Annotated in this window: 51 protein-coding genes and 2 pseudogenes (1 of these 53 running past the window's edge); 25 read left to right on the top strand and 28 right to left on the bottom strand. The window is 40.4% G+C overall.

What is annotated here, in order from left to right; all coding sequences use genetic code 11:
• Positions 1-881 precede the first annotated feature (881 nt).
• Entirely contained in the window at positions 882-1,100 is a 219-nt protein-coding gene (locus V7K97_RS25460; RefSeq protein ID WP_334803767.1) for a DUF4327 family protein, read from the bottom strand.
• Positions 1,101-2,538: 1,438 nt separating this feature from the next.
• On the opposite strand from V7K97_RS25460, the gene V7K97_RS25465 reads away from it, so the two are divergent.
• The 8 genes from V7K97_RS25465 (at position 2,539) to V7K97_RS25500 (ending at position 12,712) form a co-directional block, all read left to right on the top strand.
• Complete coding sequence (locus V7K97_RS25465) at positions 2,539-2,928, top strand: tetratricopeptide repeat protein (RefSeq protein ID WP_334803768.1); 390 nt, start codon at positions 2,539-2,541, stop codon at positions 2,926-2,928.
• Positions 2,929-3,066: 138 nt separating this feature from the next.
• A complete protein-coding gene (locus tag V7K97_RS25470) occupies positions 3,067-4,047 on the top strand; it encodes a hypothetical protein (protein ID WP_334803769.1) in 981 nt (326 codons plus the stop codon).
• A gap of 19 nt (positions 4,048-4,066) precedes the next feature.
• Entirely contained in the window at positions 4,067-4,810 is a 744-nt protein-coding gene (locus V7K97_RS25475; RefSeq protein WP_334803770.1) for a methyltransferase domain-containing protein, read from the top strand.
• Positions 4,807-6,225 carry a hypothetical protein gene (locus V7K97_RS25480; protein ID WP_334803771.1) on the top strand — a complete coding sequence of 473 codons (1,419 nt, stop codon included), beginning with the start codon at positions 4,807-4,809 and terminating at the stop codon, positions 6,223-6,225. Before V7K97_RS25475 ends, V7K97_RS25480 begins: the two co-directional genes overlap by 4 nt.
• A gap of 3 nt (positions 6,226-6,228) precedes the next feature.
• Positions 6,229-6,966, top strand: coding sequence for a class I SAM-dependent methyltransferase (locus V7K97_RS25485; protein ID WP_334803772.1), 738 nt, complete (start codon positions 6,229-6,231; stop codon positions 6,964-6,966).
• An 11-nt stretch (positions 6,967-6,977) separates the two neighbouring features.
• Positions 6,978-7,409, top strand: coding sequence for a sugar 3,4-ketoisomerase (locus tag V7K97_RS25490; RefSeq protein ID WP_334803773.1), 432 nt, complete (start codon positions 6,978-6,980; stop codon positions 7,407-7,409).
• Complete coding sequence (locus V7K97_RS25495) at positions 7,390-8,514, top strand: DegT/DnrJ/EryC1/StrS family aminotransferase (RefSeq protein ID WP_334803774.1); 1,125 nt, start codon at positions 7,390-7,392, stop codon at positions 8,512-8,514. Before V7K97_RS25490 ends, V7K97_RS25495 begins: the two co-directional genes overlap by 20 nt.
• Positions 8,501-12,712, top strand: a complete 4,212-nt coding sequence (locus tag V7K97_RS25500; protein WP_334803775.1) for a glycosyltransferase — start codon at positions 8,501-8,503, stop codon at positions 12,710-12,712. Before V7K97_RS25495 ends, V7K97_RS25500 begins: the two co-directional genes overlap by 14 nt.
• A 170-nt stretch (positions 12,713-12,882) precedes the next feature.
• On the opposite strand, the gene V7K97_RS25505 is transcribed toward V7K97_RS25500, so the two are convergent.
• Both V7K97_RS25505 and tnpA read right to left on the bottom strand, forming a co-directional pair.
• On the bottom strand, positions 12,883-13,761 hold the full coding sequence (locus tag V7K97_RS25505; RefSeq protein WP_334803776.1) for a M48 family metallopeptidase: 879 nt from the start codon (positions 13,759-13,761) through the stop codon (positions 12,883-12,885).
• 269 nt (positions 13,762-14,030) lie between these two features.
• Positions 14,031-14,519, bottom strand: coding sequence for an IS200/IS605 family transposase (gene tnpA / locus V7K97_RS25510; protein WP_334803777.1), 489 nt, complete (start codon positions 14,517-14,519; stop codon positions 14,031-14,033).
• A 233-nt stretch (positions 14,520-14,752) separates the two neighbouring features.
• Here tnpA and V7K97_RS25515 point away from each other — a divergent pair, with 233 nt between their 5' ends.
• Positions 14,753-15,571, top strand: a complete 819-nt coding sequence (locus V7K97_RS25515; RefSeq protein ID WP_442938925.1) for an RNA-guided endonuclease InsQ/TnpB family protein — start codon at positions 14,753-14,755, stop codon at positions 15,569-15,571.
• Between the two features lie 422 nt (positions 15,572-15,993).
• Here V7K97_RS25515 and V7K97_RS25520 read toward each other — a convergent pair whose 3' ends face one another.
• From V7K97_RS25520 to V7K97_RS25535, 4 genes and pseudogenes are all read right to left on the bottom strand, one after another.
• Complete coding sequence (locus V7K97_RS25520; RefSeq protein ID WP_334803778.1) at positions 15,994-16,650, bottom strand: TIGR02466 family protein; 657 nt, start codon at positions 16,648-16,650, stop codon at positions 15,994-15,996.
• A 786-nt stretch (positions 16,651-17,436) separates the two neighbouring features.
• Entirely contained in the window at positions 17,437-19,656 is a 2,220-nt protein-coding gene (locus V7K97_RS25525; protein ID WP_334803779.1) for an O-linked N-acetylglucosamine transferase, SPINDLY family protein, read from the bottom strand.
• Positions 19,657-19,813: 157 nt separating this feature from the next.
• Positions 19,814-20,368: a type IV pilin-like G/H family protein gene (locus V7K97_RS25530; protein WP_334803780.1), complete on the bottom strand. Its 555-nt coding sequence runs from the start codon at positions 20,366-20,368 to the stop codon at positions 19,814-19,816.
• Between the two features lie 300 nt (positions 20,369-20,668).
• A pseudogene (locus V7K97_RS25535) lies at positions 20,669-20,899 on the bottom strand (Uma2 family endonuclease); the annotation flags it as partial.
• A gap of 1,291 nt (positions 20,900-22,190) precedes the next feature.
• On the opposite strand from V7K97_RS25535, the gene trxB reads away from it, so the two are divergent.
• On the top strand, positions 22,191-23,561 hold the full coding sequence (trxB, locus tag V7K97_RS25540; RefSeq protein ID WP_334803781.1) for a thioredoxin-disulfide reductase: 1,371 nt from the start codon (positions 22,191-22,193) through the stop codon (positions 23,559-23,561).
• 253 nt (positions 23,562-23,814) lie between these two features.
• On the opposite strand, the gene V7K97_RS25545 is transcribed toward trxB, so the two are convergent.
• The 6 genes from V7K97_RS25545 to V7K97_RS25570 form a co-directional block, all read right to left on the bottom strand.
• A complete protein-coding gene (locus V7K97_RS25545; RefSeq protein WP_334803782.1) occupies positions 23,815-24,939 on the bottom strand; it encodes an ABC transporter permease in 1,125 nt (374 codons plus the stop codon).
• 295 nt (positions 24,940-25,234) lie between these two features.
• On the bottom strand, positions 25,235-26,374 hold the full coding sequence (locus V7K97_RS25550) for an ABC transporter permease (protein ID WP_334803783.1): 1,140 nt from the start codon (positions 26,372-26,374) through the stop codon (positions 25,235-25,237).
• A gap of 6 nt (positions 26,375-26,380) precedes the next feature.
• Complete coding sequence (locus V7K97_RS25555) at positions 26,381-28,366, bottom strand: ATP-binding cassette domain-containing protein (protein ID WP_334803784.1); 1,986 nt, start codon at positions 28,364-28,366, stop codon at positions 26,381-26,383.
• Positions 28,367-28,677: 311 nt separating this feature from the next.
• Positions 28,678-29,946: an HlyD family secretion protein gene (locus tag V7K97_RS25560; protein WP_334803785.1), complete on the bottom strand. Its 1,269-nt coding sequence runs from the start codon at positions 29,944-29,946 to the stop codon at positions 28,678-28,680.
• A 236-nt stretch (positions 29,947-30,182) separates the two neighbouring features.
• Positions 30,183-30,341, bottom strand: a complete 159-nt coding sequence (locus V7K97_RS25565; protein ID WP_334803786.1) for a hypothetical protein — start codon at positions 30,339-30,341, stop codon at positions 30,183-30,185.
• A 135-nt stretch (positions 30,342-30,476) separates the two neighbouring features.
• A complete protein-coding gene (locus V7K97_RS25570) occupies positions 30,477-30,809 on the bottom strand; it encodes a hypothetical protein (RefSeq protein ID WP_334803787.1) in 333 nt (110 codons plus the stop codon).
• 588 nt (positions 30,810-31,397) lie between these two features.
• Here V7K97_RS25570 and V7K97_RS25575 point away from each other — a divergent pair.
• Positions 31,398-32,639 carry a phosphotransferase family protein gene (locus V7K97_RS25575; RefSeq protein WP_334803788.1) on the top strand — a complete coding sequence of 414 codons (1,242 nt, stop codon included), beginning with the start codon at positions 31,398-31,400 and terminating at the stop codon, positions 32,637-32,639.
• Between the two features lie 92 nt (positions 32,640-32,731).
• The gene (locus V7K97_RS25580) at positions 32,732-33,820 is read left to right on the top strand and encodes a T3SS effector HopA1 family protein (RefSeq protein ID WP_334803789.1); all 1,089 of its coding nucleotides are present in this window, start codon (positions 32,732-32,734) and stop codon (positions 33,818-33,820) included.
• A gap of 50 nt (positions 33,821-33,870) precedes the next feature.
• Here the strand turns inward: V7K97_RS25580 and xth are convergent, their stop codons facing one another.
• Entirely contained in the window at positions 33,871-34,653 is a 783-nt protein-coding gene (gene xth / locus V7K97_RS25585) for an exodeoxyribonuclease III (protein WP_334803790.1), read from the bottom strand.
• 456 nt (positions 34,654-35,109) lie between these two features.
• On the opposite strand from xth, the gene V7K97_RS25590 reads away from it, so the two are divergent.
• The 3 genes from V7K97_RS25590 (at position 35,110) to V7K97_RS25600 (ending at position 37,830) form a co-directional block, all read left to right on the top strand.
• The gene (locus tag V7K97_RS25590) at positions 35,110-36,180 is read left to right on the top strand and encodes a glycosyltransferase family 4 protein (RefSeq protein ID WP_334803791.1); all 1,071 of its coding nucleotides are present in this window, start codon (positions 35,110-35,112) and stop codon (positions 36,178-36,180) included.
• Positions 36,181-36,237: 57 nt separating this feature from the next.
• On the top strand, positions 36,238-36,423 hold the full coding sequence (locus V7K97_RS25595; RefSeq protein ID WP_334803792.1) for a hypothetical protein: 186 nt from the start codon (positions 36,238-36,240) through the stop codon (positions 36,421-36,423).
• Between the two features lie 384 nt (positions 36,424-36,807).
• Entirely contained in the window at positions 36,808-37,830 is a 1,023-nt protein-coding gene (locus V7K97_RS25600; RefSeq protein WP_334803862.1) for a zinc-dependent alcohol dehydrogenase, read from the top strand.
• Between the two features lie 46 nt (positions 37,831-37,876).
• Here the strand turns inward: V7K97_RS25600 and V7K97_RS25605 are convergent, their stop codons facing one another.
• Together V7K97_RS25605 and V7K97_RS25610 are read right to left on the bottom strand one after the other, a co-directional pair.
• The gene (locus tag V7K97_RS25605; RefSeq protein ID WP_334803793.1) at positions 37,877-38,794 is read right to left on the bottom strand and encodes a WD40 repeat domain-containing protein; all 918 of its coding nucleotides are present in this window, start codon (positions 38,792-38,794) and stop codon (positions 37,877-37,879) included.
• A 239-nt stretch (positions 38,795-39,033) separates the two neighbouring features.
• Positions 39,034-39,285, bottom strand: coding sequence for a type II toxin-antitoxin system RelE/ParE family toxin (locus V7K97_RS25610; RefSeq protein WP_334803863.1), 252 nt, complete (start codon positions 39,283-39,285; stop codon positions 39,034-39,036).
• A 102-nt stretch (positions 39,286-39,387) separates the two neighbouring features.
• Between V7K97_RS25610 and V7K97_RS25615 the strand changes: the two genes are divergently transcribed.
• Positions 39,388-39,999: a hypothetical protein gene (locus tag V7K97_RS25615; RefSeq protein WP_334803864.1), complete on the top strand. Its 612-nt coding sequence runs from the start codon at positions 39,388-39,390 to the stop codon at positions 39,997-39,999.
• 85 nt (positions 40,000-40,084) lie between these two features.
• Here V7K97_RS25615 and V7K97_RS25620 read toward each other — a convergent pair whose 3' ends face one another.
• Positions 40,085-40,453 (bottom strand): Dethiobiotin synthetase, encoded by a 369-nt coding sequence (locus V7K97_RS25620; protein WP_334803794.1) that lies wholly within the window; start codon positions 40,451-40,453, stop codon positions 40,085-40,087.
• Positions 40,454-40,662: 209 nt separating this feature from the next.
• On the opposite strand from V7K97_RS25620, the gene V7K97_RS25625 reads away from it, so the two are divergent.
• The 4 genes from V7K97_RS25625 (at position 40,663) to V7K97_RS25640 (ending at position 44,584) form a co-directional block, all read left to right on the top strand.
• A complete protein-coding gene (locus tag V7K97_RS25625) occupies positions 40,663-40,899 on the top strand; it encodes a hypothetical protein (protein WP_334803795.1) in 237 nt (78 codons plus the stop codon).
• A 503-nt stretch (positions 40,900-41,402) separates the two neighbouring features.
• On the top strand, positions 41,403-41,648 hold the full coding sequence (gene psaC, locus V7K97_RS25630; RefSeq protein ID WP_015175986.1) for a photosystem I iron-sulfur center protein PsaC: 246 nt from the start codon (positions 41,403-41,405) through the stop codon (positions 41,646-41,648).
• Positions 41,649-42,017: 369 nt separating this feature from the next.
• Positions 42,018-43,907, top strand: coding sequence for a glutamine--fructose-6-phosphate transaminase (isomerizing) (gene glmS / locus V7K97_RS25635; RefSeq protein WP_334803796.1), 1,890 nt, complete (start codon positions 42,018-42,020; stop codon positions 43,905-43,907).
• A gap of 101 nt (positions 43,908-44,008) precedes the next feature.
• Entirely contained in the window at positions 44,009-44,584 is a 576-nt protein-coding gene (locus tag V7K97_RS25640; protein ID WP_334803797.1) for a Uma2 family endonuclease, read from the top strand.
• Positions 44,585-44,598: 14 nt separating this feature from the next.
• Here V7K97_RS25640 and V7K97_RS25645 read toward each other — a convergent pair whose 3' ends face one another.
• From V7K97_RS25645 to V7K97_RS25655, 3 genes are read right to left on the bottom strand one after another with little or no spacing between them, the layout of a single operon-like run.
• On the bottom strand, positions 44,599-45,060 hold the full coding sequence (locus V7K97_RS25645) for a hypothetical protein (RefSeq protein ID WP_334803798.1): 462 nt from the start codon (positions 45,058-45,060) through the stop codon (positions 44,599-44,601).
• Complete coding sequence (locus V7K97_RS25650; RefSeq protein WP_334803799.1) at positions 45,015-45,515, bottom strand: hypothetical protein; 501 nt, start codon at positions 45,513-45,515, stop codon at positions 45,015-45,017. Before V7K97_RS25650 ends, V7K97_RS25645 begins: the two co-directional genes overlap by 46 nt.
• Positions 45,516-45,528: 13 nt before the next feature.
• Positions 45,529-45,966 carry a hypothetical protein gene (locus V7K97_RS25655; protein ID WP_334803800.1) on the bottom strand — a complete coding sequence of 146 codons (438 nt, stop codon included), beginning with the start codon at positions 45,964-45,966 and terminating at the stop codon, positions 45,529-45,531.
• 101 nt (positions 45,967-46,067) lie between these two features.
• Between V7K97_RS25655 and V7K97_RS25660 the strand changes: the two are divergent.
• From V7K97_RS25660 to V7K97_RS25680, 5 genes and pseudogenes are all read left to right on the top strand, one after another.
• Positions 46,068-47,071 (top strand): annotated as a pseudogene (locus V7K97_RS25660) (ISAzo13 family transposase); the annotation flags it as partial.
• A gap of 118 nt (positions 47,072-47,189) precedes the next feature.
• Positions 47,190-48,308, top strand: coding sequence for a phosphotransferase enzyme family protein (locus tag V7K97_RS25665; RefSeq protein ID WP_334803801.1), 1,119 nt, complete (start codon positions 47,190-47,192; stop codon positions 48,306-48,308).
• On the top strand, positions 48,305-48,844 hold the full coding sequence (locus V7K97_RS25670) for a DOMON-like domain-containing protein (protein WP_334803802.1): 540 nt from the start codon (positions 48,305-48,307) through the stop codon (positions 48,842-48,844). The genes V7K97_RS25665 and V7K97_RS25670 overlap by 4 nt, the downstream gene beginning before the upstream one ends.
• A 317-nt stretch (positions 48,845-49,161) precedes the next feature.
• A complete protein-coding gene (locus tag V7K97_RS25675; protein ID WP_334803803.1) occupies positions 49,162-49,407 on the top strand; it encodes a DUF1902 domain-containing protein in 246 nt (81 codons plus the stop codon).
• Positions 49,408-49,605 (top strand): type II toxin-antitoxin system HicA family toxin, encoded by a 198-nt coding sequence (locus tag V7K97_RS25680; RefSeq protein ID WP_334803804.1) that lies wholly within the window; start codon positions 49,408-49,410, stop codon positions 49,603-49,605.
• Positions 49,606-49,713: 108 nt separating this feature from the next.
• Here the strand turns inward: V7K97_RS25680 and V7K97_RS25685 are convergent, their stop codons facing one another.
• From V7K97_RS25685 to V7K97_RS25720, 8 genes are all read right to left on the bottom strand, one after another.
• Positions 49,714-50,835: a glycosyltransferase family 4 protein gene (locus V7K97_RS25685; RefSeq protein WP_334803805.1), complete on the bottom strand. Its 1,122-nt coding sequence runs from the start codon at positions 50,833-50,835 to the stop codon at positions 49,714-49,716.
• Between the two features lie 185 nt (positions 50,836-51,020).
• On the bottom strand, positions 51,021-52,457 hold the full coding sequence (locus V7K97_RS25690) for an O-antigen ligase domain-containing protein (protein ID WP_334803806.1): 1,437 nt from the start codon (positions 52,455-52,457) through the stop codon (positions 51,021-51,023).
• Positions 52,458-52,848: 391 nt separating this feature from the next.
• Positions 52,849-52,995: a hypothetical protein gene (locus V7K97_RS25695; protein ID WP_334803807.1), complete on the bottom strand. Its 147-nt coding sequence runs from the start codon at positions 52,993-52,995 to the stop codon at positions 52,849-52,851.
• Between the two features lie 27 nt (positions 52,996-53,022).
• Positions 53,023-53,961, bottom strand: a complete 939-nt coding sequence (locus tag V7K97_RS25700; RefSeq protein WP_334803808.1) for a glycosyltransferase family 2 protein — start codon at positions 53,959-53,961, stop codon at positions 53,023-53,025.
• Positions 53,879-55,081, bottom strand: coding sequence for a glycosyltransferase family 4 protein (locus tag V7K97_RS25705; RefSeq protein ID WP_334803809.1), 1,203 nt, complete (start codon positions 55,079-55,081; stop codon positions 53,879-53,881). Before V7K97_RS25705 ends, V7K97_RS25700 begins: the two co-directional genes overlap by 83 nt.
• 152 nt (positions 55,082-55,233) lie before the next feature.
• A complete protein-coding gene (locus V7K97_RS25710; protein WP_334803810.1) occupies positions 55,234-56,226 on the bottom strand; it encodes a glycosyltransferase family 2 protein in 993 nt (330 codons plus the stop codon).
• A gap of 155 nt (positions 56,227-56,381) precedes the next feature.
• The gene (locus V7K97_RS25715) at positions 56,382-57,590 is read right to left on the bottom strand and encodes a glycosyltransferase family 4 protein (protein ID WP_334803811.1); all 1,209 of its coding nucleotides are present in this window, start codon (positions 57,588-57,590) and stop codon (positions 56,382-56,384) included.
• Positions 57,591-57,659: 69 nt separating this feature from the next.
• Positions 57,660-57,671: the 3' portion of a hypothetical protein gene (locus V7K97_RS25720; RefSeq protein ID WP_334803812.1), read on the bottom strand. It continues 828 nt past the right edge of the window; the window shows 12 of its 840 coding nt (coding positions 829-840); the start codon falls outside the window, past its right edge — the gene reads right to left on this strand; the stop codon is at positions 57,660-57,662.

Consider the following 57,671-nt stretch of genomic DNA (forward strand, 5'->3'; position numbering starts at 1 on the left):
TGTTCCGCTCCGCAAACTAGGCAGGGGACAGGGGTCATTTCCCCCCGCTCCCTGCCCCCTGCCCCCTGCCTCTTCGTTGAGAGAAGTGATTGAAGCATGGGTACAAACTAAACTTGATCAAACTGATGAACTTTGAGAAATTTTGGATAAGAATTTAGACATTTAGTTTATCTCTCTCTTACGAGGCTACGGTGTACACACATCTTTGTGCTAAGTGCAAAATGTGGCTTGATCCCCCTAAATCCACGCCACTTGCTCTACTTGGGGAGACACGCCAGATCCTCCACTTGGTGAGGCAGCCCGGTCTTGTTGCCCCAACAAAGAGGGACTGCCGAACCCGGAGGGGGAAACCCCAGACGCTCTCTACGAGACGCTAAAAGCGAACGCGGACTCGCTTGCCGCCGGCGCTAACGCTTTTAGCGTCTCCCCCTGGGAGAAGACCGGACTGGCTCCCCAAGACCGCAGTGGCTCCCCGATAAATTGGGAGACTTTGATTCTTTTCCCCCCTTTTTTAAGGGGGGTTAGGGGGGATCAAAACGTTGTGGGGCTAGGTTATAAGATTTGTGTGTACACCATAGCCTACGAGGGGAGAGGCTTTGAGTCCTACTCCCCAACGCTAGTAAGGAAGGGGTTGGGGGTTAGGTCTGTATTAGACATCTCCAGAAAAGATTTAGATCCCACACAATTATACGCAAACCTAACCCCCCTTCCCCCCTTCCCTGGTAGGGAAGGGGGTTTTTAAAGCCTCTCTCCGCTTCGGGGAGAGGTTTGGAGAGGGGTCTTTTTCTTTTACGGATAAGTCTATTGCACTCAGATGCAAACCGCTATAACTATTTATCCGAAATGATGTGGTAGTAGTGAATTTTCAAAAATCCTATTCCCTACTCTTCATCCCAAGTTTCTACAGCTAGCAATTCGCTAACTGGGTCTTGCATACTAAAGCCAAAGTCGAGCAGTTCCTGTTTCCAGTGCTGCCAGTCACTACCGTAGAGCAAAGCGATTTTCCAGATGCTATCGCTTGGCTTGATAATGTTCGATTCTATGAGTGATTGCACGTTGCGCTGCAATTTCACCATTGGGTGAATCACTTTTTGAGTCATAACCTCGATTGAATTCTGATTTTGTTGGTAAATGCTTAATTAAAACTGCTTACCATTCTGCAATTGTTGCCGGCCCGTAGAGTGGTGTAATTTGGTAAAGCTAGTCTTAACTTTTTAACTATACCATAATAAACTCTACTAGGTTACTTGTAAATTGGGTTTTGTACGGTAATTACCACCACAAAACCTTAATTCTACCAAGCAGTCCTTAAACTTTTTGCAGAAGTGAGGCAAATGTTAAGGCCAATGGTTTAAGGGATGCTTCTGTTTCCCCTTTTCCCTTTAACTGATATCTTGCACCAGGCGACTGGTGCTTCTCCCAGGGGGAGACGCTACGCGAACAAGTCGGCGGAGCCGCCCAACGCACTGGCTTGGCTACACAGGCAAAACCCGCCTGCGCGGGTTGAAAACCTTGATTTTGGATTAGTCCGCGTAGGCGGACGAGAGTTTGTATAGCCGCGATTTCTAATCGCCAGGGCTAGGTGCAAGATATGAGTTTAACCTTTCCCGTCTTCTTTATCTTCTTAACGTTTATACTTTCTACACAAGAGTGCAACAGTACCTTTTGGAAGATATCTATTGTGAATGTTGGGCAGAATAAATTAGTCGTCTGGGAAGTTGCACAAAGTAGTCTGACTGAGGACGACTGGGAAAATTCTATTTGTTGGAATCACAAAAAATGTCTGTGCTTGTGGAAGAACCGGTAAGACACGGGTTAGTTTGAAAGTTTTTGAATGACAGGGAAATTTGCACTTGAGTAGAAATATCTACTGTCTTTGTTTATTTAAACGCTGTTTAGAGTATCGCAAACATCTGGCATTAGGTGGATTAATTGCAAATCTTTATATAATTTTAATATTTTACGCAATGTGCAACTTAATTCTTGAAACCGCACTTCCATTCCTCTCCCCCACAGGGAGAGAGGCTTTCATTCTTACTCCCCTTCCCTTGTAGGGAAGGGGTTGGGGGTCTGACTTTTCACGGCATCTGGAAAACCTCACTTCTATTTCTCTCTTCCTTTAAGGAGAGAGACTTTGAATTTTCCCCCTTCCCTCCTAGGGAAGGGGGTTAGGGGGTTAGGTTTTTGGTGGACTTTTCCACATAACGTGAAAAGTCAGGTTGGGGGTTAGGTTTGAGAGAAAGTTGCACACGGCGTTATTTTGCTCAAAGAACTAAGACCTAAAGGGTTGCCCTGTTTAGTTGCAGCAGAGGGTTTTGCTTTGAAGCATGGGAGCGATGCCTAGGTTGGTAAACTACGCATGGCAAAATGTCGGTGCAGTATGGGTTTAGCATAAAGTCGCCTCGTCTTCAGAGTCAGCATTTGAAGTTTGTGTAAAAAATTTTTAGCAAAGATGTTAGTTTCAGTTGAGCAGATGGGTATCCTCAGAGGAGGAGGCTTGCTGATACCTAAGTATTTACCCCAGCAAGTATGTGAGGTATGGCTGGTTCAGACGAAGAATACCTAATTTCCCGCAAAAAGCAGATTGAGCGACGACAAAAGATTGTCATTATCGTGTCGATGTTCTCGTTTTTTGGTTCTACGGTATTTGCAGTTATTCCAGCAATCCAGAAGGCTAATCAACCTAACCCGGCAATTGCGTCTGCTTCTGCTGAGTCAGGATTACAGCAAAAGGCGCGGGGCTACGAGCTAGTTTTACAACGGGAACCAGAAAACCAACTTGCTTTAGAGAAACTGTCTGTGCTGCGGTTGCAATTGAAGGATGCTAAGGGTGCGATGGAACTTTTGGAGAAGCTGGTGAAGTTGCACCCGGAGCGGCAAGATTACAAGGTTGTATTGGCGGATGTGAAGAAGAGAATGGGGGAGTAAGAGCTTTCCTTCTTCTAAAGCATTTATCGCCGTGCTGTACTAGTAACTAAGAAGACAGTTTAACACAGCCTTAGAGGGTTGAGTATGCACCAAAAACCGCTACAGTAAGTTATTTATATTTTTTAATCATAAAAAATAATGAACAGACGCTTTATTTTACCTATTGATGAGAAATATGAAATTAAGGTAAATTACTTTATCGACAGCGAAGCAAATCATATTTTTAATACTTCTGATTTTTTTTATATCCATCAAGCTGAACGAGCTTTCTATTTTCAATTATGTAAAAAAAATACTGAGATAGTATTGGGTACAATGCATTTTACAGAAATTGCCTCTGACCTATTCAAAAGTCCAGCAAAAGGAACATTTGGAGGATTTGTAATTAAAGAAAATATCGACTTCAATATTTATGAGCAGTTCATTATAACTGTCGATGATTATTTATGGTGTATAGGTGCTAAGAGAATAGAAGTTATAATGCAACCTATGTGTCATAATCCATCTTTATTTTCTCTCACCTATAATATTATGATAAGGCTGGGCTATGCAGTCGAAAATCATGAGCTTAATTATAATTTAGCCGTGGATAATATATGCTTTTCGGCAAAAATTAATCATGGCAATAGAAAAAGGTTAAATAAATGTTTAAGAGAGGGTTTTACAGCCAAAGAACTTGATTATTCAGTTTATGATCAAGCTTATTCTGTTATCTTAGAAAATAGGATAAGGCGAGGATTTATATTTTCAATGAAGTATGAACAAATTTTGCAAATGGTTTCTACGTTTCCCGAAAAAATGAAACTCTTTGGTGTATTTAATAAAGATATAATTGTATGTAGCAGTATATGTGTGGTAATTAATCCTTTAATACTTTATGTTTATGCTTGGGGTGATATAGACAACATGCAAAATTATAGCCCAATAACACTTCTAGCTAATTATATATATGAATATGCTCAGAAAAAAGCTTTTCAAATCGTTGATCTTGGTACATCAACAATTTTAGGGGAACCCAATATTGGCTTGATGAAATTCAAAAAAAATCTAGGATGTCAAGAGTCTCTTAAGTTATCTTTCTCAAAAGATTCTAAAATAATAATTACAGAGAATAAATAAAATAAACTTATAAAAAGATATGGAAATTCGAGATTTAAAAAAATACTACGAAGATTATCTTAGTCTTCCTTTTGAAGAGATTCAAATCTCTTATAGAAGAAAGAAAATACTGGAATATTTGGTGAAATACAAGGCTCAAAAAATATGCGAAATTGGTTGCGGTTTAGATCCTTTATTTAACTACATAAGCAGCTTTGAAAGTATACACATTGTTGAACCGATATTGGAATTCTATGAAAATGCTTGTGGGATGGCTAACAGTAAAAGTAATATCACAGTACATTTAGGCAAATTAGAAGAGAACATTGCTTCTCTTTCCAAAGAAAATTTTGATTATATTGTCATGAGTAGTCTTTTACATGAAGTTGAAAATCCAGAAGAGTTATTAAAGTCTGTTAATAAAATAAGTTCTGCTAATACTGTAATCCATATTAATGTTCCAAATGCAAAATCTTTTCACCGCGTATTAGCTTACGAAATGGGTTTAATAAGTAATATTTTTGAAAAATCTGCTACCCAAAATACAATGCAACAATTTAAAACTTTTGATTTGGAAAACTTAAAATCTTTTGTAATTAGTCATGGCTTCTCTATAATTGAATCTGGATCTTACTTTGTTAAGCCTTTTACTCATGAGCAAATGCAAAAAATGTATACTCAGAATATTCTTACAAAAGAAATTTTGAATGGATTGTATCTGATGGTTAAATATATGCCAGAAATGGGTTCTGAAATTTTTGTTAATATCAAGGCAAATAAATGATGGAAAGACAAGCTACAATCGTAGGAAATAATGTTTCTAGTCTAGTAGCTGCAATTGCCTTAGCGGATCAAGATTGGAAAGTAAAGATAATAAATCCGTTATCTAGTTGGGGTGGACATTTTGGTGGTTTAACATTTCACAATGATCATTTTGATTGTGGCATGACGTTTTTTGAGTTCGATTCGTTTCATCAATATCAATCTGATGAAGTTTTGACTTATAATCCAAATTTACGAAATGATTCTGGAAAATTTACTTCTTTAATAAAAAATTATGTAAGTGATTTAATAATAACAAAAGTAGTTCCTCAACCTAAAATGTTTTTTCAAGGGGAAATATTTGGTGATTTGATAATTTCTAATGACCTAAGTATTTTTAAAAAGCTTGGTGTTGGAATTAAAGAAGCTATTCAAGAAGAACTGTTAGAAATAATAATAAATCCTAACACTTCACTTCATGCTAAGAATAAGCTTAAAAATAATTTATTTCTTACTAATAACTTTAACGCAATATCGCTCGCAAATCAGGGCAAAACTTTTCACAATCTTTTTATTGAATCTTTTTGTAAAAAACTCATATATAAAAATACTGCGGATTTTTTAGGAATTTACCATAGAGGCGTATGGCTACCACTTTATTATCCTGAGACTATTTTATCTCAGTTTGAAATAGCGCCACAAGTTTTAAAATATACAGAATTTTATTATCCATACCAGGGATATACGGGTACTTTTGTTAATGCTTTATTAATGAAAGCTCAGGATAATACTAGAATTAATATTGAAAACACAACTATAAAATCTCTCATTTTTAATGGTGGTTATCAATTGCAATTAACTAATGATCATTTTGTTGAGACTAATAATCTTGTGTGGGGATTAGACCTATTTCCACTTATCAAACTTATTCAAGAAAATCAGCAGCCCTTAAATTATGACAAAGCATCTATAAGCATTTGTTTTGTAGCAATTTTAAGTAATATGATAAATAGGGAATTTAGTACTTTATTTATTTTGGATGAAGAATTTATTTCTTATAGAGTAACTAATCAAAATATATGTTCAGGAAGCAGTTCGCTTATCACTAAAATAGTAATAGAATTTAATACTGATTTTGCAACATCAATAGGAGTTATAAATGAAGCACAAATCAAAACTAGAATAGAATCTGAATTAATTAAATTACATATTATAGAATCAAAGACTGATATTCAGTATTTTTATTGCAAGCACTGGAAAAATTCGTTAATGATTCCCAGCCAAAATAGTTATGAGTGCTTCAATACGGAGAAATCTATGGTATTAAGAAAATTTCCAGATATTAAACTTATCGGAAATGGCTCTGGTTTTATGTCGTCATCTTTAAATGATCAAATAATCCAGGGCTTACAGATTACTAAACAAATGGAGAATTAAAAAATGGGAATATCAAAAGAAGAACTAAATAAAATTGCCTTAGATTACCATACGAATGAAAACATTCCAGACAAACACATAGAAGATTTGGGTCAGATATATACTATTGAATGGGTTAAAAAACACCTTCAAGGGAAAACAAAAATTCTCGAATTAGGGTATGGTGAAGGTATTTTTACGAATGCTTTAGTACATGATAATTATAACGTGACCTTAGTTGAGGGGTCTTCTGTTCTAATAGATAAAGCAAAAGAAAAATTTGGTCAAAAAGTTGATTATGTTAATTGCTTATTTGAAGACTACGTACCAGTCAGAAAATTCGACGCAATTTTAGCACTCCACGTTTTAGAACATATTGATCAACCTAGAGTTTTATTAAAGCAAATGAAACAATGGATCAACAATGATGGTGTGATAATAGCTATTGTACCCAATAAAAATTCTATTCATAGGAAATTGGCTGTAATCATGGGTTTACAACCCGCATTAGATACTTTAAGCCAAAGAGACTTATTGGTGGGACATCAGAGAGTATATTCTCTGGAAACGCTTGAAGCAGATATAAAAGCTACCGATTATCATGTGGTAGATTCGACAGGTTTTTTTCTGAAAGTTCTACCAAATTCTATGATGATTGAATATTCTCAAGATTTATTGAGGGCATTAAATGAAGTATCAAATTGTATTCCCAAAGATTTATTAGCCAATATTGGCGTAGTAGCCCAAATTCAAAATAAATAATTATCAACATCATGAATATATCCAGATGTAAGCTTATTGAGCTTCCCAAAATTCAGGACTCTCGCGGAAACTTAACTTTTGTTGAAAGTGATAAACATATCCCATTTGACATCAAACGAGTTTTCTATTTATATGATGTACCAGGTGGTTCAAATCGTGCGGGTCATGCGCTGAATAAATGTCATCAGTTTCTGATAGCAATGTCTGGTAGTTTTGATGTTACCATTTATGACGGATTACAAAAAACAAACTATCATTTAAATCGCTCTTATTATGGACTTTATATATCTCCTCTAACTTGGAGGGAAATTGATAACTTTTCTTCTGGAGCGGTATGTATGGCTTTAGCTTCAGAACTTTATGATGAGTCTGATTACTACCGTCATTATGAAGAATTCATCCAAGCAGTGAGGAACAAAGATAATGAAAGTTCCATTTCTTGATTTAAAAGCTCCTTATCTGGAACTCAAAGAAGAACTTGATGCAGCTTATCAGCGCGTCATGGAGTCTGGCTGGTATATTCTTGGTCAGGAAGTAGAAGCTTTTGAAGAAGAGTTTGCAGTTTACTGTGAAACTAAATATTGCGTTGGGGTAGGTAATGGATTAGAAAGCTTGCATTTAATTTTACGAGCTATGGAAATAGGTGCAGGTGATGAGGTAATTGTTCCAGCTAATACTTATATTGCCACTTGGTTAGCAGTTTCTTATGCAGGAGCAACACCAGTAGCAGTTGAACCAGATATAAATACTTACAATATTGACCACAAGAAAATAGAAGCAGCTATTACTCCCAAAACAAAGGCAATCATAGCAGTTCATCTTTATGGTCAGCCAGCAGATATGGATTTTATCAATGAAATTGCTAATAGACATAATCTTAAGGTTATTGAAGATGCAGCTCAAGCACATGGCGCACGTTATAAAAATCGTCGAGTTGGTAGTTTAGGAGATGCAGCAGGGTTTAGTTTTTATCCTGGTAAAAATTTAGGGGCTTTTGGTGATGGAGGAGCAGTAACTACTAATAATGGCCAATTAGCTGATAAAATTCGTTTACTGCATAACTATGGCTCTCGAACCAAATATTACAACGAGGTGAAAGGATTCAATTCTCGGTTAGATGAGTTACAAGCTGCCTTCTTAAGAGTTAAGCTCAATAAGCTGGATGAATGGAATGAACGACGCAAACAAATAGCTAAATACTATCTAAAAGCATTACAACAAGTTACAGATTTAAAATTACCCTACGTACCAGAATTGGCTGAATCAGTATGGCATCTTTTTGTAGTCAGTTATCCTCAAAGAGATAAATTAAAACGCTATTTAGATTCTGCTGAAATTAGGACTTTAATTCACTATCCTATTGCGCCTCATTTATCAGATGCTTATGCAGAAGAGTTAGAAAGAAATGGGCAACTAAATAGTTATCCAATTACTCAAATGATATCTAGCCAAATACTGAGTCTACCGATTAGTCCTCATCTGCATAAGACAGAAATGCAAAGAGTTGTTGAAATTTTACTAAAGGTATTCAAATATGACATTATCTAATCCTTTAATTAGCGTAACTATGGCTACCTATAACCATGAAAAATATATAGGTGAAGCTGTAGAAAGCGTTCTCAATCAAACATATAAAAATTTTGAGCTAATTATTGTAAATGATGGTTCTAACGATAAGACTGATGAAATCATAAAAAAATTTAGAGATGAGCGTATAACTTATATTTATCAAGAGAATCAAGGGATAAGTAGTGCAATCAATCGAGCTATATTAGATTCTAGAGGAAAGTATGTCGCTTTTATGTCTGGAGATGATATTTGTTATACTCATAGACTCGAAACACAATATAACTATTTAGTTACATCTCAAAAGAAAGCTGTTTTTTCATGGGTAGACTTTATCGATGAAAACAGCCAGATAATCACTGATAGTCATTTTGCAGAAAACTTCTTTAATCATCCTAATAAAATAAGATCTGAAATACTAAGACATTTCTTTTTTAATGGTAATTATATTAATGCTGTAACTGGTTTTATATGTAGAGAATTAATTTTAGATGCTGGACTATTTAACTTAGCATCTATTCAGTTACAAGATTTTGAGATGTGGCTCAAGCTACTTAAAAAACATGAATTGTTTATTTTAAATGAGAAACTCATTAAGTATAGAATTCGATCAGCTAATGCTAACCTCAGTAGTGCCTCTAATCAAGCTCGTTCAAATTTTGAGCTTTGTCAAATATATAAAAATATATTTAATGATGTTCCTATTGAAATCTTCAAGGAGGCATTTTCAAGTCAACTCAAAAAACCAGACTTTAGCAGTGAAATTGAATACGAACTAGAAAAAGCTTTTCTCTATCTACTACATAATATACATTTCATCCAGTGTATCGGAGCAGAAAAATTGTTTGAATTACTGCAAAACGAGGATATACTAGAGATCGCCAAGCAAAAATATAATTTTGGCTTACCTAAATTATATAAATTAACTAAGGATTTAGATGTTACTAATTTTGTATTATTACACCAATTAAGATATCAAATCTCAACTAAGGATGTAGAAATAGCTCACTTAAAATCTTTATTTAGGCAAAGTTTCCTCGAAGCAAAAATAGATGAAAGCAAAGAAGATAAAGAGAGTCAAGAAGAGGGGCTTAAATTATCTGATGCTGTAACTTATAAAATATCATTGATTAAACACTCTCAACCTCCAGTTACTATTTGTATTCCTACTTATAATGGTGAAAAATTTATTGCCGAAACAATTGCCAGTGCTTTCTGGCAGACCTATCCTAATATAGAAATAATCTTATCTGATGATAATTCTACTGACAGGACAGTTGAGATTAGTAAATCATTAAAACAAAAAACGTCCTTTGATTTCTTGATTCTCGAACATAGTCAATATGGACTAGCTCAAAATTGGAATTTCTGTATTTCTCAAGCTAAAGGCAAGTATATAAAGTTTTTGTTTCAAGATGATTTACTAGAGCCAACTGCTATTGAAGAAATGGTTAATTTAGCTGAACAAGATGAAGAGATAGGTTTGGTTTTTTCGCCACGAACACTCTTCACTAATACTGGTCATACCGTTTATGATTCAAACTTTTTAATGCATCACGAAGCTAAAGATGTACACAAAGCTTGGTCAACATTAAAGCCAATTCAATCAGGACAGCAACTTTTACTAGATCCCAATATACTTGGGTCTCCAATTAATAAAATTGGAGAGCCAAGCACAGTACTCATTAGAAAAGACGTTTTTGAAAAAGTAGGATTATTTAATCCTGAGTTTTGTCAACTTGTAGATTTGGAAATGTGGCTCAGAATTATGAGTCAATTCAAAGTTGGTTTTGTGGATCAAGTTTTATCTCATTTTAGGATACATTCAGAACAACAAACTCGTCGAAATACTGCTTTAAAGGATGCTATCTTATTAGATTATAAAAAACTGTTTCAGACAATTTACAGTGATACACGATATCCTGAAGCAACGAGACAACAAGCTCTTTATAGATATGCAGTTTTGAGTGAACAAAATGCAGAACTGCATAATTTGCGAAAACAAATAGCAGAAGAATGCCTGAATGTTTCAGATGAGCAGATAACAGACATGTATCTAGGTCTGCTGGGTACAACACATAAGATGTTAGTGAATAGTAGCATCAAATATGAAAGTCTGACTGATGAAGAACAGATTTTTGCTAATGATATACTTTTAAGGCTATCTCAAGGTTTTGATCAGCCAAAAGCAATTCAGCATTTACTAGCAGCTATGCTGTATCGCCGTGCTGACCAGTTACCATTACACCATGACCTCTCTCGCATACCAACTTGGTTGATTAATGACTATTTACAATTCCTATTTTCTTCCCCAGTTGACTTTCAAGAACTGGGTGATGCAGATCATTACTATTACTATATGCGGGGGTGGATTGATTACTTACATACATCTATATTACAAAATTCTGACTCTCGCTTGTGGGATGAAATAGCTAATAACTTTGCGTCAATTGCTAATTTTATTCCCCTATATTTTAATGAGCATAATCTTAAAGATATCTATGTTAAGCGTGGAGAAATTATAGAGTTTTTACTGAAGCTCAAGGGTTATGAGGTTGATTACGACTTTGCTGATAGACCTATAAGCAGAAAAAAAATTCGCTTGGGTGTCCTAGCAGCACATTTTTTACCTGGTTCTGAAACATTTGCTTATCTTCCTATTTATGAGTATATCAGTAGAGATTTTGAAGTAATTTTGTACTCTCTTAATCAAACTGGTCATCAACTAGAGCAATATTGCCAAAGCTGTGCAAACTCCTTTAGACTACTACCACAAGATTTAACAGAACAGGTAAATATTATTCGTGCTGATGATCTTGATATATTATTCATTGCTACCAATGTGACGGCAGTAACCAATCAAATCTGCTTTTTATCAATGCATAGGTTAGCTAGAATACAAGTCACAAGTGGCGGTTCTGTGGTAACAACAGGAATGCGGCATATAGATTATTACATTTCTGGTACGCTAACCGATCCATCTGCAACGGCAGAACAGCAATATCAAGAAAAGTTGGTGAAATTGCAAGGAACTGCTCATTGCTTTAGTTATGGTAACGAAGAAGAAAATGTAACTGTCAAAGTTGATCGAGAAAGTTTGGGTATATCGGAAGAAACAGTTATTTTTATCTCTGGTGCTAACTTCTTTAAAATCATTCCTGAACTAATTAATACGTGGGCAAAAATCATTTCTGAAGTTCCCAGTTCGGTTTTAGTGCTTCTGCCATTTGGCCCGAATTGGTCAAATAGTTATCCTAAAAAAGCTTTTGTTAATCACTTAAATAAAGTATTTTCAAAGTATGGAATACCAGCAGAGCAGCTGATAGTCTTAGATCCTCAGCCAGTGCCAAACCGCAAAGAAGTTAAAGAATACTTCAAAATTGCCGATGTTTATCTAGATTCTTTTCCATTTGCTGGAACAACTTCTTTGATAGAACCACTACAGGTTAATTTACCAGTAATTGCTAGACGGGGAACTAGTTTTCGCTCTGCAATGGGGGCTGCAATGGTGCAAGCATTAGATGTACCTGACTTAGTTGCAGATAGTGAAGATTCTTATATACATTTAGCGATCGCACTTGGCAATAATCCTGAATTACGCCAACAAAAGAGCGCCCAAATCAAAGAAAAAATGCAAGGTAATCCTAGTTTTCTAGATAGTCGCTCTTACTCAACGAAGATAGGTAGCCTCTTCCAAGAACTATTTAGTAAATATCTTGCAGATACTCTGAGTCAAAATTTCCGCTTAGGAGATATTAACCTAGTTATTTTCCCAGACTGGTCACAGCCAGAAGACCTACTATATCAAGATTTAGCAAGTGTCATTTCTACTCTCACTACTCACCCAGATAAAAGTCGCTTAACTCTCCTGATAGATACTCAAAATATCCCTGAAGAAGAAGCCGATATGCTTTTATCGTCTTTGACCATGAATTTGCTCATGGAAGATGATGTAGATATAACTGAGGGTCCAGAAATTTCTCTGCTAGGTAAGATGAGTGATACCCAATGGAAAACTCTTTTGCCTAGAATTCAGACTCGAATTACTTTAGCAACAGATAATCAATCTGCGATCGCACAAGCGAAAGCAGAAAATCTTCCATCCTGCGATGTAGATAGCTCAATAGCAATGAAAGATCAGGAAGTAGACTTGATGAAAGAATTAAAGCATTTTCGTTAGACCAAGCAGATGCCCAGTTATCGTTTAGTAGACGACTTGCAAGAGATCATGGTTGGTCGTTGGAGTATGCAGGGCGAGTTATCGAAGAGTACAAAAAATTTGCGTTTTTGGCTGTGGTAGCAGGTCATCCAGTCACCCCTTCAGACCAGGTAGACCAAGTTTGGCATAGTCTAACTGTTTAACCTGGAACGAATTGCCGCTTTATAGTTGGTATTGCCTAGCCCAAGAGAACCATTACTTAAGTGGTTCTCAGTAATCAATTGGTTAAGAGTGCGAATTCGGTCTGGAGTGGCAGGATGAGTACTTAAAAATGCTGGCACTGAGCTAGAGTTAACGAGTTTCTGCATAAAAGCTGGCATTGCACTGGCATCGTAACCGGCTTTTGTAAAAGTGAACAGTCCCTTATGGTCTGCCTCAAACTCATGCTGGCGGCTTCCAGGTAAGTTCAATGCTAATTGAACTCCCAAATTAACGGCAGTGTTTTTGTTCAGCCCCACAGCACTAACAATTCCTGATTCGATGGCTTGCTGCTTCATCTGTTTGATCACATGCCGCGCCGCAATATGTCCCATTTCATGACCAAGGACGCTAGCAAGTTGAGCTTCATTGTCAGCTGCGGCTAGTAAAGCAGTGGTAACATAAACATAGCCACCTGTAGTCGCAAAAGCATTAATTTGTTTGTCCTTGACCACTTGGAAATGGTAAGGAATATTTGGACGCTGACTGTAAGAAACTAGGTGCTGTCCGACTCTGTTCACATATTGAGTTATCACCGAATCATTAATGGCATGGAACTGAGTTTGTAGAATCTGCTGATTCATCTGGCGACCCAAGTCAATTTCTTGTCGATCAGAAAGATTGGACAGTTGAATAACTTGGATGCCACCAGAGAACAGGTCAAAAAATGAAGCATTAGCAGGCCAAGCAGAAGATGTAGCCCATATCCCAAAAGCTACAATCATCGAAATTATAGGGAATATCCATTGAGAACGGTTGAACCAACGAGTGAAGCAGAATTTTTTGTGGTCGTTTTTCATCGCAGTTAGCATCTAAGTTAAGTAATTTGAGCTATTTCCGACAGCAGCCCCACGCCGTCCCGAAGGGCGGCGCTGCATCGGTGAGAGGTTAAGACAATCTTACTTTTGTCAATTAGAAATTATGCCTAAAATTTGGAAATAGTCAAGGTATTAATTTAACTCATGTACCGAAATTATTGGTTAAGAATAAATGATGCGTATCAAGATGACGCGTAGGCGTAGCCCAACCTAGGCATCGCCCGATCAAATATTCTGTTTCTAACCCCGATTTTGGCAATATTTTAAGTACTATTGCTTATTGACAAACGGTATCTGACCTTAACCTCTCGCGAATGGCGGCGCTGGGAAGAATGGCGGGGCGCCATTTTGCCTTGGGCGCAACTCGCGGAGTCTTGGTTTTGGACGTATTGTTTTAGAACCTCGACAGTCACCCCGCCGCACGATGCGATGAAGTAAGCACTATTCCAAAACACAGGTTTACCCCAGTAGACACGCCTAATTTCCATCAAAAATTCTTTGCGAATTTGCTGACTTGTGTAGGATTTTAAGGCATTGACAAACTTTGATAACTGCATTTGTGGGTAGTACCGGAACAACAAGTGAACATGGTCACTTTCGCCGTTAAATTCGACAACTTCACAACCCCATTTCTGGGATATGTGATTAACTAATTCACCCAATCGAGTCAGCATAGCAGGTGTGATAACTTTCCGGCGATACTTGGTAGTCAAGACCAAGTGCGCTTTTAAATCAGATTGCCCCTCCTTCATTTGCTGCCCCAATTGGTATTTGGGTGTTTTCCAATAAGTGGGAAAGGAGATATTTGACCGTTGGGTGATGATTTCTAGTGTTTCTTGGGGCGCGGAATTACCTCGAAAGTTGTTGCACCTAAAACAAGCTAGGCGCAGGTTTTTGATTTTGTTATTACCACCTTTAGATAGCAAGGGTTTTCGTTCTGGTCGTCCCAGGTTCAAAGGTAAAGGGCGTTATCATTCATTGGCCATTGGCGTTTCCCTACCCCATCAAACCAGAACACCTTACGGGTAAGTTTATTCAGTTGCCCAAAATTGGCAAACTGAAAATGATTTTGCACCGTCCCATTCCTGACGGCTTTAAAATCAAAACTGCGACGATTACCCGTAAAGCTGACGGCTATTACATCAGTCTTAGCCTGGAAGATGTAACTGTACCGAATATTGAACCTGATGTCATCCCCACGTCTGACAACACTATGGGCATTGATATGGGCTTAAAATCATTTTTGGTAACGAGTGACAACCAAGAAATAGAAATCCCCCAACACTACCGTAAAAGCGAGAAGAAACTGAAGCGGCTGCAACGTCATTTATCTCGGAAGAAAAAAGGGTCAAATCGTCGTAAGAAAGCGATTAAACGTGTTGCTAAAACTCATTTAAAAGTTGCCAATCAGCGCAAAGATTTTCACTATAAAACTGCAATATGGTTATTAGCAAAAGCCGAGGTAATTGCCCATGAAAACCTAAATATCAAGGGGCTAGCAAAATCTATGCTAGCCAAGTCAATAACCGATGCTGGATGGGGTCAATTTCTACAAATTCTGAATATCAAGGCTGCAAGTGCTGGGTGTTTGGTAGTAGGGGTTAATCCACGAGGCACAAGTCAAGAATGTTCTGATTGTGGCGTGACAGTTCCAAAAACATTGTCCGATAGATGGCACAACTGTTTATGTGGCGCTAGTTACTGCCGTGATCATAATGCCGCGCGAAATATAAAACATAGGGCGGTGGGGCATCCCGTCCTTCAAAGCTCAGGAAATGTCCGACGGGTTGCCGGGAGTCACTGAGAAGCCCCCGCCGTCCACGAAGTGGCGGCGCGGGGAGTATGTCACCAAAGTTCATTCCTTTTAAGTTAACTCTTGTACTGAACTGATGCGGCAAGAATGAATCATGCGTATAAAGATTAAGCATTGCCTGCCCAAAAATTGTGTTTCCGACCCCGATTTCAGCACTATTTTAAGTACTATTGCTTATACTTAGGGGGATCTAGAACGTTTTACTACCAAGAAGAGGACTTTTCAAACAACCTCTAAATCCCCATCTGAAAATGTCTTTAATTTTGAATATACAAATTAGATGTGTTTTAGCTTACTTCCCGGTGTTGGGGGACGACCAGAAGCAAGCTGCAAAAACTAGTTAGTAGTCCTCCTCACCCAAGCGTCACTCAAGGGAACGTCCGCCAGGGGCTAATAGGGTATTCTTGACCCCACTAGTTCTGAATAATGCCAGCCTCTACAGGGGTAACAGAAATTTCTCGGCAAGGGGGGTCTATTAATTTGACGTTAAAGGAAATAGCAATTCGCCTCCCCGCCCCCGTAAAGGGATGCACCCAATGAAGTAGGTAGGCAGGAAATAGTAGAATCATTCCTGCCTTTGGTTCATATTTAAAGCTGGAACCAAAATCCAGATAGAAACTATTAATTCCATTGACGTTAGACCTGGGATCGGAGAAAACAATTAAGCCACTATTCGGATTGTGGGAATCTGGTTCGCCAGTGTTAACATAGTAAACACCAGAAAGATGCCCTGAGTGGGTATGGGGCAGATGATAGCCACCTTTTTCTAAAACATTTGCCCAAGCAACCAGTTCAACTAAGACCTGACAATTCTCTTGGTTGAGTTCTGAAATATAATCTGAAACAAACTGAACTAACAATTCCTTTAACCCATCCAATGCTTGACTTGGTTTGCTAAATAAGTTAACTGTCGAATGCCAACCCATGAAATTGCTTAAGTTAACACCCGAATCAATCTGTTTAAGATCCAAAATTTCCTTTTCCAGACTCAAATTGAAATCTTCTGAATCATTCAATGTCCGAGTTGCGATTGGAGTAACCCAACGCATCGTTAATTCATCGGTAAACATAAATAATCTTCCTCAAATCAAACAATAACTACATACTTCCCAAAAACAAACGCAATCATATCTACCCCCACATACCTCCAGGGCAAACGCATCTAAACGCAACCAAAATTAAGTAAGTAGGTAAGAATAAATCAAACTATGTTGGGCAATGTAAAATGGGAGCATCCCAATTTTGCTTAAATCTTTTCCCTCACCCCCAGCCCTCTCCCATCTTTGGGCTACGGTGTACACACAAGTCTGAGATAGCTGATTAACCAAGGTTTTACCCCACCCTAACCCTCCCCGATATATTGGCTACGGTGTACACACATCTTTGTTCAAAATCAAAATCGTTGGAGATCCCCCTAAATCCCCCTTAAAAAGGGGGACTTTGAGAGGTTTTTGCCCCCCAATTTATCGGGGGGTTGGGGGGATCATAAGCCTGTGGAGTAATGTTAGAAGACTTGTGTATACACCGTAGCCTTATAAAGGGGAGGGAATTAGATTTCCTGTTTCCCCCCAATATATCGGGGGGATTAAGGGGGGTAATTCGACTTGTCTGTACACCTCACTAACAGGACCAGCCCTTTCAAGGTGACTCGTAAAATCTCTGTTTTTCTCTCTGCGCTGCGCCAGTTGCTTCAAGTCGGGGAACCCGCCCAACGCACTGGCTTCTCTGTGCCTCTGCGGTTTAAAAGTAATTTATTTAACCTTATTAGACGCAGAAAACACATAGTTAAGAGATTAAAGAGGAGTTTTTTGACCAAAATTTTACCAACCTTGAAAGGGCTAGTCCTCACTAAGAGCTTATTTTGCCTCAATATACCTCTGCCACATCTGCTCGTAAGCCTTCTCCATCTCACGGGTAAACTGTTTGCCATTCCACAACGGGGCTGTTTGCCGTGATGCTTTCAATTTCAAAGCCACCTGCTGGCGTAAAGTCTCATCTTTCCCTAAACGCACACCCCATTCTATATACTCTTCATCTGTCCAGGCAATGCCTTCTGTGATACCCGCATTCATCATCATGGTGTAGCTGTTACGCGCTGCAAACTGTTCACCAACTCGCGTCACTAAAGGGATACCCATCCACAATGTTTCTAGTGTTGTTGTCGCTCCGTTGTAGGGAAATGTATCTAAGACAATATCAGCAATGCCTAAATTAGCACGATGAATTGACTCTGAATAGACTATTGGTAAAAATCGTAATCGAGAACAATCTACACCTTCTTCTTCGGCAATTTGGTAAAAGAAGCGTTTAATTGTTTCCTCTTCAGCAAGTCCTTTAATCAAAAAGTAGCTGTTAGGTACTTGTTTAATAATTTGCATTTGCCACTTTGTCGTTTCTGGATGGCGTTTATATCCTCTTTGGGCGCTGAGATATACAACCGCATCCATAGGAATATCCAAGTCATCACGGCGGAGAGTTGGGACACCCACTTCAAAACCATCTACTGCTATGTAAGTTTGCGGTAATCGCCAGATTTTTTCTGTATAGTAATTTTGGGCATCATCTGGCAGTACATAAGGATCTGCGATAAAGTAATCAATTGCAGGTATGCCTGATGCATCCCACCCCAGCCAAGTAACTTGAATTGGGGCTGGCTTAAGCGCCATCACTTGACTAGTAATATCTAGAGTGATGCTATCAAGATCAACTAAAATATCAATTTCATCTTGATATATTTGGTCAGCAATTTCTAGACCATTCATACCTAATTTATGAGCATTACCTGCATTTTGTGCATACCAATCCTGTAGAAAATCATCTACTAATTGATAGTTCACAAAATAAGTATGAATATCAAACTTTTCTCGATCGTGATGTTGAAATAACCAGCGAGCTAGCCAACCAACAGAATGATTCCTGAAAGCGTAAGATATATAACCAATTTTTAATTTCTTAGTAGGAGAAGATAAATCTAGATTATTGATAGTTTTGTGAAAATAATTTTTTCCTTCTGATTGGGCAAAAGATTGAATATAATTAGTAAAAATCTCAGCGACCTTATTATGAATAGCTCGGAAATCAGCAGGAGCATCTTTAATGTGAGGTATCGCAAAAGATGGCGTAAGTAACCGTAATATTCTTCCTTCTTCTAAAGGAATGCGTTCAGCTTTAATAAACTCTTTATATACAGTTTCCAATTCTTCACAAGTTGTACATATCTCTTGCCAATATCCCCCTGCTGACATGAGACCCCTTAACATCAAATGGAGTGCAAAAATTTTATCAGCCAAGCCTTCTGATAGCGAATAACATAATCTAGCTGTCTCTATTCCTTGAGAATAATGACGAGCATCTTGATAAAAAATCGCTAAGTGCCGCAAAATTTCTACATTATTTGGCTCCAATCGTAGATGCAATTCTAACAAAGATGCTGCTAGTAAAGGCTGCCGCAAAGTATGACCGATTTTGATAGCAGCAGGAAGCACTATCGAGAAGCATTGATGAGGATCAGAGAAATAAGGAAGACTAGCTTCTACTAAATTTAGATTAATTGGATGTAAGGGAACAGTATTTAAAAATTCTTTGATAAGTTGGAATAATAGTTCGGTATTAATTTCTATATTTTCTTTCGCGTTTAAAGTTTCAATTAATCGCCACTCATTCAAATTATCAAGTTGTTCAAATTTTTGCAACTTGATAGAAAGTATAATAATTTGAAGCAAATTATTGATATGACTAGGATTAATTTCCCTTAGATGCTGGCGAATTAACCAAGCTAGAGAATATTCCGCCAGTATTTCACGCTTTTCAGCTTCTATTTGCAAAATTTGAAACAGTTCATTTGTCCAAATTTGTAACTGTTCTTCATCTGCCTCTGTCATTGGCAGCATCCAAGTCATTTGAGCTTCTGCTTCTTGCCCTTGTAATAGCAATAGTAACCCTAAATGCCAATAATAAGAAATAGCATTTGGTTCTATTGCTATTGCTTGTTCATATAACTGTGCTGCTTGCGAATATTTTTCTTGAATTAAGTATTGTTCAGCTTGATTTTGCCAATTACATATATCAGTAATCATTGTAATTCTCTGAGAAACTTGTATGAGGAATATAATTGTATGAGGAATATAATTGTGAACGACTTCACGTAATGGAAATAAAGTGGATAGAAGCATCTACCCACTTTGGAAAATATCTAGTTGAGAAACAATTTATATACTGTTTATCCTTGGTTGGTTACTTAGCTAAAGAGGTGAAGCTGGCAGGACAACTAGGCGCTCCAGCAGTATAGGCAATTGTGGCGCCACTTGCATTTACACCACCGTTAACCATAGCGTTATTAGCTTCACACAAAGCAGCTACGGTAGTAGCTTCACTGGTAGCTGCTTGAGTTGTGATCTCTACAATACCAAGATAGCTTTTGAGAGGCGCAGTGGCAAGTATTACTTGTGCTTGGTTGCTGACTACACTACTGCCCGACAGTATGACAGCCGAGTATTGGTAATTTACAGTTTGTGTTGCAATACCAAGACCTAAAGTACCAATTTGACTTGAAAATGCAGTATTTTCTAAGTAATAAGCTTGTTGGGCACGGTTCATCGAACCTGTATAAGTTTTAGCTTCTGACTGTTTGGCTTTGTTAGCTTGGTTCAAGAAAGAAGGTAGAGCGATCGCAGACAAAATACCAATGATGATAATTACTACCAATAATTCAATAAGTGTGAAACCCTCATCTCCCTTCTTTTTGTCGAGGATGTGTTGGAGAAATTTTGCTTTCAATTCGGTTTTCATAAGTGTTTTCCCAGGGGGAGGAAGTAGTTGTGTGTTCTAGATGTAACTTACCCACCTGCGATCGCTTTCCTATCACCTTCAGAAAAAAACTTTGGGGAGATACAGTCACACAATCCAGAATCCTTGCATCCCAAATAACACAAACATCACTAAGCCCCTAGTCAACACCAGAGGCTAGATTCTCAATAGACATCTGGGAAAATTAATTCTGCGTTGCTCGAAATCCTTGGTAGGGACAATTCATGAATTGTCCCTACGTCATTTTCACTCCTATGTCTAATATCAATGTGTGGAAGTGTCTTATTCAAACTCAGGTGGCCACAACTCTGATATTGCCAGTTCCCAACCTGTTAGCAAGTCTGGTAGTGTGAGGGTGTCGCCATTCCGCATCACCACTGGAGTTTGGTTTATTCGATAAACTGTTACCGTCAATTTGTCAGGGTCAATCAACATACCGACTGTAGACCCAAGTTGCAAAAATAGCTGAATCTTCTCTTCAAGCGGTTTAATTCTGTCGCTTTTAGATTTAACGTATCGCGGAAGTCCCCACCCTCAATGTACTCATAGGGTGGGGATAGGGAGCGGACGGCGACGATTCCAACTCGCTCCCTAATCAATCGTTAGATTGATTAGGGAGCGGGTTGGATAAGGAGTCGTCAATCTTGTGGCTAGGCAATTTGTCAATGTAATCTTCAATCATTTGAGTCACTGTTTTTTCCTTGAAAGTGGCATGGTTTTTTAGTTTGTTGAAAAAGAGGCAGGGGAGCAGGGAGCTCTTAGCAGGGGAGAAGGAACAGAAAGGGGGATTCGACCCCACCTGAACGAGAACCACTTAATAGAAGTGGGGGACTCAGACCCATGTTCCGCTCCGCTACACGGCAGGAGTCAGGGGTCATTCCCCCCCGCTCCCTGCCCCCTGCCCCCTGCCTCTTCGTTGAAACGCTTTTCTGATATACGAATATGTACTTCCTTTGTTTTCATAAATATGTCTATAGTGTGGATATATCTATGGGAATATATAAATGGTTGTTGACCCACCCACTCGACTCATATAACAAACGGCCACAGTAGCGGTAATACGCTTGCCTAGACTAAGAGCGAGAGAAAGGGGGAAAGACCTCGGTCACTGGTTCGTATGGTTACGCCCTGCGGTAAAAAATAAGCCACACAGGGGTGTACGAAAAAGTAATAAAACTGTCTGCCGAAGGCGGACGGCTGCGCGGGTTCTTCCTGAGAAGATAAAGGTAGCAATACCAGAAACGCTGTGTAAGACCATTATCGGGTTTAGTCCCGAATATCAAGAGTGATATACCCAACGTGGCAACGACGAATGAGACGCGAAACGATGATGGTTGTTATCTTTGAAGCTCCGGCTTCAGCGAAGCAAGCCGGAGTACTTCACTCTCAACCATTAAGTCTGGAACTAACTGCTCTAAGTCTGTAATCGCAAAGGGCATAAGACACTAAATAACGCTTTTATATAGGATTCTTATTTGATTTTTGAACAAAATTAGGTACTGTAGGGTGCGTTAGGATTAAATCCGTAACGCACCATTCGTAAGGATTTAGTGCGTTACGCTGTCGCTAACACACCCCTGACTTTTCACGGCATCTGGAAAACCTCACTTCTATTTCTCTCTCCTAAAAGGAGAGAGACTTTGAATTTCCCCCCTTCCCTCCTAGGGAAGGGGGTTAGGTTTTTGGTGGACTTTTGCACATAACGTGAAAAGTCAGGACGGACTACTAGGTGCAAGATGTGAGCTAGCCAATCATAATTTATTATGCTATATTAAGCGTAGTCGTTATGAGTTTGCATAGAATTATGACTAACCCCACAGTAGAAAACTTAGTAATTATCGGTTCAGGTCCAGCAGGGTACACAGCCGCCATCTATGCCGGACGCGCTAACCTGAAACCCGTTGTATTTGAAGGTTTCCAAGCCGGGGGTTTACCTGGTGGGCAATTAATGACAACGACAGAGGTTGAGAATTTTCCGGGATTTCCTCAAGGGATTACGGGGCCTGAACTGATGGATCAGATGAAGGCGCAGGCGGAGCGCTGGGGGGCTGAGTTATATACTGAAGATGTGATCTCAGTTGACTTGAGTCAGCGTCCCTTTACAGTGCGATCGCTAGAAAGGGAAATTAAAACCAACAGCATCGTCATTGCTACTGGTGCAACGGCAAAGCGTTTGGGTTTACCCAGCGAACATGAATTTTGGAGTCGGGGTATCTCCGCTTGTGCGATTTGCGATGGTGCAACACCAATTTTTCACGGTGCAGAATTGGCTGTAATTGGTGCTGGCGACTCGGCGGCGGAAGAGTCTATTTACCTCACCAAATACGGATCTAAGGTGAATATGTTGGTACGTACTGATAAAATGCGGGCTTCTAAAGCTATGCAAGACAGGGTTTTGAGCAACCCGAAAATCCAGGTGCATTGGAACACAGAAGCCGTGGATATCTTCGGTAGCGATCGCATGGAAGGGGTAAAAATCCGCAATACTCAAACTGGTGAAGAAAGCCAACTGCACGCTAAGGGTTTATTCTACGCCGTTGGTCACAGTCCCAATACTTCTTTATTTAAAGGGCAGTTAGAACTAGATGAGGTGGGTTACGTTGTCACCAAGCACGGTACTGTAGAAACCAGCGTAGAAGGCGTTTTTGCTGCTGGCGACGTCCAAGATCATGAGTTTCGGCAAGCAATTACGGCTGCGGGTACTGGCTGTATGGCGGCGATGTTGGCAGAACGCTGGTTGTCATCCAGTGGCTTGATTCAAGAATTCCATCAACAGTCAGAAACAGCAGATAATGAATTAGAACATCAGCCAGCTAAAAAGACTGAAGCCGAGGAAGAAGCTGGATTTAACTTGGATGCGACGCGCCATCTGGGAGGTTACGCTTTAAGGAAATTGTTCCATGAAAGCGATCGCTTACTCCTTGTTAAATATGTCTCTCCTGGTTGTGGCCCTTGTCATACCCTGAAGCCAATTTTAAATAAAGTGGTGGATGAATTTGACAGCAAAATTCACTTTGTGGAAATTGACATCGACAAAGACCGAGATATTGCTGAAAATGCTGGTGTAACAGGAACGCCAACGGTTCAACTGTTCAAAAATAAGGAACTCGTGAAGGAAGTCAAAGGCGTCAAGCAAAAGAGCGAGTACCGCCAGTTGATTGAAAGTAATCTTTGAGATAGTAGGTATTGGAAACTGGGAAAGACTCTGCCCAATACCCGCCATATATAGCGTTTCTTATAGCGGTTCTCGTTCACGTGAGGTACACCCGTAGGGGCAATTCATGAATTGCCCCTACACCTTGCGATATAATTTTATATCGCATCTGAGTCATCTGTCCCATTTTATGACACTGTGTGTACTTCGCTTCACTTCTTTTCCTCTGCTACCCCTACTTATTGAGCCGATACAATTGAGCTATCCATGAAGACTAGCTGAGTTGACGACGAAATTGGTTAATACTGATAGATAAAAGCACTATGGCAAAAACCAAAAGTGCGATCGCATTCAACCAAAGTACATCTAAACCTGAGCCTTTAAGCAGTATTCCCCGAACGATCGCTACATAATGACGTAGGGGGTTGAGTAGCGATATATATTTAAATATGACAGGCATATTTTCAACGGGTGAAATTGCGCCAGAAAGTTGAATTAGTGGTAAATTAATAAAAAATGATGTTAGTACAACTTGTTGCTGAGTTCGACATATTGTTGCCAGCATAATCCCAATGCCAATACCCACAAATAAATAAAGTCCTGATAGTCCTAAAAATAGAAAAGCATTGCCTCGAAAAGGCACTCCAAAAACTAATCTTCCCAAACTCAAAGCTAAGATGACATCGCCCATTAACAGAATAAACAGGGGCACAATTTTAGCTAACAAAATTTCCCAAGCTTCAGAAGGAGTCATTAACAGTTGTTCTAGAGTTCCTGTATCCTTTTCTCGGACAACTGTGACTGAAGAAACTAAGGAACTAATTAGTGTCAAAATTACTCCCAAAACCCCTGGAATAAAAAACCAACTACTCACTAGTCCCGGATTATAAAGAAAGGTGGTTTCAGTGTTAATTAATGCTGGTGTTTTATTAGATGAAAAGCGTTGATTAAATTGAGAAATCATCTGACTTAAATAACCTTGAGCAATTCCAGCAGTATTCGCATCTACTGCATCAACTAAAACCTGGATATCGGCTGGCTGATCTTCGGAGAAATGGCGGTTAAAATCATAGGGAATTACTAACCCGGCTGTGATTTTTCCCTGTCGCACTTGCTCACCCAAATCCTGATCGTTAAACAGATATTTTTCCACGACAAAGACTTTATTTTGAGTTAATTCAGCAACTAACTCTCGGCTTTCGTAAGTATTAGCATAATCAACGATTCCTAATTTTAGATAATGCACATCTGGATTCAGAGAAAATCCATAAATTAGCATTTGGATTGTGGGAGGGATTATTAATAATACTAGTGTTTCTTTACTCCTCAATATTTGGCGAAATTCTTTAATAGTTAAACTCCAGAATCGGCTATTGAAGAACCTTTGGATTAAGTTCATGGCTAATTTAGTTCTAATTGATTACTTGTTAAACTCCAAGAACCCCACCCCTTAATCCCCTCCCCGCTCTTCGAGAGGGGAGATAAAGCATCAGTTTGATGGGGTGGGGTGCAATGAATGTGGAAATCATAACTAATTATTCAAACTTGATAGAAAATAATAAATATAAGAAGTAGCTAGGCTTAAATAAATTCAAGTTTGTAGTAAGGACTTTGCTTTGAGCGATGAATCGCTGAATACGAACTAGGATTTTATTTTATGTTTAATTATACCTACCTACTTATTTAGCTAATGATTAATCTGGTAGTTGCATTCGTTTTAATATCCGACGTGCTGCATTAAATAGCAATAACCCTAAGATAACCAGCATTAAAAATGATACCCAGATTCCTGGCCAACCAGTGCCACGTACATAGGCATCACGAGTAATGTCTATATAATAACGTGCTGGAACAATATAAGTAACTAATGACAGGGGAAAGGGTATATTAATAAGCGGATAAATGAATCCACTTAGTAATAAAGATGTCAAAAAACCCAATAATGCAATAGCTTGAACGGCAGCATTTTGAGTTGCAGAACGAATGCCAATTAATAAACCAAACATAATACTATCTATCAAAAATATGAGTGTACCTATTAATAATGGCGTTGGATCTCCAGCTAATCTTAGTTGCCAAATTATCACACTGATTGTGATAATCAGCAAAGCTTCGCTAATTCCAATTAATAGGTAAGCTAAAGCTTTTCCTAATAAGAATTCTTCGGCGCTGAGACTAGAAGTATAAACTTGTAATATTGTCCCTTTTTCTTTTTCGCGCACCATAGTAATTGCTGTTAATAATGAGGGATAAATCCACAAAATAACTGCAAAAACTCCTGGAACTATTGAAAGAGATTCTTTTCTTCCCGGATTAAACCAGAGGCGGATGTGGGCAATAACTTTATCCGATGATGGTTGTAAGCCAGAATTTTGAAGAAAGAATTTTGTTGTTGCTTGAATACTGTTTTTGATAACTCGTGCGTTATTAACATCAGTTCCATCAACTAAAATTTGGACTGTGCTAGTTAAACCTGATTTAATGCGACGACTGAAATCTGGCGGAATGACTACAGCCGCTTTTGCAAGTCCTTGATCAATTGCCCATTGAGGATTTTGGATTTTAGGTTTTGCATTGGAATTGAGAAGCGGAAAGCTATGATTATTAATTTGTTCAAATTGATTGGTAGCAAATAAACGCTCGGTATAAGCACGACTGAGGGGACTGAGGTCAAAATCTTGCACAAATAAGGGAATATTTTTAGATTCTAATCGAATCGCAAAACCGAAGATAATTAAACTGATAAATGGGAGAAGAAATGCTAAGGCTAAAGTAAAGCGATCGCGCTGAAACTGGGCTAATTCTTTACGACATTGAGATAAAATTCGTTTCATTTTTGATTAGTTCTCCCTCTCCTCTTCTTGGGTACGCTGGACAATCCCAATAAATGCATCTTCGAGAGAAAAGGGAATAGGTCGCAGAGAGCGAAGATTGATCCTATTTGTTTGTAAGATTGAGCGGATATGGGGAATATCTGAGTCGGAATGATCGAGAACAAGGTGTAAGCGATCGCCAAAAATTGATACTCGCCACGGTGCAAACTGAGTTTTAAGTAAATTCGAGGCATCTTGGGTTTTATCGGTTACAACCTCCACCAGTTGTCCGGGTTGAGCAGCTTTAATCTCACTTGGCGAACCCTGCGCCACCACTTCACCGGCTACCATAAACCCCATTCTGTTACATTGTTCTGCTTCTTCTAAATAATGGGTAGTCACCAATACTGCTGTACCGGCTCTGGCAAATTCATTAATCAACCGCCAGAATTGACGACGTGCTAAAGGGTCTACCCCTGATGTCGGTTCATCTAAAAACAAAATTTCTGGCTCGTGCATCACCGAAGCGCCAAAAGCTACCCGTTGCTTCCATCCTCCTGGTAGTTGTCCCGTGAGCATATTTTCTCTGCCAACTAAACCACAGGTGGCAAGTACCCAATCAATTTTGGGGCGGCGTAACCGACTTGGTACACCATAAACTCCACAGTAAAATTCTAGATTTTGGATAATGGTCAAATCATCGTAGAGGGTGAATTTTTGACTCATGTAGCCGATACGTTGGCGTACAGCACTACTACGCAGATTTTGAGTTTGTCCAGCTAAAGAAATTTTCCCGGATGTTGGTTCTAGCAAGCCACAGAGAATCTTAATGGTAGTTGTTTTTCCCGCACCATTGGCTCCTAGCAAGCCGTAAATTTCGCCATAGCGAACTTCCAAATCTACACTCTTAACTGCCTGGAAGTCGCCAAATACCTTTCTGAGTTGATTCGCCCCAATAGCAATCCCACTCCCAACTCCCAACTCCCCACTCCCCTTCTTCCCACGAGGAAAAGGGATAAATTCTGGGTCATTACCAGCTGCACGTAGACGGGAAACAAAAACGTTTTCTAAGGTAGCGTCAGCAGTTTGAATGCTGTCAAGTTGTAGCCGTTGCTGAGTGAAAATTGTTTGAACTGCGGCTGTAGCGACTGCGGCATCTTTAACTAGCACATCCAAGCGATCGCCAAAGGTTTGGACATCGACAATTGATGTATATTTACTATTTGTCGCCTCATGCAATGCTCTTTCTGCGGCTTCAAGTTGCTGAGTCCGAACTTCCAAACGCTGTAAACCCAGACTCTCGCGCAACTGAGAAAGAGTGCCAATTTGGTGAATTTCGCCTTCATACATTAAAGCAATGCGATCGCACCTTTCGGCTTCATCTAAATAAGGTGTCGCCACAACTACGGTAACTCCCTCGGCAGCAATGGCGGCGAGAACATCCCAAAATTCTCGCCGAGATACCGGATCAACTCCTGTTGTCGGCTCATCCAATAGCAGAATTTCCGGTTGGGAAATCAAGGCACAGCACAAAGCTAATTTTTGCTTCATCCCACCAGAGAGACGACCCGCCAAGCGATCGCTAAATTTATCCAAACTCATTAATCGCAGATATTTCTGACGACGCTGCCCAAAAAGCTGGTCGGGAACTTCACGCAATCCCGCAGTATAACGCAGATTTTCATCAATGCTCAGGTCGAGATACAGTGAGAATTGCTGTGTCAGATAACCAATAGATAAACGCGCATCGCGGGGTAGTTTACCTAAAATCTGGATCTTGCCAGCAGATGCTTCCATCACCCCGCCTAAAATATGGAAGGTCGTGGTTTTTCCCGCACCATCAGGGCCGATTAAACCAAAGATTTCTCCTTGCTGGACGGCAAAATCTATTCCCTTAACCGCAACTAATTTTCCATAACGTTTGGATAACCCTTTTACCTGAATTACTTCTGCACCAATTTGGGGATAACTTAGGGAATCGCCCAGTTCAGCAGATGGCGTGATGGTAGTCATATAATTCGTAATACTTCGGCTACGCTCAGTACAAGTTCGTAATTCGTAACGGGACTTTCTTGAAGAAGAATTCAGGAACGGAGCCGGAGACGCTCCGCCTTCGGTCAGAATCAAGACGCTCGATTAAAAAACATCCAAAAATCTCATACAACAATCCTCTCTCCTCTTCATCTCTCCGTGCCGCGCCAGTTGCTACAACGGGGGGAACCCCCGCAACGCACTGGCTTCTCTGCGCCTCCGTGGTTCGTTTTCTTAGATAATTTATTTCTTAGAAATCCCTAATTATGAATTAGGTTGGAGTATGACAAAAGTCATTTTTTGGCATCTGGTGTGATGGTAATCTCACCATCCGCCGGCATTCCTGGCTTGGCGAATCCATTGGGGTTGTCGATGGTGATTTTAACGCCAAAAACTTGTTTAACTCGGTCTTGCTGAAAATAAATATTCTCAGGGGTAAAAGATGCTTCGGTGTCAACAGCAGCAACTTTAGCACTCAAGGGTTGTTTGGGTGCGGAATCTAGAAATACCTTCGCTGACTGACCAACTCGCAGTTTTCCAATTTCGCCTTGAGGGATAAAACCACGTAAATAAACTGTTTTGGGATCAATCACTGTCAGCAGGGTTTTGCCAGCCGTCACAACTGCTCCTGGTTCTACATTCCGGCTGATGACTACGCCTTCAATTGGGCTTTTTACATTTAAGTAGGCAATCTGGGCTTTAGTTTCTTGCTGGGAAGCTTTAGCGTTGGCGACATCAGCTTGGGCGGCGGCTAATTTTAAGCGCGTCTGTGCCAATTGGGTGCGTAACCCAGTTAGTTGGGCGTTACGGATCGAAGGATTTAAGCCTGTGCTTTGGGCTTGGGTTAATTGTCCTTGGGCAGAATTGACTAATTTCCGATAAGAATCTACCGATGCTTGATGTGATTTCAGGGTAGCAAAGGCAGTTTCAAAGCTGGTTTGGGCTTGGTCAAATTGTTGCTGGGTAACGGCTCCTTCGGCAACTAAATTAGTGTAGCGATCGCGGTTTATCCGCGCGAGTTTCAATTCCGACTTGGCTTGCTCTACTTGAGCGATCGCTTGATTTAGTTGCGCCTGAACTGAAGCAACTGATGACTCAGCTTGAAAAATCTGACCTTTGGCATCTCCCCGCGCCTGTTGTAAGGTAAGCTGATTTTCTGTAATCTGACTTTCTAAGATATTGATTTGCAACCGCGCCTGTTCTTCTTGTTTGCGGATAGAATCTAAACGCGCCTCTGCACCCTGAAGTTGTGCTTGAATTTCGGCATCATCCAACTTCACAATCACTTGATCTTTATGGACTGCATCGCCTTCTCGCACGGCTACGGACTCGATTCGACCCGCTACTTTTGCACCAACATCAGTTTCATAGCCTTCAATGCGACCACTCAACCGCAGCGCGTTAGTTTCCGAGTGCGGTGAGAGGAAAAACCAGGTTGTGACACCCGCACCTATAAATAATAAGGCTACGGGGATCAGCAGGCGGGGAGATGGTTTACCCTTTTTTTTCTCCGGTACAGCACCATCAATAGGTTCTTGGGGTGGTGAGATTAACTGAGTCATATTGTAGTGGGGAAGAATATCAGATTAAGCTAGTTCACTTTTGCCCTGACATCAATACTATCCTTGAGCAGACGACCAGCTTTGCTGACTTTTCACGGCATCTGGAAAACCTCACTTCTATTTCTCTCTTCCTTTAAGGAGGAGCCACTGCGTTGGGCGGCGAGCCACTCTTGTTGCACGTGGCGTCAGAGACTTTGAATTTTCCCCCTTCCCTCCTAGGGAAGGGGGTTAGGGGGTTAGGTTTTTGGTGGACTTTTCCACATAACATGAAAAGTCAGACCAGCTTTGGTATATCTGACGATGCGATCGCCGATATCCCGAATTTGCTTATGATCTGTCACTAAAAGAATTGTACAACCCAATACGCTATGGTTCAGCCGAATCAGTGAAAACACTACTTTTTAAAGCTGATTCGTCAAATAATTAGATATCTCCAGAAATTAACGATGCAGAGTTAACTGTAGATATGCAAACTAGATGTGGTTTAGCTGATAATTTGCGATCGCTCCTTGAGCATATTTCAATTGAACTCAACCACCGCCAAATCTTGTCAACAACTCATCACGAGATAATTCGAGTAACAAGCGGCTGTAATCTTGTGGTGGTAACTGTAGCAAAGGCTCAATTACTCGTTCCAATTCGTCATCCAGCGAACCAAACCGGACACGCAACAAGTTTTCTACCACTTGGCGCTGTCCTTCTTGTAAGGTAGCTTCTCGCCATTCTAAATAAGCTTGCGATAAATTCATAATCACCTCTTGGTCATCTTCCGTCAGGTTTTCTTGGTTTATGACAGTTATCCGCCAACTGGTAATCAGTTCTTGGATATTTCGCCGTAACGCGCTGTTTTGAGGAAGTGACAAGTTACATAAGATGCGCTCATGTAGCCTTTATTGCGATCGCCCACAGTCATCTCCAATTTGTCGGTAAAAAAAATGACGCTATCACAAGGCTTCCAGACATAAATTCTGAAAATTAAAGAAAAAAATAATTACTAATTGCTAAAAAACTCCGGTTTTTTTAGCTTCGTGATGATAAATAAAAGTAATAGCATTGGATGTCATGCTTCGTACCCCGAAGGATTACTGAAATTCTTCGCTGCTTTCAGGATGACTACTGAACATCAAACAACATCTATCGCCAATCAGTTTTTTGCTGGGGATGCTTCTTTGCCACAAAAAAAGCTCTACCACACAACTTACTCTCGATCCGTCTAAGTAACTATGCTGATAAAGTGTAAAGATGTCACTGTATCTTGGAGCAAATTTTAAAGGAATTGCAAAGGACTTGGTACCATTTTGGCAGGTTTTTATCCAAAGTATGGGATATTAGTAGATTGTAGAAATCTTTATTTTTATTCGCACATTAGTTTCTATCTACTGAAACCTGGTAATACCAAGGAAATTCGACACAGATAAGTTTAAGTAATTTAACGAAGTAGGAAGTAATACATGGTATTATCACTGTCTTCTCATAACGTTATCCAGTATCTGCAAGACGCGGGTCTGTGTATCTCAGAAGATGGCGTATCAGAAAAATCTGAGTTGCCAGGAAGTAGTAAGAACAATTTCAATTTGCTAGTGACTTTAGCAGATAACCGCCAACTGCTCCTTAAACAAGAACGTAACGTTAACAACAATGACGACGCGCCTCATGAATTGTTTCAGGAGTGGCTATTTCACCAGTTGCTGCAACAGTTTCCAGTTTTAGGTAATACTTCAGCAATTGCACCATTGGTAGTGCATTTTGACGAAGAAAATTCTATTCTTGTCCGTAACTACTTGAGTGAATATCTAGAGCTTGCGAAATTCTACCACAACAACGAGATTTTCGCACAAGAAATTGCTTCTGCCATCGGCACTACTTTGGCGGGACTGCATCGCGCCACCTACAACCGCCGAGAATATAAAGATTTTATGGCAACTGCTCCCCAAGGAGAGTTTCGCTATGGCTTTTACAATCCAGCCCAAGGAGTAGGGTCAATTGGCTTAGAGATTTTTGGCAGTGTTCCCACAGATGCACTGAAATTCTATGTTCTCTATCAACAGTACGAGAGTTTGGAATCTGCGATCGCAGATTTGGCATATAACTGGAATCCTTGCTGCTTGACTCACAACGATCTGAAATTGAACAACATTTTAGTTCATTCCAGGTGGGAGCAATTAGACAATTGTCTAGTACGAGTAATTAACTGGGAAGCTTGCTCTTGGGGAGACCCAGCTTTTGATTTAGGAACTTTACTGGCAAGCTACTTAGGAATTTGGCTCAAGAGCCTCGTAGTAGACCCCACTATTGAGTTAGAAGAATCTCTACATTTGGCGTTAACACCGTTAGAGATTTTACAACCTTCACTTATTGCCCTAATTAGGGCTTATGTAAATACTTTTCCGATGATTTTGTCATACCGCAGTGACTTTATTTTGCGCGTTATTCAGTTTGCGGGACTGGCACTGATTCATCAAATTCAGGATACGATTACGTGCCAAAAATACTTTAATAATGCTGACCTCTGTATGCTCAAAGTAGCTAAAAGTTTACTCACAATGCCGGAGCAAGCTGTACTAACTATTTTCGGGATGTCAGAATCAGAAATCCTGAATCCTGTGGCAAAAATCCATAAATTTCCTCAGCCTGTAAGGGAGCAGCAGTTACTTCGCATTTATTACGAAAAAACTCAGTTGCGTGGTTGTTAATGCCAAAGAAGAAGACTGCCGTACCTCACCACTAACACAGAACTATGACTCCTGAATTCTATTTTTTTAAAGTTTGATTTCGGAATGGAATAATGCTAAATTACTCTATCAATCAACCGCTAAATTCTCTATTTGATATTGCTAAGAATATCCAGATTGAGTCAAATTTTTGTATTTGCCATCCCCACTATCAACCTTTTGCTCTACCAACTAAAATAGCCGACAGATTTCAGCAAAATCCTGTAGATTTACAACAGAAATACCTCACTTTACTGCTACGAAATTTTCTCTATGGAATCTATTACAATGGCTCTCTGCAAAGTACTTTGGCAGTGAATACTGATAATATTAATCAGCCGCCAAAGCATAATTTAGCAGATAATTCCATTTTGGAGATTGATTGGAATTTTTACGAGCAATTGCACGCCAGCAATCATGGCATAGGCTACTTTGACCCGAAATGGCAGGTGTTGCGAAAAGAACCTGATGGGACTATAGCGGTGACTAAAGGCGGTTTAACACTTTATGTTGAGCCAGATTGCCATCTACAATCCAGTAAGAAATCTACGAAAGTGGGTGATATGGTAGCAATCTGGATGCCCAAAAATAGACTGCAAAATGGCTGTTACTTGGCAGTTGGTAATATTGGACAGGAACGCCAGAGCAACCCAAACGCAGATTTAGGAGCAGGGCGAATTTACTTTAATTTTACGGCATCTGGTGCGATCGCCCTCATGGAAAGCTTGACACTGCAATTGAACGCAGCCTCGATTCCCTTTAGCTTTCAGGTTCTCCACAACCCTTCTGCATACGGACGCTATGATTCGGGGCTACTTTACTTTGAACTCCCCGACTATCCAGCAATCCGCACAATCCTTCAGGCTGTTTATATAGAAAATCAATCCCATTTCCAGCCCGAAATCCCTTTATTTACCAAATTTTTAGCTCCAGGGTTAGGTTTAGCCGAGGAACCAACCCAAAAATTTGCGGCACAAGAAAGTTTTGGAATGAATCGTTGCCAAATCGTCGCGAATGCTTTGTTAGAAGCTTGGCAAAAAGGTAAAAATGCGATGGAGGAACGGATGAGGACAATTGACCAACACTTTGCGCGACACTTAATAGATTTGCAGCGTCCTTATCTCAATCCCAGTTCTGAGGATATATATTATCCGTTAAATTGATTGGGGATTGGGCACTTGTACTGAGCGAAGCCGAAGTACAAGTGCCCAATTCAAAATTCCACAATTACCGGCGTATGGTCGCTGGGTTGGATTAATTTTCTCGGTGCGACATCAATGATGCAACTTTTAGCACGCTCATATAGCACGGGTGTCAGATAGTGATGGTCAATTCGCCAACCTAAGTTGCGTCGGAAGGCGGCGGCGCGATAATCCCACCAGCTATAATTTCCACCTTCTGTGGTGAATTTGCGAAAAGCATCGGCAAATCCCATTGTCAAAATATCCCGTAAGGCTTGGCGCTCTGCTTCTGTTGCCATAATGTGATTTTCTGTACTCACTTGCTCGTGAATATCCTTATCTTCTAGGGCGATGTTGAAGTCGCCACATACACAGATTGCAGGTTGTGACAGCACGAGCAATCGTAAATACTCATGCATCGCTGCCAACCAGCGTAGTTTGTATTCATATTTCTCGGTTCCTACTGCTGCACCATTGGGAACATATAAGTTTACAATCCTAACACCATCAATTACACCTGTAATCACCCGCTTTTGCTCGTCCCATTCGTGGTGTAAATCTGGTAAAATCGCCCGAAAGCCGCTACTGACATCTAGGAGTGGCTGGCGGCTAATCAGGGCTACGCCGTTATAAGATTTTTGTCCTGATAGATAAAGGTTATAGCCTAACTGCTCAAAAGGCGATCGCGGAAATTCAGCATCCACAACTTTGGTTTCTTGCAAGCAGAGAACATCAACAGGATTCAGGGTTAACCAATCGATAACCTGTTCAAGGCGAGTGCGAATTGAGTTGACGTTCCAAGTAGCGATTTTCATTAGTTAATTATCAGAGTTTTTGTAAATTACTAATTACAAATTATGTAATTATTGTACAATTAATTAATATTTATAATTTCTGTTCCATTTCCCAATTACGTTTAAACAAAGCTTAAATAACTTGATCCCATTCAATATTTTAGTATTTTCTGCTACAAAATATTCAATTTTGTAAGTTCTGCTACAAAATATTCTACCTCATTATGATCCCCAAGACGGATGCAACAAGTAATAGATTAGATATAAGTTAGAAATGTAGCTCAGGGTTGACTTTTGCCGATAGTCCGTTAGGTTTGTCGGTAGAGAATTTGAGACATGGTTAACCTTTATTGCGCTTTTAGTAGCCCATTAGGTTAATTTAAATGTCAAAAGAGTAAGTAGAAATGCTCTTGCCTCATAAAATAATGATGTAGTTCATTATTGAGGACAACTTCATAGACTGAACCAAAAAAACTTATGAAAATCGCTCAAGTTGCCCCCTTATGGGAAAGGGTTCCACCTCCTAATTATGGAGGTATAGAACTGGTAGTGAGTCGCTTGACCGATGAACTTGTTCGTCGCGGTCATGAGGTAACTTTATTTGCCTCTGGCGATTCTCAAACTTTGGCTCATTTAGAAGCAGTTTATCCGCGTGCATTGCGCTCAGATCCAAACGTGAAAGAGTATGCAGTGTACGAAATGCTGGAACTAAGCCAAGTTTACCAACGTGCTGCCCAATTCGATATTATCCATTCTCATGTAGGGATTTCGGCACTACCTTTAGCGAGTTTCATAACAGCAACTTCTACAGTCCACACCCTGCACAATAGTTTTACAACAGACAACCGCCACGCATTTAGCTACTACCACAAACAACCATACATCAGCATTAGTAACTCGCAACGTCAAATCGATCTCAATTATGTTGGCACGGTTTATAACGGAATTGAGCTAGCAGATTATCCATTCGTAGCCCAACCATCAGAACCTCCATATTTGGCATTTTTAGGTCGTTTTTCGCCAGATAAAGGACCGCAATATGCGATCGCCATTGCGAAACAGAGTGGTTGGTGTTTGAAGATGGCAGGAAAGGTTGATACAGTAAATTTAGAGTTTTTTAAACAAGAGATTGCCCCCTACATAGATGGTCAGCAAATCGAATATCTCGGCGAAATTAACCACGCCGAAAAAACTGGACTTCTGGGCAATGCCGCCGTCACTCTTTTCCCCATTAACTGGCAAGAACCTTTTGGCTTAGTAATGATTGAATCAATGGCAACTGGTACACCAGTGATTGCCATGAATTTAGGCTCTGTACCAGAAGTTATTGCTCACGGTAAAACAGGTTTTATCTGCAATAGCCATGCAGAAATGGCAGCAATGATTCCAGCAGCTTTGGAACTCAATCGTCAAACCTGTCGAAAATATGTGGAAAACAAGTTTAGCGTTAGCCACATGGTTAACGGATATGAAGCTGTTTACAGACAAATTATTAAAGACCGCATAAAATCGAATGGTCGCATTCATGCTGCCAACATTCAGTTTTAATCAATTGCTTTTTTGACTGAGCTTAAAACAACAACTTTTTTTAAGGAGAACATTGGTATGAGTACGAGAGCCAACACTTGCCCATGTTGCGGTGGTTCCCTCCTGCGTCATGCCCGTCATGGTGAACTATATTGGTTTTGCCTGTCGTGCCGACAAGAAGTACCTCTGTTAACTGTTATTCGCCTGCCGAATGTAGAAACCCGGAACACCGCAGTAGTTCCCCAGCCAGCCGTGAATACCTAGTACCGCAAGGCAAAATTCAAAATTCAAAATGAATACAGCGTAAGCGTTTCAGTGATTTGTAATGGTGAGGCAGTCCGGTCTTGGGGGTTCCCCCCATGAGGAACTGCCGAACCCGAAGGGGTGGTTTATTCGCGCCGTGCTGTACTAGTTTGACGGCATTTTTAGATTAATAAAAGCCTACTATTACTTTGTGAAGCTAGTTTTGAAGGTTTGTAGTAGCGCAAAGCGTGCTTATTTTCTAAGGACTAAAGTCCTTACTACAAACTTGCTTACCCATCAATTTCAACTTTACAGATTACTAAAAATCAATACTGATTTAGTTTAGATCGATGAATTAGCTCCAACTGATAAAATCGGATGGAGCTAATTAATAGGTTTAAAGTTTTGTTAGCAGCGTTACTTCATGGGCAAGAAGATTTACGCCTAGAGGAAGTTCCTGATCCCACTCCAGCAGCTGGCGAAGTTGTGATCCAGGTGGGGGCAGCAACAACTTGTGGTACAGATTTGAAAGTTTGGCGGCGTGGTGGTCATGCGAAAATGCTAAAACCGCCGACGCTATTTGGTCACGAAGGTGCTGGGCGAATTGTTGCCTTAGGTGCAGGGGTTATAAATTGGCAAGTAGGCGATCGCGTTGTCGCTAATAATTCTGCCCCATGCATGAAGTGCTTTTTTTGTCAACGACAAGAGTATTCATTATGCCCGAATTTAACGTGGAATAATGGGACTTTTGCTGAATACCTGAAAATTCCTGCACCCATAGTACAGCATAATTTGTTGCAGATTCCCGATGAGTTGCCGTGGGAATTGGCAGCGATGACGGAACCTTTAGCTTGTGTATTGCATGGTGTAGCGCGTTCTCATATTAAGCTCAAAGATCGAGTAGTCGTCTTAGGAGATGGGGCGATTGGGCTGATGTTTGTGGCGGCGTTGAGTCAGAAAGCTGAGGTTTTGCTGTGGGGAGGTAATAACCACAGGCTAGAAATTGGTCAGAAATTGGGTGCAGCCCAGACCTTTAATCATCATCAAATCCCGGATATTCCCAGTGTGGTGAAAGAACTTACCCAAGGATGGGGTGCAGATGTAGTAATTGAAGCCACTGGTGTACCAAGTGTTTGGGAAACTGCGATCGCTTGTGCCCGTCCTGGTGCAACAGTCAACTTATTCGGTGGATGTCCACGGGATACAAGTATTACCGTCAACACAGAACAGCTGCACTATAGCGAACTTACCCTCAAAGGCGTGTTTCATAATACACCAGAGTATGTGCGATCGGCGCTTGCACTCATAGCCAGTCGCAAAATTCCCTTTGAGTTACTTATTAGTGAACAGCGGCCATTAAAAGATTTAGAACAGGTGTTTGATGAAATGAAGGCGCGTAAAGTGATTAAGGTGGCGATGATTCCTTAGTATTTTGGCAGCCAATTCCCAGGGCACACTACAATGACTAGACAACCTATCCACGCTGCCAAATCTTGATGCTTCTATCATGACTGCTGCTAGCTAAAAATTTTCCATCTGGACTGAAGACAACAGACATAATGTAGGACTCATGACCAGAGAGAGTACACATTTCTCTGTTAGTTTTTAAGTCCCAAATCTTAATTTCCTTATCATCACCCCCACTTGCTAACATCCTGCTGCTTGGGTCAATAGCCACACATACTACTGCCTTAGAGTGACCTTGCAGACTTTCTTCGCGCCCACTCGACGCATCAAATAATCGAATAGTTTTGTCGTTGCTCGCACTGGCTAAAAGTTGACTGTTAGGGCTGAAAGTGATTGAACGGATCTTCTGTGAATGGGCAGAAAATTTACGCGCTAACTGTCCAGTTTCTACATCCCACAGTGTTACAGTCTTGTCCCATCCGCCACTAGTAAGCACTTTCCCATCAGGGCTGAATGCAACTGCCTCGATAATTTGAGGATTTGAGTTAGATAGAGTTTTAATCTCCTCTTTAGTCGTCAAATTCCACAGTTTCACATCTCCATCATTGCTCCCACTAGCCATCAAATTGGTACACGAGCTAATAGAGATTGAGGATACTTCATCGTAGTGGCCAAAAAGTGTTTTAATTTTTCTGCCACTTGTCACTTCCCACAAATTGATAGTTCTGTCGAAAGAAGCACTGGCAAGAATATCACCTTTGTTGTGAAATGCGACTTGGCGAACAGGTCCTCTATGACCAGTGAGTGTCTGAATCTCACGCATTGCTTGCAAATCCCACAGCTTAACTGTCTTATCGTCACTGCCACTAGCTAACAAATGTCCATCAGAGCTAAAAGCAACAGAGTTCACACCAGACTGCAATCCTTGATGTCCCGTGAAAGTTTGAACGCATCTCCATTGTGCTGCTGTAAGCCATGACACCATAAATGTACTCCTATATATTCTGGAATTAACGGATCAAACTTTTCTCGTTCAACCAATCATTGCGAGTCAGCAAGCTCATTCATAGTGTTCCCAGTCAGAATAGGATATTTAACAACTAGTTATAAATCACATCTGTTCTGGATTTGCAAATAGGGATTTTAACTTAGGCGATTTACAGGAATAAATATACCTGTGCCGTTGGTTTCGACACTTCGACTACGCTCAGTGCATCGCTTCGCTCAACCAACTGAGAGATCGAGAGTTGAGCGAAGTCGAAACTCGCCAGCACAGGTATTTTCTTTCTCGGAAATCACCTTACGTCTGCCACTGACAACTCTGAAAATTTCAATTCCTTGACCAGTAATTATGTAAAAAATAATATACCCATCCAGTGGAAGTCCTCTTAGACTGGGACGCAAATCTTCGTATTGTCGTCCCATATTGGGAAAGCTAACGAGTTGTTGACATTTTTGATAAGTAAGATCCCTGATATCTTAAGTTGGGTTGACCCATTGAAATAATCTTGCTGAAAAACGGGAAGACTATCATTACTCCCGAATGGGGAAATTTCTATGAAAGTCCCGAACAGCAAAATGCTCAAAAAATCTCTGCTTAACTATTTAATTTTGCCTTTTTCTCTAGTGCCTTGGCTGTGCGTAGGAACGCTTTTTGATTCCCAAGCCAATGCTTTACCAGGGCAAAGTACAGAGGAAGTAGGCACCTGGATTCAAGCACATCCTACACTCCGTCCCAGGAGTGGGGAGCAATTATTTGTGCAAAAGACTGATACAGCAGCTCAAAGATTTACTTTTCAAGCGTCGGTATTGCCTCCTGGTAGGGTGGAGTTTTCCAAAGACCGTGGCAGAATTCGGACTGAGCGCATTGCTATGTATGATGCTATTAACGGCATGACATTTGCGCGTCTCCAAGAATCCTTACGGGTGATTTATGGGTTGGAGATTTATCAAGACTACGATCGCGCCCAAGTCGTGTATGAATATCCCAATCAAAAGGTAGTTAATTCGGCGCGTCTGGCCAAAACTCCAATTCGGGAAGCCTTGAAGGGAGAATTACGAGTCGGCGATCGCTATGCCTATTGGGTGGAAATTGCTCAACCCAAGACGGGTAAAGCTTTTACCGGTCAAATGACTATTTTCCTCAAAACTGACCTAGACAAGTTAGAAAATGAGCTACAAGTTCGTTAATGGGCATTGGGCATGGGGCATGGGGCATTAATTATTCTCCTTGTCTCCTTGTCCCTTCTCATTTAAAGATTACTGAATTGGTGTTCTACAACTTCCCCAACTCCATCTGAGGTAGGGTTTGCCATGTACCCGAAAAGATACTTTCAGATGCTAAGGAAATTCGTAGCAAATCTTCTTTCAGTAGTGGTGGCCAATCAACCCCGGCTTTACGCCCTGCGCCAAATAGCTGTTGTGCCTTAATGGTTAACTGATAAAGGGCCAAAGCCAGTTCTCGGTCTAGGCTCTTTGCCTCTTTGAGGGCTTCAAACACCACTTTCAATGCTAACAAAATCGAAGTGATCTGACCGGGTACCGGTGGTTTGCCCTGTTTCATACGCGTTAACAGCGCATCTGGGTTTTCCTCGGTTGTGATTGTCTGATCTATGAGGAGTTTCCGAGCTGTTTCGTAATTCATGTAGCCAGTTTAGCGTACATTTTGCTTCAGCAGGAATACCTAATTAAAAACTCATAAAACTGGCTTCTGTTTATTTATAGCAATCTCTGATGATTTGTGAAATGATAGGCGTGGGGAAAATAATGGGGAATTTGCGATGCTCTAGGTTAAGCAGATAGACTGAATATAATATCTTTGAAAAATACACCTTCCTGGAAATCAGAATCAAAATGATCTCACCGGTTTTACTAGAAATTGAACGCTCCGTCCTTGCCTTGTCTCTGGAAGAACAACTTTGGCTGTTAGAAAGTGTTGTTCGACAAATCCGAGAATCTGAGTATATAAAAGATAAATTGTCTGATGAAGATAATCCAGAAGATCAACTGGAATTGACGGCTATTGTGCCAAATATTAAAACAGAATTTGCTGCTATAACTGATGAGTTTGCGATTTCTGAAATACTCTGATATGTATAAACAAAAATTATGAGATTGCCAGACTTAAAAAGTTAAATATACAAGTTATCGGTGAGCGATCGCAGTCTCTAAATTAATCATTTACACAGTAAAATCAGTATTAGTCAGTAATTGCAACAGCCTTCTATGTTACCTAGATAGCTAATTTATTTCTGTTTGCACGGGGAAGTGGCGATCGTCAAATCAGATTATTAGCCAAAATCCCCATAATTAAAATTAGGGGATTTCCCTACTCCCTATCCCTTTTAATTTTGTTTCATTTATCTTTACGGTTTACTCCAATTATGGTATGTGACTGTGGTAAATACGCTCCTATGATGTTGCTGATAATAAGTCAATAGGGACAATCTCGCAAAAACAAATATCTTGGGTGCTTATTACATTGTTTGAAGTTATGTAGCCTTTTGATTACGGCCTATCAACCACTGCGGTAGACTATGCGTTGATTATGATTCTTTCGCAGAGAAGAACACTCGAAAGGAGCCGTTTATTCAATGTCTCATTCCGTAAAAATCTACGATACCTGCATTGGCTGCACCCAATGCGTCCGCGCTTGCCCCACTGATGTACTTGAGATGGTTCCTTGGGATGGCTGTAAAGCTGCTCAAATTGCCTCCTCACCCCGTACAGAAGACTGCGTTGGCTGTAAGCGTTGCGAAACCGCTTGTCCCACCGACTTTTTGAGCATCCGGGTTTACCTGGGCGCTGAAACAACTCGCAGTATGGGTCTAGCTTACTAACAAGCTCGTGCCGAGTGCTGAGTGCTGAGACAAAAAGAAGTAAATCAAAAAAACAATTTCTTGATTCTTCACTCAGAACTCGGAACTCGGCATTCAAGACTTTGTACAGTACTGTATGCAAGCATATAGTGTAGGAGTATGTCACATTGGGGATACAATCTCTGGGTGTTTAAATCCTAGAAGCCGCATTTGTACCATCAAGTCAAAAGCTGACGGGGAATCCCTTGTAAAACCCTGAAATCCATAAAAATATCTAGTGGTTGAGGGAGTAAATTACTCCCTTTTTTCTTTGCAAAACGTCCACTTTGTGCTAAAAATTATACTGGATTATACTGGATTTAATCATCCTGAAAGAAAGTGGCGTGAACAATGTGCGGAATTGTTGGATATATAGGCACTCAAGCGGCGACAGACATTTTGCTGGCTGGGCTGGAAAAACTAGAGTACAGGGGCTATGATTCTGCTGGGATCGCCACTATTTGGGAAGGTGAGGTAAATTGTGTGCGGGCAAAGGGCAAACTCCATAACCTGCGTTCTAAACTCGAACAAATAGAAACCCCTGCTCAAATTGGTATTGGTCACACACGCTGGGCAACTCATGGTAAACCAGAAGAATACAACGCCCATCCCCATTTAGATACGGCAAAGCGAGTGGCGGTGGTGCAAAATGGCATTATCGAAAACTACCGCGAGTTGCGCGAGGAACTCAAAGGAAAAGGACACGAATTTGTTTCTGAAACGGATACCGAAGTCATTCCCCATCTCATCGCCGAATTTTTAAAGAATCTTCCCCCATCATCTCCATCATCTGCCTCATCTCCCTTCCTAGAGGCAATTCGCCAAGCCGTTAACCACCTAAAAGGGGCATTTGCGATCGCAGTTATTTCTGCTGATTACCCCGATGAATTGATTGTTGTTCGCCAACAAGCACCCTTGGTAATTGGTTTTGGGCAAGGAGAATTCTTTTGTGCTTCTGACACACCAGCGATCGTTGCTTACACCCGTGCGGTGCTACCTTTGGAAAATGGCGAAATTGCCCGCCTCACACCTTTGGGCGTTGAGATTTACAATTTTGCTGGCGACAGGTTGAAAAAACAACCCCGACTGCTCAACTTCAATCCGGCAATGGTTGAAAAGCAGGGATTCAAACACTTCATGCTCAAAGAAATCCATGAGCAACCAGGGGTAGTAAGAGCTAGTTTAGACGCTTACTTTCATCCAGACAAATCTAGCGAATCGCCAATCAATCTTGGTTTACCTGCGGATTTATACAAAGATTTAGAACAAATTCAGATTGTCGCCTGTGGTACCAGTTGGCACGCAGCATTAATCGGTAAATATTTACTTGAGCAACTAGCAGGAATTTCAACTCAGGTACATTACGCTTCTGAGTATCGCTATGCACCATCACCGGTGACGGCTAACACGTTGATCGTTGGCGTTACCCAATCAGGTGAAACCGCCGATACCTTAGCAGCTTTGACGATGGAAAAAGAACGTCGCCAGGGGAAAGAATCTAAATATCAAGCGCGACTACTGGGTATTACTAATCGCCCAGAAAGTAGCCTCGGTCATCTAGTGCCGTATATTATCAGTACTCTAGCGGGAATTGAAATTGGGGTAGCAGCGACAAAAACTTTTACCGCCCAACTGATGGCATTTTATGCATTGGCATTGGATTTAGCAGCTCGCCGCCAGACAGTTTCAAAAGATACATTAGAGAAAATTATTAATGGGTTGCGGCAGATTCCCAAAGAAATTGAGGCAACTTTAGAAACTCAGGAACGTTTAACTGAACAGCTAGCCCACGAATTCGCCGAAACCAAAGATTTTATTTTTGTGGGAAGAGGAATTAACTTCCCCATTGCTTTAGAAGGGGCGTTGAAATTAAAAGAAATCAGCTATATTCACGCCGAAGGGTATCCGGCTGGAGAGATGAAGCATGGCCCGATCGCTCTTTTAGATGCAAAAGTACCAGTAGTTGCGATCGCCATACCTGGTAGTGTATATGAGAAGGTTATTTCCAATGCTCAAGAAGCCAAAGCCAGAGATTCTCGGTTAATTGGCGTGACTCCCGTCAACGATGGCGAAGCTGCGGAAATCTTTAACGATCTTCTTCCCATCTCTCATGTCGAAGAATTACTTTCTCCGATTCTGACAGTAGTTCCTTTACAATTATTGGCTTATCATATTGCCGCCCGTCGCGGTTTAGATGTCGATCAGCCAAGGAATTTGGCCAAGTCTGTAACGGTAGAATAGATAAATGTAGTAGCGCTTAGACGCTACTACAAGCCAATAGACTATTCCTCATGATTTTTTGAGGACTACCTCAAAGAAACCCTTTATTTAAAAGTTGCGCGATGACACAGACAACTACAGAGCGTGTATACTCTTTTGAAGAATATCTCACTTATGACGATGGTACTGATAGCCGTTATGAACTGGTGGATGGGAAACTAGAACGCATGAATCCACCAACTTTTAGACATTTACTGATTTCGGACTTTATTCAGGATAACTTTAAGGCAGAAATCAATCGCTTGAGTTTACCTTGGCTATGCTTTAGAGAAGCGGGGGTAAGAACGGGATGGCGGAAGTCAAGATTACCTGATGTTTATGTTGTCATGGCTGAACAGGTGATAGAATTTCTTGATGAGTCTGCTGTTTGTCAGTCTGCACCGATGTTAGTTGTAGAAGTTGTCAGTCCTGATTCAGTGAAACGCGATTATCGGTATAAACGTTCTGAATATGCAGCATTAGAGATTCCTGAATATTGGATTGTAGACCCAATGGAGTCAAAAATTACGATTTTATTGTTGTCAGAAGGATTGTACGAGGAAAAAGAGTTTAGCGGGAGTCAGCAAATTGTGTCTACAACTTTCCCGGAAATTGCGCTTACAGTTGAACAAGTGTTAGCTGCGGGTAATGTTGGTTAGAAAATAACGATATATCACGATCGCAATCGTTTTCTCAACCACCAAACCATAAAACCAACAATAATTCCAAGTATTAGACTGCCACTTAAAGGATACTTGCAAAATAAGTCAACTTGCTTAAAAATATCTTTACAATCTTTTGCCGTCTCTCTTACTAGAGATACAGTTACTATACCAGCACCCGCAACAGCTACAAGCTCTTGGAAGTTATGCTCTCGTTCAGATTTTTCGACTTCTATGCGACTGCGAGTAGCGTTAATTGTATCTTCTAAAAGTTGCAAGCCAAGCTGCATATTTTCGATATCTTTGGTAATTTGTGGTAAATATTTTTTGTTGGCTAGTTCGCTAAATTTTTCTAAAAAATCTAACTGATTATTTTGACCTGCTTTTTCTTTAATCAAAGCCAAGCGAAGCTGATAATTAGATAAGTTTATTTCAATAATTTGTTTTTGAAAAGACAGGTTGAGTAAATCCATTGTATATTGCTATAGCAATCTTTGGCAATGTCTTCAGGATTTTGAGACGAGTTTTCTGGTAGCCAACCAGAAAGTAACCAGGTTTTTCCAATTGTTGCCAGTTCATTATTTAGTTTTTGTTCAATTTCAGTTTTTAATATTGTAAAAGACTTAGCTGGTTGAGTTTCGGTTTGATTATTAATAGAACAATCAAGTTGTAAGCCATAAGTGTCATTTAATCTAACAGCATAATAGTATCCTTCTAAACTTTTATTGTGGGAAACAAAGTTAATTTGAGGAGGACGAGTAATCTCTAAATACTCCGTTTCAATGTCAGGATCGTTGAATTGAGTATCAGAGGGGAATTGCTCTAAAAAAGCTACTTTGTTTTTTTGTGTTTCTGCATCCGTTGTGTTTAAAGAAGTTTTTAAAGTATATAAAAACAAATCGAGTGTCGGATAGATTAAATCGCTCATTACAAGGAAAAAACTAATTTGATTGATTGAATTTAGATAAATATTGTTTCAAATCTTCTAAAAATGTGGCTTGTCTAACTGTTTCTCCTGGTTGAGAAGAACTACAAACTATGACTACAACATTATTAAGTTGGGTTTCATAGCCTGTAGCTTCATCTTTTGGTTTAAAGCCTCTAGTTATTGGAGCCTCTTCAAGAGTATTGAGTCTATTAATTTGTGCTTCTGTAGGAAATAAATAATCAGGAATTTCTTCTAGATTATCTAATTGAGATTTATAAAAGTGATAAGACTGATTTAAGTCAGGATTAGGGGTTATTATTTCTAATAAACGTCCTTTAATATAGTCTTCCCAAGCTTGGGGTTGGGTGTCTAATTGTTTGGCAACTTCTTTTAAATTCTGTTTCGGGACTTCCAGAAAATAAGCTATTCCATTAAAAAGAATGATAATCATTTTAAAGGGGAATGAAGGGGCTGCTGACGGCAGCCCCTTCATTCCCCTTTTGTAGTAATTTAAATAATGACGTTTGTTTTTGAGTGTGGTAACTGATGGCCATAGTATTAACTGATTCTCTCAAAAAATTGTTGATTGAAACTGCATTTCAATTAAAAGGTGCAGCAAAACGCAAATTTATGGCACAGACAGTTCAGGGCTTAGGTTTAGGAGGGCAAAGGCTTGCACAATCAGAACTAGGATGGAATCGAGATACTATTAGGAAAGGAATAAGAGAATTAGAAAGTGGTATTACTTGTATTGATAACATGAGTGGCAAAGGGCGTTATAAAGCAGAAGAACACTTGCCAAATCTTTTAGAAGATATAAAAAATATAGTAGATTCGCAAAGTCAGACTGATCCTAGTTTTAAAAGTCAAAGACTATATAGCAGACTCAGTGCAGCCGAAGTCAGAAAGCAATTAATTGAAAAATATGGTTATAGTGATGAAAATTTACATACATCAGAAACAATTCGAGTCAAATTAAATAATTTAGGTTACAAGCTCAGAAGAGTAAAGAAAGTTCAACCTCAAAAAAATCCCACAAACTGATGCCATCTTTGAGCAGTTAGACCTAGTAAATAAAGAGGCTTCGGAAGATAAAAGTATTTTACGTCTAAGCATGGACGCAAAAGCTCGCGTTAAGATTGGCTCATTTGATCGCGGGGGTAAAAGCAGGGATGGAGCGAAAGCTGATGACCATGATTATAACCCAAAAACAACTGTAACTCCTTACGGTATATTTCTTCCAGAGCTTGATGAGCTATTTTTATACTTTACAGAATCGAAAGTTACAAGCGATTTTATTGTTGATATTTTAGAGGATTTTTGGTTAGAACAAAAGCATCGTTTTTCCGATATTCAAACCCTACTTCTCAATCAAGATAATGGGCCAGAGAACAGTTCACGACGTACCCAATTTATGAAACGTATAGTAGAATTTGCCCAAAAACATCAAGTAAATATACGTTTAGCTTACTATCCGCCCTATCATAGTAAATATAATCCACTTAGATTGGACATGGGCAATACTAGAGAATCATTGGAATGGCAGCATTTTAGATCCTAATTGACATCTGGGCAATCAAACTCTTTTAAATTACGAATTATATTGACACTTGCGTTACGATATCCCCTATTGCCTTCGTGCAACGTAGATGTGGAGTGGTGCAGGTAAAAGAGATGACAGAAGAATTCAATACACAAGGCGCAGAGAATCTGGTGGCGATCGCTAACCAATTCGCCCAACTGGGGAACGTTACAAGCCTGAAAGCATTTGGAAGTGGTAATATCAATGATACCTTTTTGGTAACGATAGATTCCCCAGAAGAGCAACATTTTGTCCTGCAACGCATCAATACGCAGGTGTTTCGTCAGCCAGAACTGATTATGCAGAATATGCGTACCTATACCGATCACGTTCACAAACGCTTGCAGGATATACCCCTGAATCGTCGCTGGGAAGTGCCACGGGTACTTTTGACCAAAAACGCTCAAGATCACTGTAGGGATGCAGATGGCTCATTTTGGCGGGCGATTAGCTTTATTGAAGGCTCCCAGTCTTTTGATAGTATGGGCGATCGCTCACACGCCAAAGAAATCGGTTATGCCTTGGGGATGTTCCACAATTTAATCAGCGATTTGCCACCAGAAAAACTTGCTGACACCCTCGAAGGATTCCATATTACACCGCTTTATCTCCAGCATTACGAGGAAGTGTTGGCGAAAACTAGGGTGCGTCAATCTGCGGAAGTTAATTATTGCTTGCAGTTTGTTAGCGATCGCCAAGTCTTTGCACATATCCTAGAAAATGCCAAAGCTGAAGGTATTTTACCTCTGCGTCTGATGCACGGCGATCCAAAAATCAACAATGTTATGTTTGACATTGTTACCCAGCAAGCTGTGAGCGTCATCGACCTAGACACTGTTAAACCCGGTTTGGTACATTACGATATTGGTGATTGCTTGCGATCGGGTTGTAATCCTGCTGGTGAAGAAACCGAGAATTGGGAAAGTATTTATTTCGACACTGATCTATGTCAGGAAATCCTACAGGGTTATCTCGCTGTGGCAAAGGCGTTTCTGACTGAGAATGATTATGCATACATATATGATGCAATTCGTCTAATTACTTTTGAACTAGGACTGAGATTTTTTGCTGATTATTTAGCGGGGAATGTCTACTTTAAAGTTAAGCACCCAGAACATAATCTTGCTAGAGCGATCGTTCAATTTAAGCTTACCGAAAGTATTGAATCTCAAAAAATGCAGATTTGCAAAATTATCCAAGATATGAAATGAACGACCAGACATTTTCCCTGCAACCCTTCCCTTCTACCGAGTCCTTTCCTAATTTAAAAATTGCAGGCAATATTGCTCGAAATGCTAATCAACTTACCATTTGCTATACCATTGAAGGCGACTTAAAAGAAATTGCAATTCCTCCACCATCAAATGCACCATCACGCAAGTACGAATTGTGGGAAGAAACTTGTTTTGAGTTCTTTCTTGGCATCAAAGATTCTCAACGGTATTGGGAATTCAACCTCTCTCTCGCCGGACATTGGAATGTCTATCGTTTTGATGGATATCGTCAAGGAATGCAAGAGGAAACAGCTTTTGAAAAGCTACCGTTTAGTGTTCAAAATCAAGCTGATGGTTTGGTACTTACGTTAGATGTCGATTTGGGTAAAATCATCTCGGCAGACCAAGCCATTGAAGTTGGCATTACTACCGTTATTAAATATAGAAATGGTGAGGTGACTTACTGGGCGTTAACTCATCGAGGGGTGGAGGCTGACTTTCATCTACGGGATAGTTTTATAGTTGAATTGTGAATTATATCTGAAATTAGTATGGGAATACTAGTTAAATCAATGGTGGCTATTAGGAAAATGGTGGATTGTTCTAATTATGCCAGCTTTTGTATATAGCGGTTCTCGATTTAGTGAGGTACAAGAACCCCACCCCCAACCCCCTCCCCACAAGCGAGGAGGGGGCTAAGATGTACCTCATGTGATTAGGAAACGCTATACGGTGGGTTTGCAGTTTATGGAGGTGGTATTGACTCTAAGAAAGATTGAGATTTTGATAGTCAGTCTACGATTGTTTTAAACTTGAATTAGCACCGTAAATTTGTGTGTAGCGCTCGAACATGACACAAAACACATTGAAAGTTCAAGCATTTTGGGATAAAGATGCAGAAGTTTGGGTGGCAACTAGTGAAAACGTACCAGGATTAGTAACAGAAGCTTCTACGATTGAGTCTCTTACGCAAAAGCTCAGAGAAATGATTCCAGAACTCCTTGTTCTAAATCGAATTGTGCCTTCTAATTATGTGGGTTCTATCAGCTTTGAATTAACTAGCCATCGACAAGAGTTGATAGAGGTAGTTTCATAAATGGGTGTATCTTTTACTCCTGAGTTGAAAAAGATGCTTTTGGAAGCTGGATGCTACTTGGAAAGGCAAGGCAAGGGAGACCATGAAATTTGGTATAGTCCAATCACAGACCGTCGTTTTGTCGTAGATAGTTCTATCAAGTCACGCCATACAGCTAACGCAGTTTTGAAACAAGCAGGACTGTCTAAAGGGTTCTAATTTTGATAATTTTTGTGTCGAGATACTCGATACTGGACAAGTTGTTGAGAATAGCGATCGCACATTATTGTAGCTTTGCTTGAGCAACAGCGATCGCAATCCGATAACTTAAGAAACACTTGGTATTGCCGAACGAATCGCATTAATAAAGTTTTCGGCATAATTCTGTGTTGAAAAATCGAGGGCGCGTTGCCTAGCAGCTACTCCCGCACTTTGGGCAAATTCTTGCTCGTCAAGATAGCGGAGAATTGCGATCGCTAATTTATCCGCATCGCCGTAAGGTGTTAATAGTCCATTCATGCCATCGGTAATAATCTCTGTCGGACCGCCAGCATTACCAGCAATCACAGGTTTACCCAGCGCCATCGCCTCAATAATCACAATCCCAAAGGGTTCTTTATCTGATGCATGCACAAATACATCCATCGCCTGCACCCACTCCGGGATATTACGCTGTAGCCCAGCCATAATGACTTGCTCTTTCAAGCCTAAAGCAGTAATTTCGGCTTTTAAAAAGTCTTCATAATCCGGTTCAAAATCGTGCTTACCGCCAACTACCACACAATGGGCATCAGGATACTTCTGTAAAATTTTAGGCATCGCTTGCACCAGTACGTGCATTCCCTTCCATCGTTGCAATCGTCCCACAATTCCAATCAACGGCCCGTGTAAAGGTAAACCCAGTTTCCGCCGTGCTTCTTCAGGAGTTGGCAAAGCATTCGGCTCAAATCGGTCTAATGCGACACCAGGATAAACCAAAGGTGTTGGTCTGTGAGGCCAAATTTCTGCTTGTGCTTGCTTACCATCTTGCGAGAGGGTAATAATTGCCCGCGCTGGAATTAAAGTAGCGATTCGCACCAACCAAGTCTTATCACTAGGTACTTCTAGTTGATACCACACAGCAGGTAAGCCCGCCAGCATTGCCGCCAAACCTCCAGATATATGTGTAATCCACATCCAATTAACAATTATATCTGCACCTTCGCGGCGGGCGATCGCCGCTATCCGAAAAACAGCGCCCACAAAACGGTGGATTTGGCGTAAACGTCCACTTTCCACAACTCGCGCATCAATACCGAGAGACTTTACTTGTTCGACCATCGGGCCATCTTCTAAAAATATCACCAGCCACTCAATACCAGCATTACGTCCCTGCTGTACCAAATCCCAAAGCATCATTTCACCGCCACCTCGTTGCTCGGCTAGTGGCATTACAATAATTACTTTCATAATTTATATCAGTCCTATTTAAGTTGTAAGATTTATCAGATTCTCGACTTCTCTAAGAGTCTCAAAGTCCCCCTTTTTAAGGGGAGCCACTGCGGTCTTGGGGTCTCCCCAAGTAGAGCAAGTGGCGTGGATTTAGGGGGATCTCTAAGGGTTAAGTGTATACAAAAAAACTTTTCAGACATCCTCTAAGAAGTCGGGATTTTGGGATTGCTATAGTATTTATGTCCTGCCATCGCCATAGCCAAAAATCCCCAAAGAATCATCCCGGCTACACTTAACATTCCACTACCAATAACTAGCTGTGTAGCAGAACTGATACCAATGGCGCGGGCAGCGCTGAGAAAACTATCGAAACGGCCTTCACTATAGCTGCTAACACTAATAATTAATAAGATTAATCCACCCATATAAAAAATGGCTCCAAACCAACCTAGGGTGAAAAACATATCTAAAATGCCACTATCAATCACCACCACTTCAATTTGACCAGTTTTTTCGTTGACTTTCCAGATATTTCCTAAGCCGTTACCTAAACCATTAGAAAGGGCTAAACCAAGGTTTTTGTCATAACTTCCCGATCTATCTTTAAAACTCGTATCGTCTTGAAGATTAGAAAAAGTTTCCAACCGGGCTGCTAAAACCCCAGAAATTGGCTGAATAGTTGCTAATGGTACAACACAAATTGCCATAACTACGATTATGGTAATTAAGCGCATTTGAATTCGCGCTTTTACTGAACCCATAATCATAATTATTCCAAATAACCAGCCTCCCCAATTAGTACGTGCTTGTGTCAATAAGAAGGACAAGTAACCAACAGCTGAAGCCGGAAAAATTAAACTTCCCGAACTGGTAAATAACAACAGCAACCCAGCTTGCATGACAGAACCAAAGGGACCGACTGAGTGCAATGTACTCCAGACCCGCATCCCGAAAGGTACAGGGTTTCCAGAACTCATGAATAGTTTTGATTGTATCAGCCAGTACCTATCCCACTCAGGAGCTACTACAAATTGATATACGCCATAAGTTCCTAAAATTAACACACACCAGAGGAATGTTCGCTGAAAGTTTTGGCGATAGCTGGGATAATCTCGCCAGTTGATAAATAAGTGAAAAGCGAAAATAATTGGACTGAGCCAATCCATCAATCCGCGTGCTACAGGGATAGGTGGGTTGTAAATCAGACCGACTAAAAAGCCGTAGAACACTCCGATAAAAGCCATAACAAAGGGCAAACCGCCTTTCCGAGAGGCGCTAGGAAAGTGTCGCAAAAATGTTGCTATGGTAACAAACACCACTAAATAGGGTGCTATGAGCATTTGACGGGTAGCATCCCAGCCCACTCGATAGTCAACTAAGCGGGTAGCTAAGGGTGTGAGAAACCAGATCCACCAGGTAAAGCTGATGTAGAGAATGGGATGGCGCAAGTATAAAAATATGCCTACTGCTAAAGCTGTGACTGGGTAAATTAGGCGTAATGCGGCAGTAGCACCAGCAAAATAGCAAACTACAGTTAGTAGTATAAAGCCTGCGATCGCCATCCAACCCTGTTGCGATCGCTCTTCAGGAGAATAGCTTTCTTGTAAAAAACTATTGAAAAGTATCTGCTTAGAATTCATTCAATTTTAGATTTTTGATTTACCAATGCTAACTAGTACAATGTCTAAGGAACGTGGATTTATTAACTTACAATTCTTTGTAGGTTGGGTGAAGCGACAGCGTAACCCAACATTAGATTACAGAAATTAAGAGTTGTACTTTATTTAATTCACATTACTAAGGGATTTCAAATAAAAAAATACTCAAAAAACTCTCTCCTCCTTATTACTCTGTGTTCTCTGTGCCTCTGTGGTTCGTTCATTTAGATAATTTATTTCTTGTCAGTCCCTAAGCTAATTTTTAAGGGTTGTATTAAGGACTTTAGTGATTATAAAATAAGGACTAAAGTCCTTACCCAACGGGAAAGTTAGTCGCTCATGGGGGAAACCCCCAGACGCTCTCTACGAGACGCTAAAAGCGTAGCTTGCTTCCCTGTAAGGGTACGCGGACTCGCTTGCCGCCGGCGCTATCGCTCTTAGCGTCTCCCCTTCTCACATTGGGAGAGGCTAGCGCCAAGGGAGAAGACCGCGCTAACTCACTACGAACTTGCTTACCCATCAATTTAAACTTGACAGACCACTAGAGCTAAGAAGAAATTGAATTACGAATTACGAATTGTTTATATCCTTGCCAACGCCCACGCCAAGATGCCAGCAACTTCTTACCCGCCAACTGCCCTTGGCTAGGTAAAAATCTCAGCCATTGTACTAAGCCCAAACTATCGCAAGTACCCACGAATATTGCCCAGAATAAAAATATCATCCGGCGGATAAATGGCAGATGTTCTAATAAAACTAGAGTTTCATTATGGACTAAATTAATAAAGGCAATTTCATTAAAATTATTTCGCTGATCTTCATCAAAACGTTGTGCGGGATAGTGATCTACGGCAACATTCGGATCGTAAATTATTTTCCAACCAGCCCGTTTTAATGTGAGAGTGAATGCCATTTCAAAGTGTACCTGCGCTCCAGTCCCGCGCATCCGCTCATCAAAGCGCAGTTGTCCCATTGCTTGGGTACGAAAACTCATGTTTACGCCCTTGAGAATATCGACTTCACGGGGTTCTCCCACTCCCAGGTGATGGTTGCCAATCACTCGCCCAAACCATTGCAACTGTCCCACTACTGAGCGGGATTCGTCTTCTAATTTGTTGCCGTGGTGTACCCAATCACGCCCTCCCAAACCGCCGAGGCGATGATCTGAGGTAAAGTAAGCGGCGATGCGCTCTAACCAATCTGGGTGAGGTGCAGCATCATCATCAGTAATGGAAACAATATCGCCCTCCACTGCTGCTAGTCCGGCGTTGAGGGCTGCTACTACGCCCGGTTGTGTCACTTTCACACTATGTAGTGGCAAGTTCTCCGTGTTTAATTGCGCCAGGAATTGCCAAGTTTCTTCATCTGTATCGCGGACAACCACTATTACCTGATCAACGGGTTTAGTTTGCTCCTGTAGCGCCAAAAGGCAGCGTGATAGGTCTTGTGGACGGCGATAAGTTGGTATGAGAACGGTGTTCCGCATTCTTGCTTAACTCCTCGAATAGATCCACATAAGTTTGTGCCATAGTAGTCCAGCTATATTGTTCTGCCACAGAGCGAGCTGCTTGCCCCATCTGTTGCATTAGCTGGGAATCGCTCACTAAAGACATCAGCGCCATAGCCAAAGCGTCGATATCATCTGAGTTGGATAAGACGATGCCACATTCTGGTGTCACCAACTCTGCACCTCCGGTAGCTGTGGTAGTAATTACCGGCAGTCCTGAAGAAAGTGCTTCTAACAATACGAGGCTACAAGCTTCGTATCGGGAAGGAAAAATAAATAAATCTACTGACCGCATAATTTCGGGGATATCACGTCGAAATCCGACAAAATGCACGCGTTGACTTAACCCCAATGATGCTGCTAGCTGGGGGAAGGGGCTACCTTCGATATGACCCACCACCGCCAAATGTAAATGGGGAACTTTCGCCAAGGCGTGTAGTACTGTGTCTAAATTCTTCCTGGGTGTGCGGATATCTCCGGCGAACAGTGCTAGGGTAACGTTCTCTGGTAAACCTAATTTTTGGCGATTGCTTTCACCAGGGGTAAACTCTTCTAAGTCAACGCCATTGACGATTACGCGAATGCGAGAACGCGGTACACCAATGTTGACTAATTCCTGAGCCACCTTTTCCGATACAGCTACCACAACCTGCGCTTTTTGGAAAGCTTGTTTTTCCCAACGCGCATTAAAAGCCGTAAACAGCCATTGGTAAAAACCATATAAATCTCGGCGGTTACGGGAAATATGAACAGGCGATCGCAACCACGAACTGTGGACAAAATGTACAGCATTTACATCAGCCGCAGCCAGATTAATTGCTCCATTGACTTTAACTAAATCAATTTCAGAGCGATGTTTACCCAACCAATCTGCACTTTTTTGAGCAAAGATAAAATTACGCACAAATTCAGTTGGATAGCCTTTAACTGGAATTTCAATCCAATTAACCTGGCTATTATCTTCTAGTTCTGGTGCAACTTCACTAGCTAATAATGTCAGATCATGACCACGACGAATTGCTTCATTAGCAACCTCATAGTTTACCCGACCCTGACCATCACCTTTTTTGATTTTATGAGTAACAATACAAAATTTCATACACTATCTTCCTTAAGAATAGACCTATTGCAAAAATCCTTTAATCACCCCTCCCCAACCCTCCCCTTGTGAAGGGGAGGGAGCAAGATTTCAAGTTTCCCCCCTTTATAAGGGGGGATTCAGGAGGGTATATTCGACTTATGTAAGAGGTCTTATTTAGATAATCCTATTAACTTATTCGCTAAAAATTGCGGAGTGAAACTAAGACTTAGTGCCGCCATAGTTCGCACATTAAACTTTTGTTTTTTCAATGCCTGCCAAAAATAAGAACGTGCTGCGGCTATCTGTTCACTTCGTAGCAAACCAATTCCTAAAGTCGTATTAGCTTCTAACCATTTCTGTTGAAAATAAGTTCTAAATTCCTGTAGACGAGCATCTTCCATAAAGACTTGATAGCAAAACATTTCGCTTTTAGCTTTGCGGATTTTTGCCTGCATATTTCGACTACCACTGAGCATAGTATCAGTTTGCTCGTGGGCACGATATCGCGTCAATCTTTCTGGATAGTAGTAAGCACCACGACCAGATATACAGCAAAGGTAGGTTAAATATAAATCCCACATCCCGCTAACTTCTGGGGGAATATTATCCCAATCCACAAAGTTATTCCGAATAATACAAGATGCAGCAGTCGGTATACTTTTATCTATTAACCCAATTTTATAGAAAGGTTGATGAATTCCTGGTGTTAATTTATCTCGCTTGTAAGCGCGTGTATTTTCTTCAGTTCCAACATCATTAATTATGCCATTAGCATCTATGATATATTGGTCACAAAAAGCGATAATTAACTCAGAATTTGCTTCTAGTGGTGGTACAAGCTTTGCTAAAAAGTCTTCATTCCACATATCATCATCATGGAGACTAGCAACATATTTACCTTTCGCCATCTTGAAGCCATGTTGCTGATTAGCTAACATCCCGACATTTTGCTGATGTCGCCAAAATCTGATGCGTGAATCACCAAAAGATGCGACAATAGCTTGGATATTTTCTGAACTACAATTATCAGAAACAATAATTTCAATATTTTGATAAGTTTGTTTTATCGCACTAGCGATCGCTTGCTTAAGATACTCTGGTCGATTATAGGTGGGGATAATAACGCTGACTAAAGGTTGTTGGTATTCTAGATGCGATGACATATTTTTATTCCTTTATATTTTATAAGTAGAAGATTAGCAAAATAAGTACAATTTGGCATAAATTCGTGGCGGGTTGAGATTTAAACGCAGAGGAACACAAAGACTTAATCAAGGTAATTTTTTGCGCTACGAATTTCTGAAATTATGTACTAGGCTTACTTAGGTTGAGGGATGCTATATCTATATAAGTTTTTTGCTCTTGAAGGAAATTCAGCTATTGTTTTTGCATAAATTGTTTGCAGATTATTTACATGAGCATCCATTGTAAATTCTTTCATCAATAAAGCATGACCTTGTTCACCCATATCTCGGCTTTTTTGGTGATCTTTATACAAATCATGAATAGCATCAACCAGCTTTTTGATATTATTACCTGGAACAAGAATACCCGTTTCTCCATCTCGTAAATGTTCGGGAATTCCGCCGACTGCACTACCAATTACAGGTCGATAACGAGCATAAGCTTCCATAGTCACAAGACCGGCAGGTTCAGGCCAAACACTGGGAAAGATGACTGCAAAACACTGTTGATAAAGTTTATTTACTTTGTCAGGATTGCACCAACCATGCCAAGTTATGCGGTTATTCAATCCGAGTGTGGTTGCTAACTTTTCTAAGCGTGGTCGTTCCCAGCCTTCACCTGCGATATCAAGTTGAATTTGCGGGTCTGTATGTATTAAGCTTTTGAGTAACCATTCCAGACCTTTATCAGGAACAATTCGACCAACAAACAAAATTCGATGATTTTGATGGACTGCTAAACTAAGAGGTGTAGTTGGTGTTTGTGGTACAGATATACCACAGTGTAGAGTTACAGTTTGTTCAGGAGGTACACCATTTTTAATCAACTCTTCCCGGACATATTCACTATTAGCAATGAAAGTAATTTTGATCTTTTTTAAGATATCTAATAACTGATGAGTATTTTGAAGTTCTCTAAGAGTTCTTAAAGGTTTACGGCTACCACACTTATCTACTAATTTACCCCAGGTACAACCTAAGTAAGAAAAGTTGCGATCGCAGATTGTCTTCTGTCCTGCTAAATATTTTGTACCACTAGGGCAGTACAATGAGTGATTATGAACGCTGAAAACGGTAGGACACTCGCCTGTAAGCTCCAAGAGCAAATCTGGGCTGTGAATGTGCAGCAATTTGAACTGGCTTTGATCGATATTCTTGAGCGATTTTAGCACGCGATCGCTAACATCAGAGGGTCGATGTTCAAACAGCGAAGCTAAATAAGTTTCAACACCTCCGCCGTCACCTACGTCAAAATTTGAGCATTGGTAAATCAGGTCTTTATCAAAAAAATCCCTGTCTAATTGTTTCTCATTTTGCTTGGCATCATTGATTAAGTTAGGCATTATTCACCAATTATTCTCACGTAATTATTAATAATATTGCTCATAAAAATAGAGGCTAAACCTCATATTCTATATGCCAAC

This window comes from Nostoc sp. (assembly GCF_036917815.1).
Lineage (GTDB): Bacteria > Cyanobacteriota > Cyanobacteriia > Cyanobacteriales > Nostocaceae > Nostoc.

What these genes read in the sequence shown, in the direction of transcription:
- V7K97_RS25690 (WP_334803806.1), bottom strand. Translation starts at nt 52,457, where the DNA reads ATGAATTCTAAGCAGATACTTTTCAATAGTTTTTTACAAGAAAGCTAT.
- V7K97_RS25550 (WP_334803783.1), bottom strand. Translation starts at nt 26,374, where the DNA reads ATGAAACGAATTTTATCTCAATGTCGTAAAGAATTAGCCCAGTTTCAG.
- V7K97_RS25695 (WP_334803807.1), bottom strand. Translation starts at nt 52,995, where the DNA reads ATGGGTAAGCAAGTTCGTAGTGAGTTAGCGCGGTCTTCTCCCTTGGCG.
- V7K97_RS25640 (WP_334803797.1), top strand. Translation starts at nt 44,009, where the DNA reads ATGACACAGACAACTACAGAGCGTGTATACTCTTTTGAAGAATATCTC.
- V7K97_RS25485 (WP_334803772.1), top strand. Translation starts at nt 6,229, where the DNA reads ATGGGAATATCAAAAGAAGAACTAAATAAAATTGCCTTAGATTACCAT.
- V7K97_RS25670 (WP_334803802.1), top strand. Translation starts at nt 48,305, where the DNA reads ATGAACGACCAGACATTTTCCCTGCAACCCTTCCCTTCTACCGAGTCC.
- V7K97_RS25685 (WP_334803805.1), bottom strand. Translation starts at nt 50,835, where the DNA reads ATGAAAGTAATTATTGTAATGCCACTAGCCGAGCAACGAGGTGGCGGT.
- tnpA (WP_334803777.1), bottom strand. Translation starts at nt 14,519, where the DNA reads ATGAAGGAGGGGCAATCTGATTTAAAAGCGCACTTGGTCTTGACTACC.
- V7K97_RS25655 (WP_334803800.1), bottom strand. Translation starts at nt 45,966, where the DNA reads ATGATTATCATTCTTTTTAATGGAATAGCTTATTTTCTGGAAGTCCCG.
- trxB (WP_334803781.1), top strand. Translation starts at nt 22,191, where the DNA reads ATGACTAACCCCACAGTAGAAAACTTAGTAATTATCGGTTCAGGTCCA.
- V7K97_RS25700 (WP_334803808.1), bottom strand. Translation starts at nt 53,961, where the DNA reads ATGCGGAACACCGTTCTCATACCAACTTATCGCCGTCCACAAGACCTA.
- V7K97_RS25465 (WP_334803768.1), top strand. Translation starts at nt 2,539, where the DNA reads ATGGCTGGTTCAGACGAAGAATACCTAATTTCCCGCAAAAAGCAGATT.
- V7K97_RS25475 (WP_334803770.1), top strand. Translation starts at nt 4,067, where the DNA reads ATGGAAATTCGAGATTTAAAAAAATACTACGAAGATTATCTTAGTCTT.
- V7K97_RS25680 (WP_334803804.1), top strand. Translation starts at nt 49,408, where the DNA reads ATGGGTGTATCTTTTACTCCTGAGTTGAAAAAGATGCTTTTGGAAGCT.
- V7K97_RS25470 (WP_334803769.1), top strand. Translation starts at nt 3,067, where the DNA reads ATGAACAGACGCTTTATTTTACCTATTGATGAGAAATATGAAATTAAG.
- V7K97_RS25590 (WP_334803791.1), top strand. Translation starts at nt 35,110, where the DNA reads ATGAAAATCGCTCAAGTTGCCCCCTTATGGGAAAGGGTTCCACCTCCT.
- V7K97_RS25665 (WP_334803801.1), top strand. Translation starts at nt 47,190, where the DNA reads ATGACAGAAGAATTCAATACACAAGGCGCAGAGAATCTGGTGGCGATC.
- V7K97_RS25595 (WP_334803792.1), top strand. Translation starts at nt 36,238, where the DNA reads ATGAGTACGAGAGCCAACACTTGCCCATGTTGCGGTGGTTCCCTCCTG.
- V7K97_RS25620 (WP_334803794.1), bottom strand. Translation starts at nt 40,453, where the DNA reads ATGAATTACGAAACAGCTCGGAAACTCCTCATAGATCAGACAATCACA.
- V7K97_RS25480 (WP_334803771.1), top strand. Translation starts at nt 4,807, where the DNA reads ATGATGGAAAGACAAGCTACAATCGTAGGAAATAATGTTTCTAGTCTA.
- V7K97_RS25650 (WP_334803799.1), bottom strand. Translation starts at nt 45,515, where the DNA reads ATGAGCGATTTAATCTATCCGACACTCGATTTGTTTTTATATACTTTA.
- V7K97_RS25625 (WP_334803795.1), top strand. Translation starts at nt 40,663, where the DNA reads ATGATCTCACCGGTTTTACTAGAAATTGAACGCTCCGTCCTTGCCTTG.
- xth (WP_334803790.1), bottom strand. Translation starts at nt 34,653, where the DNA reads ATGAAAATCGCTACTTGGAACGTCAACTCAATTCGCACTCGCCTTGAA.
- V7K97_RS25495 (WP_334803774.1), top strand. Translation starts at nt 7,390, where the DNA reads ATGAAAGTTCCATTTCTTGATTTAAAAGCTCCTTATCTGGAACTCAAA.
- V7K97_RS25545 (WP_334803782.1), bottom strand. Translation starts at nt 24,939, where the DNA reads ATGAACTTAATCCAAAGGTTCTTCAATAGCCGATTCTGGAGTTTAACT.
- V7K97_RS25675 (WP_334803803.1), top strand. Translation starts at nt 49,162, where the DNA reads ATGACACAAAACACATTGAAAGTTCAAGCATTTTGGGATAAAGATGCA.
- V7K97_RS25525 (WP_334803779.1), bottom strand. Translation starts at nt 19,656, where the DNA reads ATGATTACTGATATATGTAATTGGCAAAATCAAGCTGAACAATACTTA.
- V7K97_RS25530 (WP_334803780.1), bottom strand. Translation starts at nt 20,368, where the DNA reads ATGAAAACCGAATTGAAAGCAAAATTTCTCCAACACATCCTCGACAAA.
- V7K97_RS25560 (WP_334803785.1), bottom strand. Translation starts at nt 29,946, where the DNA reads ATGACTCAGTTAATCTCACCACCCCAAGAACCTATTGATGGTGCTGTA.
- V7K97_RS25505 (WP_334803776.1), bottom strand. Translation starts at nt 13,761, where the DNA reads ATGCTAACTGCGATGAAAAACGACCACAAAAAATTCTGCTTCACTCGT.
- V7K97_RS25710 (WP_334803810.1), bottom strand. Translation starts at nt 56,226, where the DNA reads ATGTCATCGCATCTAGAATACCAACAACCTTTAGTCAGCGTTATTATC.
- V7K97_RS25605 (WP_334803793.1), bottom strand. Translation starts at nt 38,794, where the DNA reads ATGGTGTCATGGCTTACAGCAGCACAATGGAGATGCGTTCAAACTTTC.
- V7K97_RS25500 (WP_334803775.1), top strand. Translation starts at nt 8,501, where the DNA reads ATGACATTATCTAATCCTTTAATTAGCGTAACTATGGCTACCTATAAC.
- V7K97_RS25645 (WP_334803798.1), bottom strand. Translation starts at nt 45,060, where the DNA reads ATGGATTTACTCAACCTGTCTTTTCAAAAACAAATTATTGAAATAAAC.
- V7K97_RS25575 (WP_334803788.1), top strand. Translation starts at nt 31,398, where the DNA reads ATGGTATTATCACTGTCTTCTCATAACGTTATCCAGTATCTGCAAGAC.
- V7K97_RS25715 (WP_334803811.1), bottom strand. Translation starts at nt 57,590, where the DNA reads ATGCCTAACTTAATCAATGATGCCAAGCAAAATGAGAAACAATTAGAC.
- psaC (WP_015175986.1), top strand. Translation starts at nt 41,403, where the DNA reads ATGTCTCATTCCGTAAAAATCTACGATACCTGCATTGGCTGCACCCAA.
- V7K97_RS25555 (WP_334803784.1), bottom strand. Translation starts at nt 28,366, where the DNA reads ATGACTACCATCACGCCATCTGCTGAACTGGGCGATTCCCTAAGTTAT.
- V7K97_RS25705 (WP_334803809.1), bottom strand. Translation starts at nt 55,081, where the DNA reads ATGAAATTTTGTATTGTTACTCATAAAATCAAAAAAGGTGATGGTCAG.
- V7K97_RS25460 (WP_334803767.1), bottom strand. Translation starts at nt 1,100, where the DNA reads ATGACTCAAAAAGTGATTCACCCAATGGTGAAATTGCAGCGCAACGTG.
- V7K97_RS25615 (WP_334803864.1), top strand. Translation starts at nt 39,388, where the DNA reads ATGCTCAAAAAATCTCTGCTTAACTATTTAATTTTGCCTTTTTCTCTA.
- V7K97_RS25490 (WP_334803773.1), top strand. Translation starts at nt 6,978, where the DNA reads ATGAATATATCCAGATGTAAGCTTATTGAGCTTCCCAAAATTCAGGAC.
- V7K97_RS25520 (WP_334803778.1), bottom strand. Translation starts at nt 16,650, where the DNA reads ATGTTTACCGATGAATTAACGATGCGTTGGGTTACTCCAATCGCAACT.
- glmS (WP_334803796.1), top strand. Translation starts at nt 42,018, where the DNA reads ATGTGCGGAATTGTTGGATATATAGGCACTCAAGCGGCGACAGACATT.
- V7K97_RS25580 (WP_334803789.1), top strand. Translation starts at nt 32,732, where the DNA reads ATGCTAAATTACTCTATCAATCAACCGCTAAATTCTCTATTTGATATT.